This is a genomic window from Ensifer sp. LC384, from assembly GCF_001695865.1.
Lineage (GTDB): Bacteria > Pseudomonadota > Alphaproteobacteria > Rhizobiales > Rhizobiaceae > Ensifer.
Window position 1 is genome coordinate 227,754 of record NZ_MBST01000078.1, and the last position, 48,966, is coordinate 276,719.

Below are 48,966 nucleotides of genomic sequence, written 5' to 3' on the forward strand. Positions count from 1 at the left end.
AAGACGCGATAGTGCACGGTCGTGCGCCAGAACAGGACGGCGATGATGGCAAACAGCAGATAGCGCAGGTCGAAGACGAAGTGGTGTGTAAAGAAATTGGCATAGATGGCGAGAGCCAGCAGCACCGTCACGGAGCGCGGCGGATAGTGGGTGTAATGCAGCTCGAGAATACGGGTCACGCGCGCCAGATAGGAACCGACGGCCGCATACATGAACCCTGAAAAAAGCGGCACGCCACCGATGCGAAAGAAACTTGGCTCCGGATAGATCCAGGAGCCGACGGATGTCTTGAAGATCTCCATGAGCGTGCCGACGATATGGAAGATCAGGATAACCTTGGCTTCGGCAATGGTCTCGAGCTTGCAGGCCAGCAAGAGAAGCTGGATGCCGAGTGCAGCCAGGAAAAGGAAATCGTAACGGGCAAGGCCGATCTCGTCCGGCCAGAACAGTTTGGTAGCGATCATGAGCGCCAGCATGGCGCCGCCGAAAAGGCATGCGAAGGCCTGCTTGATGCCGAAGACCAGCAACTCCGTCAGGCCGCCAGGCAAGCCGCCGTCGGGAAGCCGGTCGAGCAGCCGGTGCGCGGCAGCGTCGATGCGCGCCTCGAGCGATGTGAAACGTCTATCGTCCGATCGCCGAGCCACGCGAATCGCCTCCCTGCCAGTGCCGCTGGTGCGATGCCGGGGCAATACGGTCGAATTGTGGATCAGCGCGAGCTCGACGGCTCGGGCTTATCCGTGACTTTGTCCGTGTGAGAGCCGCCGGCTACCGGAACAGGCTCGGCAGCCAGAGGGATAGGCCGGGGATGTAAGTGACGAGCATCAACACGGCGATGCTTGCGCCGAAGAACGGCCAGATGGTGCGCATCGCCTCGCGGATCGAGATCCCGCCGACGGCGCAGCCGACAAAGAGTACGGTGCCGACCGGTGGCGTGTTGAGGCCGATGCCTGCGTTGAGGATCACCACCACGCCGAAATGCACGGGGTCGATGCCGAACGCCTTGATGACAGGCGGAGCCGCCCTCGATCGCACCATTGCCTTGATGCAGAAGGCTTAGGCGCAGTTCGCCATCGGACTTCTCTCGGTCCTCCCCGGGGAAGGCGCTCTCTCGTTTGATTGGGTCGCCAGCCCCGATGCGAACTGGGGAGCGCCGTCCTTGCCGGCGATCCAGACCGCGTTTCGCCCTGCGGCCTTTGCCGCGTAGAGCGCTCGGTCGGCGCAAGACAGGAGCTCGCTTGCCTCCTGTTGCCTGCCGATAAAGGCCACGCCGATGCTGACAGTCGCCGAAAGCGTGGCATTGCCGGCCCTGACCAGCGCCTGCTCGAAGGCGCTGCGGATATCCTCGGCAATTGCGGCAGCCTGCGACCGGCCAACCCCGGGGAAGCAGGCAGCGAATTCTTCGCCGCCCATGCGCGCCAGGAAGGCCTGGCCACCTATCGCCTGCGAGACGACAGCGGCGAACTCGATGAGCACCCTGTCGCCGACGGCGTGGCCATGGCGATCGTTGATCGCCTTGAAGTGGTCGATGTCCATGTACATCAAAGCGCCTTCGCCCGGCGCCGTCGCCATGTAGTCGTCGAGCTTCGACATGAAGGCGCGCCGGTTCTGCACACCGGTGAGAGCGTCGGTTTCCGACGCCAGCTTGTATCTGTATTGCGTTCTTTCCTTGATCAGCGCGAAGAACGAGAACCCGCCCGCAAGGCTGTGAATGAACAGTTCGAAGGTCAGGACCTGATACCACAGCGGCTGCTCCGCGCCCGAAGCCGTGTTACCGAAAAGCGGCCAGACGAAGATCAACGGAATGCGCGCGAGGTAGAACAGCCCATGCGTCGCGAAGAGAAAGGCGACGATGTAGGAGCTTGGAAGCTTGCGGAAATTGTCGGACCGGAAAATCTCGACCGCGATCATCGCCGAATAGACGAAGATCAGCGCCGAAAACAGCACGATCCTGCTGGTGACACTGTTCTGGACAGTGTCGGAAAAGCCGGTGACCAACAGCCACAACACGGGTCCGGCCAGTGCGGACGCGATCTTGAGCGGCTGATTGTCGAAGGCACGCAAGCCAAGCCAGATGAGCGCCAACCCCAGGACCGCTAAAGCGTTGCCGAGCGACACCGGGATGAAGGAATAGCCAGGACCTCTCAGAGCCAGCAGGGTAAATCCGAGGGCCGCAACCAGAAATGCACAGGACCACAGCCGCAGTTCCAGGCTGTTGCGCTCCTGGCGTGAGGCGAGCGCGAAGTAAACTGCGAAAACCACCAGCGTCGCGAAGGAGCTGATCATGATCGTCGGGGTATGTAGCGCTTCCACCGTCAACTCCTGGATTCTGCAGCACGTTATGCGCCAGAATCTTAAAGGTTTCGCAAATGGCGGTTGCGACGATTAGCAGGGGGGCATGGGCGCCGAGCCGGTGTTTCGACGCGCGTCCCACATCGGCTGGAGGTAATTTCCAATCCGCTATGACGGCCTGGCCCTTCGCAACGTCAGGTCCGACATCAGCCGCTGCTGGCCGGCCCGGATCACGTCTTGCATCGCATGCCGCGCGCCGTCGGCGTCACCGCGGCGAATTTCCTCGACGATGCGGATATGGGTCACGGCGACGCGGTCGATTTCGCTCCGGTCGGCGGTCGGGTTGGTGAGCTTGAAGACGCCGATGAGCGCCGCTTCGATCAGACTGCCGACCGTGCGCATGAACGGGTTCAGCGACGCCTCGAGCAGGTGCAGGTGGAATTCGAGGTCGGCATGGGCCAGTGTTTCGGCGCTGTGGTCTTCATGGCCCATGGCAACGGCGAGCCGCATCATCTGGGCAATGTCGGCATCAGTGGCGCGCTCGGCGGCCAGTGCTGCCGCAGAGGGTTCGAGCGCCAGCCTGATTTCGCTCAGATGGTTCAAAAAGTCCTCGTCGACGCCGACGCTGAAATGCCAGGAGAGCACGTCGCTGTCGAACAGGTTCCAATGCGCCCGCGGCATCACTCGCGTCCCGATGCGTGCACGCGGGAAGACCAGGCCCTTGGCCGCGAGCGTCTTCATCGCCTCCCGCAGCACGGTGCGCGACACCTTGAAGCGTGCCGCCAACTCGACGTCACCAGGCAGAATATCGCCGGCTGCGAACTCGCCGCCGATCACCGCGCGCCCGAGCTCGTCCACGACATGGCCATGGCTCGAGCGTTTCACCGGTTGCTTTGCGAAGGTTCCTGGCAGCATGAGGTGCAACTGGGCCTTTTCCTTGAGCGCTTCCGGCTTAAACGGGATCGCAAAAACGCTCTATCTCTTTGTTTTTACCGCATTTCCTGACGGAAAGCCGCTTCGCACTTTTCCTGGAAATGCTCTACGCATGTCGCCGTTCGCTGCGCGACACGTAGACGATGCCCTTCTGCATCAGGATGAAGGCGAACAGTAGCAGGCCGATCAGGATTTTCGTCCACCAGCTGGAGAGCGAGCCATCGAAAGTGATGTAGGTCTGGATCAATCCCTGGATGAGGATGCCGATGAAGGTTCCGGCCACAAAGCCGGAGCCGCCGGTCAGAAGCGTGCCCCCGATCACCACTGCCGTTATCGCATCGAGCTCGACGCCGACGGCCGCAAGCGAATATCCGGCCGAGGTGTAGAGCGAGAACACGATACCGGAAAGCCCCGCGAGCAGGCCCGACAACGCGTAGATCATGATGGTGGTGCGGCCGACCGGGACACCCATCAGCTTGGCGGTGGCAGTGCCGCCGCCAAGGGCATAGACGTCGGTGCCGAAGCGGGTGCGATGGGCAATGAGGATGCCGATGCCAAAGACGAGCAGCATCAGCCCGCCGATGAGCGTGATCCGGCCACCGCCGGGAAGCTTGTAGTAGAGCCCCTTCAATGTGCCGTAGAACGGATGCTTGATCGCGATGGAATCGATCGACAGCACGAAGGCCATGCCGCGCGCCAGAAACATGCCGGCGAGCGTGACGATGAAGGCTGGCATCTCCAGGTAGTGGATGATGGCGCCCATCACCGCACCGAAAAGCGTCGCGATGAGAAGGGCCATCGCAAAGGCGACGAGCGGATGAATGGCAGCATTCTCCAGCACGACGGCCAGGAACACGCCAGTGAAGGCGATGACCGAGCCGATCGACAGGTCGATGCCGCCGGAGAGGATCACGAAGGTCATGCCGACGGCGGCAATGCCGAGGAAGGCGTTGTCGGTCAGCAGGTTGCCGATCACCCGCGTCGACAGGATGTTGGGATATTGCGCCACGCAAAGCGCATAGCTCAGCACGAAGATGACGATGGTGGCGGTCAGCGGCAGGTATTTGGGTTTCATCGTGCTTGCCGCTCCGTCGGTTTTCTGCTGGCGCGCAGGAGCGCGACAAAGGTCAAGGCGTTACGCGCCGGCGGTGACTGCAGCACGAGAATGAAGACGATGATCGCCGCCTTGATGATCAGGTTAAATTCCGGCGGGAAGCCGGAAAGCAGGATGCCGGTATTGATCGACTGGATGATGATCGCGCCGAGGACGGAGGCGGCGATGCTGAAGCGGCCGCCGAGAAGCGAGGTGCCGCCGATGACCACGGCGAGGATGGCGTCGAGTTCGAGCCAGAGCCCGGCATTGTTGGCGTCGGCGCCCTTGATGTCGGCGGCTGCGATGATGCCGGCAATCGCGGCACAAAGGCCCGACAGCATATAGGCCGCGATCAGCAGCACCGGGGTCAATACGCCGGATAGCGTGCTTGCCTGGCGGTTGACGCCGATCGCCTCGATCAGCATGCCGAGCGCGGTCTTGCGCACGATCAGCGCCACCAGGATGCCGAAGGCCAGCCAGATGAGCACGGGCAGGGGCAACCATGCAAACGAGCCGCTGCCAAGGAAGATCAATCCGGGATCGTTGAAGGTGAGGATCGCGCCTTCGGTGACGAGTTGGGCGATGCCGCGCCCGGCAACCATTAGCACCAGCGTCGCGATGATCGGCTGGATATCGAGCACGGCAACCAGGAAGCCGTTCCAAAGACCGCAGAGAATGCCGGTGCCGAGCGTGATCAGAAGCGTCATCGCCAGCGAGTGGCCCGACGTGATCGACGAGGCGGCGACTGCGCCGCAGATCGCCATCACGGCGCCGACGGAAAGGTCGATGCCCTTGGTGGCGATGACGACAGTCATGCCGATGGCGAGAAGAACCACCGGGGCGCCGCGGTTGAAGATATCGATGAGGCTGCCATAGAGGCGGCCGTTCTGGATTTCGAGGCGGAAGAAACCCGGGAACACGAAGGATACCATCAGGAGAATTGCTGCCAGCGCGATGAGCTGCGGCAGGAGCCTGAGCGCATAGCTCCTTAATATTGCTGTCATGCCGCTCCCCGTTCGTTCGCCGATGCGATGGCTTCGATGATCTGGTCCGCCGTGATCCGCTCGCCTTCGAGTGAGGCCACATGCTGTCGGTCGCGAAGCACGACGATGCGCGTGCTGTAGGCGACAAGCTCTTCAATTTCCGACGATATGACCATCAGCGACATGCCCTTCTCGCGCAGGCCCTCGATCAGCCGGACGATCTCGGCATGCGCGCCGACATCGATGCCGCGTGTCGGCTCGTCGAGGATCAGGAATTCGGGCTCCGTCGCCAGCCAGCGGGCGAGAATGGCCTTCTGCTGGTTGCCGCCGGAAAGCAGCCTGATCGGCTTTTCGCGATCGACCGTGCGAATGTCGAGCGCCCGGATATAGTGGTCCGCCAGGCGGTTCTGCTCGGTGCGGGAGATCGGACGGGTCCAGCCGCGTCGAGCCTGGAGTGCCAACACGATGTTTTCGCGCACCGAGAGATCGCCGACGATGCCCGCGGTCTTGCGGTCCTCGGGGCAGAAGCCGAACCGGTGTACGATCGCCCGGCGCGGCGACGATAGCTGGACGGCCTTGCCGCCCAATTCGGCCGTGCCGCTGTCGGCGCGATGCGCACCGAAGAGGATCTCGGCCGTCTCCGTGCGGCCGGAGCCGAGAAGACCGGCAATGCCGACAACCTCTCCGGCCCTGACGTCGAGGTCGAAGGGAGAGATGTGGCCCTTGCGGCCATAATCTTTGAAGCGATAACGCACCGGCCCGGTGACATCCGGCTCCTTGCGCGCAGAGTGGATCTCCGCCGCAAGCTCGCGGCCGATCATCATCGAGATCAGATCGCGCCGTTCGAGCGTCGCCGTGTCGCGGGTGCCGACCAGTTGACCATTGCGAAGCACGGTGATGCGGTCGGAAATCTCGTACACCTGTTCGAGGAAGTGGGTGATGAAGACAATGCCGAGGCCGCGGGCCTTCAGCCGCCGGACGATGCGAAACAGCATCTCGACCTCATGGGCGTCGAGACTTGCGGTCGGCTCATCGAGGATCAGAACCTTGCCGGAGAGATCGACCGCACGGGCGATCGCCACGACCTGGTGGATGGCGACGGAGTAGCTGTCGAGTGCGCGGGTGACGTCGAGATCGAGCTCGTAGTTTTCAAGCAGCGCGCGCGCCTGATGGTTCATGGCGCGGACATCGACGAAACCGAACCGGCGTGGCTGGCGTCCGAGAAAGAGGTTTTCCGCCACCGTCAGGTTGGGCAGCAGGTTGACCTCCTGATAGACGGTGCCGATGCCGAGCTTCTGCGCATTGAACGTGTCGCGCGGATCGACCTCGACGCCGTCGAGCAGGATCATGCCGCCGTCGCGCCGGTAGGCGCCGGTGAGGCATTTGACCAGCGTCGACTTGCCAGCGCCGTTTTCGCCGAGAAGCGCATGGACTTCACCCCGGCGCAAATGAAAGTCGACCTTGTCCAGCGCCTTTGCGCCGGGAAAGACCTTGTCGATCCGGGTCGCTGAAAGCAGGTTGTCGCCAACGGTCTGCATGATCCCTCCCTGAGTGGAACGTGGGGCGCCCGGTCGGGCGCGCCACATTGCTTCAGTGTGCCGCAACACGTGCCTCGCACTCGGCCCAGCGGCCGAATGCGGCAAGTCGGCGGGCAACCGGCGCCACAGTGCTTGAAAGCTGCCGCATGATTTTCTCCCTGGACCTCACTCGGTTCAGGCAGACATGTGGAAGCGTCCTGCACAGGCGCCGGTGATGTTTGGGATCAGTAGCCCAGGCCCTTTTTCGCTTCGTAGACCTTCTTCGGATCGTCGGCCTGGGTGTAGAGCTTCGATTCCGTCTGGATCCACTTCGGCGGCTTGGTTCCATCTTTCTGGAACGCGGCAAGCGCGTCGAAGGCGGGGCCGGCCATGTTCGGCGTCAGTTCGACGGTCGCGTTGGCTTCGCCTGCGGCCATCGCCTCGAAGATATCCGGGACGGCATCGATCGAAACGACGAGGATGTCACTGCCCGGCTTCAGGCCGGCTTCCTTGATCGCCTGGATGGCGCCGACGGCCATGTCGTCGTTGTGGGCGTAGAGCGCGCAGATGTTCTTGCCGCCGTCCTCGGCTTTCAGGAAGCTTTCCATGACTTCCTTGCCCTTGGTGCGGGTGAAGTCGCCGGTCTGGCTGCGGACGATCTTGAGGTTGTCGTGGCCGGAAAGGGCCTGTTCGAAGCCCTTCTTGCGGTCGATGGCCGGCGAAGAACCTGTTGTGCCCTGGAGTTCGACGACGTTGCACGGCTTACCGGCAACCGTGTCGGCAAGCCACTTGCCGGCGACGCTGCCCTCATGCACGAGGTCCGAAGTGACAGCAGTCATATAAAGGTCGTCGGAAGCATCGACGGTCCGGTCGAGCAGGATGACGGGGATCTCGGCGTCCTTGGCTTCCTGTAGGACCTCATCCCAACCGGTGGCGACGACGGGGGCAAGGAGGATGGCGTTCACGCCCTGGGCAATGAACGAGCGCAGTGCCTTGATCTGGTTTTCCTGCTTCTGCTGGGCATCGGCGAATTTCAGATCGATGCCGCGCTCCTCAGCCTGCTGCTTCGTCAGCGTCGTCTCCGCAGCCCGCCAGCCGGACTCCGAGCCGATCTGCGAAAAACCGACAACGAGATCTGCGGCGGATGCGCTGCCAAACGTGCAGGCAGCAAGGATCGTTGCACTCGCGAGTGCTTTGGCGAATTTCATGATTTCCTCCCAAAGAAAGCTGCTCTCCTCGCAGCGGGTTCAAAAAATCATATAATAATACTTTTGTAAACTCACGTTTGAAGACAAGTGCCCAGGGTGTACCGGAAGATGCTTCGATGTTCAGCCCGGCTTGCGCCCTGACGCACGAACAAGGTGATGTAAGGCGGGGCGATATCGCCAGCATGAGGTGTGTGCGCCCAACGCTGGTCATTGGCCGCGAGCGAGGCGTTCGTTGCTCGGCTCAGCGCAAAACGGGGACTTGTCACCAATGAACGCGCGTGCAAATATGCTCGCGTGTGCAAAGGAGTCATGCCCGAATGAACCTCGAACGACCAGTCTATTCGAACGATCTTGAGGGTCGGGCAAAGCTCTGCCGGGACGTCATCCTGTCGGCCGGAGCGCTTGTGCTCCGCGGCTTTGAAAACAGCGCGACGCGCGGCTATTCGATGAAGGGTCCGCAGGACTTTCTGACCGAAACGGATGCCGCCTCGGAGGCGCATATCCGCGAGGCGATCGCCGACCACTTTCCCGACGACGCCTTCTTTGGCGAGGAGGGCGGCGGCTCGATCAGCAATCGTCTCTGGGTGGTCGATCCCGTAGACGGTACGGCCAATTTCGCCCGCAGCATTCCGCACTTCTGCATCTCGATCGCCTATATCGAGAACGGTCGGACGGAGATCGGCGCCATCTACAACCCCGCGCAGGACGAGCTCTATTTCGCTGAGCGCGGCGCGGGCGCGACCCGCAATGGTCAACCGATCGCCGTTTCCGCCACCACCGCGTTCGAAACGGCGTCGGTGGAAATGGGCTGGTCCGGTCGCGTGTCGAACGAGATTTATCTCGAAACCATCCGCGATCTGCTGGCGCTCGGCACCAATGTTCGCAGGGCGGGCTCGGGCGCGCTGGCGCTTGCCTATGTCGCCGACGGCCGTTCGGATGCCTATGTCGAACTGCATATGAACTCCTGGGACTGCGTGGCCGGATTGCTGCTCGTTGCCGAGGCCGGCGGCGACGTTTGTCCCTTTATGGAGATCGGTAGCCTTCGCGATGGTGGACCGGTTCTGGCGTCCGCACCAGGCATCGCCGGTGGAGTAAGCCGGGCATCGCTGATACCGATCGCGTCGGCAGATGGGCCAGTTGCCGAACTGCGGCTCGCCTGAACGGTTGCGCCAAAAGACGCGGAGACTGAGAATCATGGGCATGCCTTTCGGCGCCGCCCGATCTGGAAAGGGAAACGGCATGGACGCACCGGTATATGCGCGCCCGGCGATCAGTCTGATCGCCAAGGGCCTGGGTCCGCACAAATCCAATCTCTATATCGGCGGCAGCGACGGCGCATGCGATCTTGATTTGCTCAAGCGACACGGCATCTCGATCGTCGTCAACTGCGCGATCAATCTTGACATCAACTGGGTGCGTGGGACCGCCGACGACGATCCCGGCGACCTGCGGCCGAGCGGCTACGCCGATATCCGCTACTACAAGCTCGGGTTGATCGACGGCGAAGGCAGCCCGGACACGATGATGCTCGGCGCCTATTACATCCTCGACGGCGCGTTGCGCCAAGCAATGCCGAAGCGCGAAACCTATCCCTTTGCCGATGGCGGCAATGTGCTGGTCAACTGCCGCGGCGGACGCAGCCGATCGGTCTCGCTGGTGGCGCTGTTCCTGCACAAGCAGCAGCCGGAGCTGTTCCCGACGCTCGATGCTGCCGTTACCCATATCCGCGAGTATCGCGAATTGCGTCCGGACGAATGGTTCGAAACGCCCAAGCCGATGCTTTACGAGGCGGCGCGCCGGGCGTCGGGATGGATCGACATGATCGCCGGCAAGACATCCGGGCAGGGCTGATGTTGAAGCGCAGCCAACCCAGCATCGCCGTCATCGCCGATGCGCATTTCCACGATCTTGAAGGCGACTTCGATTTCCCTGGCATGACCATTGACGGTCCGCGGATGATGGTTCGCAGCTGGGCGGAAACACGTCAGTCGACCCGCGTTTTCAACGAAAGCGCCAGGGCACTTTCAGTGGCATTGGACGAGGTCAGAGATCGCGGCATCCGGCACGTCGTCCTGCTCGGTGATTACACGGATGACGGCCAGCGACAGACGACCGCAAGCCTGCGCCGCATCCTTGACCGGCACGCGAACCAACACGGAACCGCGTTTTACGCCCTGCCTGGCAATCACGATATTTTCGGCCCGAGGGGACGCCACCACACCAAGGAATTCCTGGATCAGGATGGCGCCGGCGTCTGGGTAACGAGCGATCCGGCATCGACTGCTGAGGGCGCAATCGTCACCCCACGCATGTATTGCGAGGGATATCCGGCCGGCCTCGACTCGATGGCCGCCTATGGCTATTTTCGCAAGCCCGAATATCTCCATTGGGAGACGCCGTTCGGCCTGTCCGACGATATCGAAAGCCGGCGCTACGAGGTCGACTCGCCGGATGGAAGCAACCGGTACTCGTTGATGGATGCCTCCTATCTGGTGGAGCCGGAGCCGGGCATCTGGCTGCTGATGATCGACGCCAACGTGTTCGAGCCGCGGGACGGCACATTCATAAACGGCGAAGAAGCGGCCTTCGTCGACAGCACCGCCGCCGGCTGGAATGCCATGCTGCGTCTGAAACCCTTCATCGTTTCCTGGATCACGGACGTCTGCGCCCGGGCAAAAGCGCTGGGCAAGACTGTGCTCGCCTTCTCCCATTACCCGGCGCTCGATCCGTTCGACGGCGCGACCGGGGCCGAGCGCGTGCTTTTCGGCGAAACCAATGTCGCCCGGCGCACGCCCCGCCAAGCCGTGACCGACGCCTTGCTTGGCGCCGGGCTGAGCGTGCACTTCAGCGGCCACCTTCATGTCGAGGGCGTGACGCGGCGGGGTCGCGGCGAGCGCCAGCTCACCAATGTCGCAGTGCCGTCGCTGGTCGCCTATCCACCGGCCTTCAAGGTCATCCAGCCGGCGACCGGCGGCATAGTCGTCAATACCGTGGAGCTGTCGGCGACGGCGGTGGATCCGCGCCTGCCGCAGGCCTATCGCCGCGAGACGGAACGGCTCGGTGAAGCAGGCGACGTCGCCTTTGATGCTGTGGATTATGGCGCCTTCCTGCGGGCTCATAAGCTGGCTTTGGTTTACCATCGCTATTTTCCAAAGGAGTGGCCGCAGGATGTCGTGAGCCGCGTCTCAGCCGCCACGCTTGCCGATGTCTGCGTGGAGTTCCTTGGCGCTGCGGCAGTAGCACCGGCGTTGCACGCGTTTGCAAAATCTTCTGGAATGACAGCGGAACAGGTCGCGGCTTGCGGCATGATCGATGTCATCGCCGACTGGTACTGCCTGCGCCAGGCCGGCTTCCTGGCGCTGCCGGTCATATCGCAAGAGCGGCTGCGGCTTTACCGCGCCCTTTCCGACCGGTTCGGCCGGGAACCGGAGGAGGGATGGAACGGCTCTGTCGCCAGTTTTCTGTCGATCTTCCTTGGCGCGTTTGCCGCTTTCCTCGATCGAGCTGAAAACGGCGCGCGGCAGATCGAGATCACCTTGCAGCCAGAAGCGAAGGAGGTTGTTTGACCATGGATCAGCAGTCGTTTGTCGTATCCGGTCGGGGGGCGAAGCCGCCATCGAGCGTTCCGGAGTTGAAGGAGGCGTTTCGCCTTCGGGCCCGCGGGCTGAAAGGCGGGCGGCTCGAAGTCGCCAAGTTCACCCTGTCGCATCCCTACGACGTCGCCTTCGCCAGCGCACGGGAAGTGGCTGAGCGGGCCGGTGTTTCGACCACCACGGTCATGCGGCTGATCAACGACCTGGGCTTCGAGAAATACGCTGCGTTCCAGCAACTCTTCCGCGAGGAGCTGCGGCGCGGCAGGCAGTAAAGCGCTGCCGCCAGCCGCATTAGGCCAAAACGGATCGTCCGAGCGGAGTTGAGTCCATGGGATCGACCATCGTCAGCATCAATCTCTTCGGCGCCGTGGCGCTGCTGCTGTTCGGGCTGTCGGAGGTCAAGAACGGCGTTCAGCGTGCCTTTGGCGCCAGGCTGAAGACGGGGCTGGCCGCCGGCACGCGCGATGGCGTGCGATCCTTTCTCGCCGGTCTGGTCGCAACGATTGCGCTGCAGAGCTCGACCGCGACGGCGCTGATGATCGCATCCTTCACGGAGCGCAATCTCGTTGCGCCGCGCATGGCGCAGATCGTGCTTTTGGGTGCGAATGTCGGAACCGCGATGACCGCCTGGATCGTATCGCTCGGGACGCCATCAATCTCGAAACTATCGGCGACATCATCGAGAAGGGCCTGCTTGCCGAACTTGCAAAGAAGATCGCGCTGGGTCTGACGTTTTCGAGGGATGGCCACGAGGAATTGACGCGGCTGTTTGCGATCACGCTCGACAATCTGCGCATGGCGCAGACGGTGTTTGCGACCCGCGATGCGGCTTTGGCCCGGTGGCTGGTGGAGGTGAAGGAAGACGTGCGCCGCCTCGAGCGGCAATCGGCCGAGCGGCATCTGCAGCGGCTGCGCGATGGTCGGATGGAAAGCATCGAAACCAGTTCGCTGCACCTCGATATGCTGCGTGACCTCAAGCGCATCAACGCCCATATCGTATCCGTTGCGCACCCGATCCTCGACGACAGCGGTCTGCTGATCGAAAGTCGCATCCGGCAGGTCGGCTGATTTCGAAAGCGCTGCCCGGAGGAAGGGTTAACGCACCGTCTTGCGCTCGATCATCGACACGGGGACCACTTGCAGCCGGGTCGCGGGCTCGTCGGTTTCGAGCGCCGCCAGGACGTTGGCGGTCAGCGCCGACAAGGATTGCTCGATGGTGGTGAGCTCGTAGCTCTTCCAGCCCGCCTGCGGAATATCGTCGAAACCGACGATGGACACGTCCTGCGGCACGCGACGGTGCATCTCGATGCGGGCGGCGTCGAGAAAACCGAGCGCCAGCAGGTCGGTGACGCAAAAGGCACCGTCAATCCTCTTGTCCCTCAAGAGATCGCACCCGGCCTGATAGCCGCTTTCGTAGCTCGTCGGCCCGTCCGACCAGGCGACCACCTCGATGCCGGCGGTCTGCATCCTTTGCGTGAACGCCGTCGCTCGCCGAACCTGGGCCGGCGTCTGGCTGCCGCTGGAGACGACCGCAACCTTGCTGCACTTGGCGGCGATCAGCCGGAGCGCGGCCAGATCGGCACCGCGCGAATCGTCGCTCAGCACCATGTTGGTGTCGGTGCGATCGAGCCGTTGATTGACCAGGATCAGCCGCACGCCGTTGGCGATACATTCGTCGACGATCGAGGACGGCGGCTCGCCGGAAAGCACGACGATCGCCTGGGCGCGGAACTCGAACAGCAACTCGATCAGCGGCGCGATATCCTTGCGGGCATCCGCGGCGTTCAACAGCAGGCACTGAAGCCCGCGCCGGAGCAGGCCGATGCTGAGAAGATCAAGCTGCTTGGAAATGAACGGTGCACTGAGATTGGTACCGACGACGCCGATCAGGTTCGAGCGGTCGTTGTTCAATCCCTGAGCCAGCCGGTTGACTCGGTATCCGAGCTCGCGCGCAGCCTTCAGCACCTTGCGCCGGACCGACTGCGAGACGCTGGCGCCCGGCGTGAACGTCCGCGAGACGGCCGAGCGCGAAACACCCGCGCGCTTTGCGACTTCCTCGGCCGTGACGAACCCTCGTGCCATGGTTTCCCTCAAGAATCAGCTCGCGGCTATCTGGGCCACAAAAGCCGGTTCATTCCAACGAAAAAGTGTCGTTTGCCTCGGCTGGCGGTGTCGCGTGAGCGCTGCGCGGCCGCCGGAAATTCGGCTGTTTGGTTCGCCGTTCCGTATGCGGCTGGCGCGTCTTCGTCGACCAGTCGCGTGGCTATGATCACGTGTTCGAAACAAGTCTCGCTGTGACGAAAAAATATAACGTGAAATCAATAAGATATATCATTGCGCACGTGTGCATTTTTTTATTGACAAGTCTGCCCTCTCAATGGATCATGCGTTCCATTGGCGGCTCAGAAATGGAATTTTTGTTCCGCCTATGTTCGTGATGATGGCGCCGGCCTCTGAGGAGTGGCTGGCTGCTGTCGGACCCGATCCGATCCGGACAGGATCGTTGATCGGGGTCAGTCGCGAACAGGGAGGATTGGATCGATGACGGCGTATCGCGTTCTCGCGGCAGGTTGCCTTGCTCGACATGGAGCAGGGGCGGCTGCCCGCGCGGCTTTCCCTGACCTCCCCGTTCGCATGTTGGCTCGGCCGCGAGGCGCCCGGCGCATCGCCGGATCGTATTGCGAGGCGAGATCTCAAGGGGACAGAGCATGGCTTTTCTAAGTGATTCAGCGAAGGCGCCGCGGGCGGCGAGCGGTGGGGCCGCTGTGCCTTCGTCCTGGCAGGTTTGGCGGTATCGGTTGAAGGTCGCCTCCCGGGAGCCGACGACATTGATCGGGGTGCTCACCGCGCTGCTCTTCACCTATCTGATCGTCGTGCCGATCATCTCCATCGTGCTCGATTCCGTGCGCGTGCAATTTGGACATGAGCGCCGGCTCGGCAAGGATTTCGGTGACCTGACGCTGTACTATCTCGACCGGACGTTCATGTCCCCCGTCTCCGTCGATCTCTTCTGGCGGCCACTGTTCAACACGCTGTCGGTTGCCGTCGGTGCGATCCTGTTGTCGCTTTTGATCGGAACCATTCTCGCCTGGCTGATCAGCCGCACCGACATGTTCGGGCGGCGCTGGTTCGCGACCGCCCTGATCGTGCCTTACATGCTGCCCGCCTGGACCTTTGCGCTCGCCTGGACCACGCTGTTCAAGAACCGCACGGTCGGCGGCCAGCCCGGCTGGTTCGAGGCTCTGGGCTGGGCGCCACCGGACTGGGTTGCCTATGGCCGCTTTCCGATCACCATCATTCTCGCCCTCCACTACGCGCCTTTCGTCATCCTGCTGTTCGGCTCGGCGCTCCGACGCTTCGATTCCCAGCTGGAAGATTCCGCCCGCATCCTTGGCGCCAAGCGCTACCAGGTGGCAATGCAGATCATCCTGCCCTTGATGCGTCCGGCGCTGATGTCTTCGATGATCCTGGTCTTCGCAAAATGCTTGGGCGAGTTCGGTGTGCCGTATGTTCTCGGCCTGCCGGTCAAGTTCGAGGTGCTTTCGACCTCGCTCTTCCGCAGTATCGCCTCCCGGCAGACCGGCGTCGCCGGCGTCGTTGCCGCCTCCATCATGCTGATCGGCATCATCACCCTGATGATCGATGCGCGTCTGGTGCGCGAAGCGCGCCGCTTCGTCACCATCGGCTCCAAGGGCTCGATGAACCGGCAAAGCCGGCTCGGCAAGCTGAGGCTTCCGGCCACGGGTTTTGCCGCGACCATCTTCATGCTCAGCGTCGGCCTGCCGCTTTTGACCCTGTTCCTGTCGACGGTCATGAAGCTGCCGGCACAGTTCACGCTCGACAACTTCACGCTCGACTACTGGATCGGCCAGGACCTTCATACCGTGGCGCTGCAGACCGGCGTGCTCCTGAGCCCCGATCTCTGGGCTGCGGCGAAGAATACGCTGATGATCGTCGGCCTCGCTTCGCTGGCCTCGGGCATTCTCGGCCTGCTTGTCGGTTATGTCGTCATCCGCACGCCGGTCCGGGTCCTGTCGGTCTATCTGCGCCAGGTGACGTTCCTGCCCTATCTGGTGCCGGGGATCGCCTTTGCGGCTGCCTATCTCTCGCTCTTTGCGGTTCCCAGAGGCCCGATGCCGGCGCTCTACGGCACCGTCACCATCCTGGCGCTGGCGCTGATGGCGGACCAGATGCCTTATGCCTCGCGGGCCGGGATCTCGGCGATGACCCAGCTTGGCAAGGATCCGGAAGAGGCGGCCCAGATCGCCGGTGCCGGCTGGTTCCGCCGCATGATGTCGATCGTCATCCCGATCCAGAAAGGCTCGCTCGTCACCGGTGTGCTGCTGCCGTTCATCTCGGGCATCAAGGGCCTCAGCCTGTTTGTCATCCTCGCCGTGCCCAGCACCGACGTGCTCACGACCTATTCGCTGCGGCTCGTCGACTACCACTACACCCAGGCGGCAAACGCGGTCGTGCTGATCATCGCGGCGATCGCCTATCTCGGAACACTGGCAGCCCAGAAGCTGACCAAGACCAATCTTGCAGAAGGACTCGGAAGCTGATGCCCACTATCAATCTGCGCGGCGCCCAGAAGAATTACGGCGTCAACTCCGCCAATGCCGTCTCCAACCTTGATCTGGAAATTCGCGACGGCGAGTTCATGTGCCTGCTCGGGCCCTCGGGCTGCGGCAAGACGACGACATTGCGCATGATCGCGGGCCTGGAAAACCTGTCGGCCGGCGAAATCCGCATCGGCGACCGGGTGGTCGATTCGATCTTCGACGGGGTCTTCGTGCCGCCGGAGAAGCGCGAAATGGGTCTGGTGTTCCAGAGCTACGCGCTCTGGCCGCATCTGACCATCGAGCGCAACACCGACTTCGGCCTGCGGCTGCGCAAGCTGCCGAAGGCCGAGCGCGAGGCCCGCGTCGAAAAGGTCATGCAGGCGCTCGACATCGCCAAATACCGCGACCGCTATCCGTCGCAGCTTTCCGGCGGCCAGCAGCAACGCGTCGCACTCGCCCGCATGCTTGCGGTCAATCCGGGCGTGCTGCTGCTCGACGAGCCGCTGTCGAACCTCGACGCCCGGCTGCGTCTGGAAATGCGTGCCGAACTCAAACGGCTGCACAAGGAATTCAAGACGACGATCGTCTTCGTCACCCACGACCAGTGGGAAGCGATGACGCTGGCGACGACGATTGCGGTGATGAACGAAGGCACGCTGCAGCAGATGGGCACGCCGAACGACATCTATGATCGTCCGGCCAACCGCTTCGTCGCCGAATTCGTCGGCAGCCCGCCGATCAACATCCTGTCCTTCGACAAGAAGGCCAAATCGGATGTTGCCAAGGAGGCGGAAGCTTACCTCTCGAACCGCTACCCTGGCCTGCTCGGTATCGGCTCCGTCGGTATCCGCCCGGAGGCGCTCAGCTACGCCACGCGGAAGGAGGACGTTCCGCAGGGCAGCTTCAGCGGCAAGATGGTCGTCACCGGCATCCTGCCGACCGGCGGCAGCTGGATCCTGGAGCTGAAGAGTGACAACCACACGCTGTTCCTGACGACGCACGCGCTGCCGCGGCTCGAGCTCGGCGAGAAGGTCCGCTTCTGCGCACCGCCGGAGGCGCTGCATGTCTTCGACAAGGACGGCCAGCGCATTGCCGAGGCCGACAAACTGCTGCGCAGCACGAAGCTGAACTGACGACATTACTGATCACACCAACCGAAAGACGAACACCGCTTACTGAGGAGGAGCAGTCGATGCATTTTCGGAAGAATGGAACGGCAGACAATAAAAGGCGCTGCCTGTTGTGGACCACGGCCTTTGCCGGCCTCTTGGCCGGACAGGCCATGGCTGGAGACGCCTTCGACCTCAACGCCCTGGTCGAGGCGGCCAAGAAGGAGCCGCCGATCACCGTCTATGACAGCACCGGCAAGATCGTCGAGATGGCCAAGGCGTTTTCGGCGAAATATGGCGTCGCCGCCGAGGGGTCGAAGGTCAAGGCGACGGCGCAGCTGGAAATGATCATCCGCGAGGCGCGCGCCAACAACGTCCAGGGCGACGTTTCGATCATCAGCGATGCGCCGGCGGCCATGGCCCAGCTCATTCCGCAGGGTTTTGCCGAGAGCTGGCTGCCGCCGGATCTTGCCGCGAAAATCCCGGAGCAGTACCAGAATCCTCTGACCGTCGTGACCAGCGCCAACGTCTGGGCCTACAACACCGAGATTTTCGACAAGTGCCCGGTCAGCAATATCTGGCAGCTGACCGGTCCTGAGTGGAAGGGCAAGATCGCCATGCAGGACCCGCTCGGTAAGGCGTCCTATGTCGACTGGTTCAACCAGATGGCAAAACACGGCGATGACAAGGTCGCTGCCGCCTACAAGGAGCTCCACGGCAAGGAACTGGAACTGGACGACGGCAGCGCGACGGCGGCCTGGGTGAAGGCGCTTGCAGCCAACGCACCGCTCTTGACCGATGCCGATGCAGCCGCGGCCGACGCCGTCGGTGCGCCCGGCCAGTCGCAGCCATTCATGGGGCTGATGAGCTCGGCAAAATTCCGCGACAATGCGGAGAAGGGCATGAAGCTCGGGCTCTGCAAAGACCTGAAGCCATGGCTCGGCTGGATGTATCCAGGCGTCGGCCTGATCACCAAGGGCACCAACAGCCCGAACGCGGCAAAACTCTTCATCCATTACGTCATGACGGCCGAAGGCATCGCGCCGCAGGCGGCCGACGGCAAGATGTCGACCAATAGCGACGTCGCGCTTCCGGCCGACGAACCCTCCGGCATCGGCAAGGTTCTCGATCAGGTTCTGCCCTACCAGATGGAAACGAGCCTCGACGATTGGGACGCGCGTGAAACCTGGCAGGACTTCTGGCGTGTGAACTACCAGAAGTGATGGCTCGGTCCGGCGGATGCCGACATGGAACGCAGTGCATTGCGCGACCGCCCCATTGTCTGGGCGGTCGCAGGCAGCCTGCCGTTGCGCCCACGTAAATTAGAACGATCGAAGTTCGGAAAGCCGAACACGGCTTCCTTGGGAGGGGAAGAGATGAAGGCAGCAACCAACATACGGCATGGAATGACGATGACGGCGGTCGCGCTTGCGGCCGGCCTGTTTTCTGCGCCTGCCCATGCGGCCGACGACTTCGATCTTGATGCGCTGATTGCGGCGGCAAAGAAGGAAAAGCCGATCAACGTCTATGCCAGTACCGGCAAGATCGTCGAAATGGATGTGGCGGCCGCGACCTTGATCCTGAAGAATGCCGACGGCCGTTACGGTCCCCTGACGCTCGGCAAGGTGCCCGCAGACGCGCCCGATTTCATGTGCCCCGGCTATATCGCCACCGGCGCGGGCGGAAACTATCCGACATTGCAGCGCGTGGCGCGGGCGATCTCGGCCACACGCATTGCCGTGTCGGCAAGCTGAAACGACAGCGGGGAAAAATGTTGGACATAAGCCAGGAAACCGAGACGAAGGGCCAAGCATCGGCCGAACTTGCCAAGCTCAGCCTCGTTTACGAACAGCACCCGCTCTATGGCGTCGATATCTATATCGCCGGCAAGGAGGGGACGAGCGACCTCGATCTTCTCCGACAGAACGGCATCACCACCGTCGTCAACTGCGCCGTCAATCTCGACTTCAATTTCGTACGGCAGGCGCAACTGGTGTCCGATCACGAGGGCAGCGTCTACGGTCCGGGCGAGATCCGCTATTACAAGATTGGGCTGATCGATGGCGGCGGCAATCCCGACACGCAGATGCTGGCGGCGCACTATATCCTGCGCGCGGCGTTGGAACAGGTACTGCCGGAAAAGCCGTCCTATCCGCGCCGGGAGATGGGCAGCATTCTCATCAACTGCCGCGGCGGCCGCTCGCGTTCGGTCATCGTCGTGTCGCTGTTTTTGCACCTGACCTTGCCAGCCGAGTTCCCGACGCTCGATGCGGCGATCGCGTTCGTGCGCAACCGTCGTGGCCTGCCGGAGAACGAATGGTACAAGGCGCCGAAGGCGGTGCTGATCGAGTCCGCTGAGCGCGCCGCAAACTGGGCGAAGACGATAGAAGGCCAGTAGCGCCAATCCTGCGCTGCTCACAGCGAAACAGTCCCTTCGCCCGCTGGCGGAGGTCGACGCTGAGCCGATCCCGCGGGCAGGCAATCTGTTGGTGGCAGCGCCTGGGCGCAGGAATCGGGTTGAATTCGCCCGCGTTCCGCACGATTTTCATGGTCATGTGAAAATGCGAGGGCGGTGCGATGGCGCAGACAGTTCACAACTATCTTATCTTCGAGACCGCTGCCGGCTTCTGCGGCATCGCCTGGAACGCCGTCGGCATCACCCGTTTCCAGCTGCCGACCAAAAAGGCGCAGGACACCGAACGGCTGCTGCTGCGCCGGCTTGTTGCCGGCGAACCGGGCACGCCGACGCCGGAGGTTGCAGATGCGGTTGCCGCGGTTCAACGCTACTTCAGCGGTGAACAGGTCGATTTCTCCGATATCAAGCTTGATCTCGAAGGGCAGGATCCGTTCTTCAAACAGATCTATGCCGCTGCCCGCAGGCTCGGATGGGGACAAACCACCACCTATGGCGCCTTGGCAAAGGAACTCGGCGTCGGCCCCGAGGCCGCGCGGGATGTCGGTCAGGCCATGGCGAAGAACCCGGTGGCGCTGATCATTCCCTGCCACCGGGTGCTGGCCGCCGGCGGCAAGGTCGGCGGCTTTTCGGCTCCAGGCGGCTCGACATCGAAGATCCGCATGCTGGAACTCGAAGGCGTGCGTCTCGGACCGCCGGAGCCCGCCCAGCAATCGCTGTTTTGAGCACGGCGGCTCCGACCGCCGGTTTCAGCGAAACAGGCGGTCGACGTAATCGCGGCCGAGGCCAACCCTCTCGTAGTGATCGCGACAGAGCGCGATATAGTTATGCACGTCGAAGAAGCCGTCCGGCTCGCCCTGTTCGTCCAGCCAGATCAATGGCCCTTTGACCTGGAAGAACACCTTCATCGGCTGCTCGTGTTCATAGGCAACCAGCGTATGCCCCTCGCCGGGCGTCTCGTAGACGAAATCGCCGGCGGTCGCGGTCCAGTCGTGTTCCAGATAACCCCATTTTCCCGAGATGGTGTAGGCGAAGACCTCATGCGGGTGATAATGCCGGTTCACCAGCCCGGCCTTCTTCGCCATCAGAATGTCGCACCATTTGTTCTGTGTCGGGGAAATCCACAGTGGACGTGAGGAGACCGTTTCGGTGAAGGGCACATAGAAGCGCTCGTCATCGGTTGCGGCGTTCTCGAGATAGACCTCGGGCAGCGCGTCCGGCTGGAACACCTTGGTGATCGGCTTCAGGTCCTTCCAGAATTCGGTCGTTGCAAGCTCAGGCATCGTTTCCTCCGTTCTTGGGCCAGGGTCAGGCGCGCACGTGCACGTTCAGGAGCGCAGCGCCGCGGTTGGTCTCGATGTGGTGGATGGCGCGCTCAAGCGCGGCCTGCAGTTCCTCGCCACGCCAGACCGTTTCGGCGTAGGCGTTGCTCGCCGCGGCGATCTTGGCAAAGTCGGGAACAGGGACAAGCGAGGTCAGCGGCATGCGGTTGGCCTTTGCGGCATAGCCGTCGGGATAGACGCCGAGAACCGACTGCCTGACCGCACCCCACTCGGCGTTGTTGACGATGACGATCAGGATCGGCAGGCCGAGCGCCGCGGCGATCTGGTGGCAGGCGGCCGGGTTCGAGAAGATGTAGGAGCCGTCGCCCATCGTCGCGACCACCAGCCGATCCGGCTCGGCAAGCTGCATGCCGAGGGCGGCGGGAAATGACCAGCCGAGGCCGCCCGAATGCGGTTCCTGATACCAGGCCCGGGCATTGTTAAGACGCATGGGGGCAAGCGGGCAACCGAGCTCGGACAGCACTGTCGCCTTGCGGCCAAAAAGCGCCCGGGACAAGGTGAGGCTGACCCACTCCTTGGTCATAGCGTCTCCGGCGCCGGCCGCGGCCTTTGCCTCAATGGCGGTTCTTGACGCCACGCTGGCTGCCGCGATTGCGGCTCGTCGCGCCTCAAGCCCGGCTGGTTTCTCCTGCGCGGCGAGAGCGTCTGCGAGCGCCAGCAGACCGGCCTCGATATCGCAGGCGATGGTCACGTCGGAGCGGAAATAGCGCACCGGAAACCGCTGGAAGAGCGGATCCTGCCCGAGCTGGATGACCTTGCATCCGGGTTTCAACTCGTGAATGTCCGGCGACCAGGGAGCCAGGGCGTCGATGACGAGGATGACGTCCGCATTCTCGAGCAGAGGCCGCGGATCGGCGGGTGCCGCCATCGGATGGTCGGTGGCGATGGCGAGCTGAACCGCCCAATATTGGCAGACCGGGATCGCCCATTCGGAGGCAAGTCTGGAGAGCGCCTCGAAGCCGACCTGAGAGCCGGCGCCGCGTTGCGCGAAAATCACCGGATTGCGCGCCCGGGCAAGCAGCAAGGCGGCTTGCGCGATCGTTGCCGGTTCCGGGCTGTGCACGGCCGGCTGCATCGACGGCGGATCGGCCAGACCTTCGGTCGGGCAGGGCCCGCACAGCACCTCGCGCGGCAGGCTCATATAGACAGGACCGCGCGGCGTGGAGGTGGCGATCGCATGCGCCCGGTCGACCATCTGCGGCACGTGTTCGGCAAAGCGCAGTTCGTCGTCCCATTTCACCGCTTCGCGCACCAGTGCCGCCTGGTCGCGCATCTCCTGGCCCCAGCCGATCGGCACGGTGCGCGAGCCAAGATGGCCGCGTTCGCTGACCGGGGTCTTGCCGGAAAAAAGCAGCACCGGGATATGCTCGGTTGCGGCGTTGATTGCGCCGATGGCGCAATTGGCAAGACCGACATTGGTGTGCGCCATGACGGCCTGCGGGCGGCCGGTCGCAAGATAGTAGCCGTGAGCCATTGCCATGGCTGCGCTCTCGTGCGGAATGACGATCGCTTGCGGAAGCGCGATGCCTTTTGCCTCGGCCTCGGCGAGCCCCTCGATAACAGGCGGGAAGTCGGTGCCGGAATTGGCAAAGATATAGTCGACACCGACGGCCTTCAGACGCGCCAGCAGCGCGCCGCCTGCAGTCATCGTTTCGCTCAGGCTGGGCGCTTCGTTCCGATGGTTCATTTTCACTTCCTCGCTTCAGGCGCTCATGCCGCCATCGACCATCAGCGTCGTGCCGGTCACGAAGCTCGACTGGTCGCTGGCGAGGTAAAGGACGGAGCGGGCGATCTCATCAGGCGTGCCGTGGCGACCGAGTGGGATCATCCGGTTGAAGAAATCCGTGCCGTCAGTGCCGATGGCCGCGCCGAGACCCTGTTCGACGGCCAACTGAAAGCCGTTGTCGATCGGCCCGGGATGGACAGTGTTGACACGGATCCGGCGCGGAGCCAGTTCCTTGGCAAGGCACCGCATCAGCCCGATCTGCGCGTGTTTGGCGGTGATATAGGCATAGACACCGGGGTCGCCGCGCAGGCCGGCGACCGACGAGGTGATGATGATGGAGCCGTCATCACGCATGCAGGGAACCACATGTTTGGCGGCGAGAAAGGCGCCTTTGACATGCACAGCCTGTACCGTGTCAAAGACATCCTCGGGATAGATATCGATCGGTGCGACGATGCCGAAATTGCCGGCATTGGAGAAGAGCACGTCGATCGCACCGAAGCGGTCTGCTGTCCGTTCGACATAGCGTTTGGCATCGGCCGCCCGTGAAACGTCGGCTTCGACAAGCAGCACACGCTCGCTCGGCAGGGCCTTGGCAGCCTCCTGCAGCGCCGACATCGACAGATCGACGAGCGCCACATTGGCGCCTTCGTCAAGAAACAGCTTCGCCGCCGCCAATCCGAGACTGCCGGCGCCGCCGGTGATGATGCAGGTCTTGTTTTCCAGTGCCGCCAAGCTTGCCTCCTCCTCAATGCCGGCCAATCTTCCGGTCACGGCGATCAGGCCCGCTCCCCGCCGCCCTGATCGCCGTTTTTCGAACGTCGGTTGCTAGATCGGATAGTGGATCGGGCCGTCCTGAATGGTGATCCAGCGAAGTTCGGTGAACTCGGCGATGCCGGCCTTGCCACCAAAGCGTCCATAGCCGGACTCCTTGACGCCACCGAAGGGCATCTGCGCCTCGTCGTGAACCGTCGGGCCGTTGATGTGGCAAATGCCGGATTCGATCCGGCGCGCAACGGCCATCGCCCGATTGATATCCTTGCCGAAGACGGCGGAGGAAAGGCCATACTCCGTGTCGTTGGCGACGCGCACCGCTTCGTCGATGGAGCCGACGCGAACGACCGAGACCACGGGGCCGAAACTCTCCTCGCCGTAGATCCGCATCGCCGATGTCACCCGGTCGAGCAGCGTGGCGTCGACGATCGTGCCGTCGATGCCGCCGCCGGCTGCCAGTGTCGCGCCCTTGGCAACGGCATCGCGCACCAGCGCGTCGATCCGCTGGGCGGCATGGGCATCGACGACCGAGCCGAGCGGCGTGTCGCCCTTGCGCGGGTCACCGGCCTTCAACGTCTTCACCTTGGCGGCCAGCGCCTCGACGAAGCGGTCGGCGATCGTCTCGTCGACGACGATGCGCTCGGTCGACATGCAGATCTGGCCCTGGTTCATGTAGGCGCCGAAGGCGGCGGCGGCGACAGCCTGTTCGAGATCGGCATCGTCGAGCACGACGAAGGGTGCCTTGCCGCCGAGCTCGAGCAAGGCGGGCTTGAGGTGGCGGCCGGCACTTTCGGCGATGATCCGGCCGACACGGGTCGAACCGGTGAAGTTGACGCGCCGCACGGCCGGATGGGCGATCAAGGCCTCGACGATCTCGCCGGCGTCTTCCGGCGCGTTCGACACGGCATTGAGCACGCCTTCCGGCAGGCCCGCGTCGTGCAGCGCGTCAACAATCAAACGGTGGGTGCGCGGGCAGATTTCAGAGGTCTTCATGACGACGGTGTTGCCGCAGGCAAGCGGGGTTGCCAGCGAGCGCACGCCGAGAATGACGGGCGCGTTCCAGGGGGCGATCGACAGTACGACGCCTGCCGGTTGCCGGATCGCCATCGCGAGGCTCCCCGGCCGGTTCGACGGGATCACTTCGCCGGCGATCTGGGTGGTCAGCGATGCCGCCTCGCGCAGCATGTCGGCGGCAAGCGCGACATTGAACATCGCCCAGCCGGCGGTCGCTCCGGTTTCGGAAGCCATCGCGGCGACGAACTCGGGCGCCTTTGCCTGTAGGCGGTCGGCGGCCGCCAGCAGCAGCTTGCGCCGCTGGCCGGGGCCGGTCGCCGCCCAGGCCGGGAAGGCCCTTGCCGCAGCATTGACCGCCTGTCGCGCGTCATCGACGTTCGCGGCCGCCACGGTCGACGCCACCTCGCCGGAAATCGGGTTCAGCCGTTCGAAGACGCGGCCATCCGCCGCTTCGACCTCGGCATTGTTGATCTTCAATCCCAGCATGCTCATGATTTCTCCTTGTCTGTTCAGTTGGCGGCGCCGAGGAAGGCGCGCTGCACGGCAGCGTCGCTCATCAATGCCTGTGCGGTGCCTTCACCGGTAATGCGGCCGGCTTCTGCGAGATAGCCGCGATCAGCAATCGAAAGCGTCATTTTCACGTTCTGCTCGACGATCAGCAGCGCCAGGCCGGCCGCCTTGATGCGGGCAAGACTGGCGAACAGCTCACCGACGACGACCGGTGCAAGACCGAGGCTCGGTTCGTCCAGCATGAGAAGATCGGGCTTCGACATCAGCGCCCGACCGATCGCAACCATCTGCTGCTCGCCGCCGGACATGGTGTTGACATATTGGCTTCGCCGATCGCGCAGCTTCGAAAACAGGCTGTAGACGAAATCCTGCCGGTCCCTGGCGCCCTGTCGGGCGCGCTTGGCATAGGCGCCGAGGGCAAGGTTTTCTTCCACCGTCAGATCGCCGAAAACGCCGCGGCCCTCTGGCACCAGCGCGATGCCCGCTTCCAGAACGTCATGCGCGGGTGTCCCGGTGATGACGCGCTTGTCGAAGGATATCAGTGCGCCGGCGTCCGGCTTGGTCAGGCCGGCGATCGATTTCAGCAGCGAGGATTTGCCGGCACCGTTGGCGCCGAGAATAACGACGGTCTCACCCTTGCCGACCTTGAGCGAAAGCTGGTGCAGGGCGATGTGACGGCCGTAGTGGAGCGAGAGATCGCTGACTTCAAGCATGACCATCTCCCAGATAGGCCCTGACCACCTCCGGGTCGCAAAGTGCCTCCGCCGTTGGTGCGTCGGCGATCTTGCGTCCGGCGTTCATGACGATGCAGCGGTCGCAGAGCGCGCGGATGGCATCCATCACGTGTTCGACCAGAAGAATGGTGATGCCGCGGCTGCGAAGGCTACGGATCAGGTCTATTCCCGTCAAAAGCTCTGTCGGGTTGAGACCCGCCAGCCACTCGTCGAGCAGCAGCAGTTCCGGTTCCGCGGCAAGTGCCCGGGCTAGCTCCATTCGCTTCTGATCGATGTAGGTCAGGTCCTTGGCGCTCTGCTGCGCCTTGTGCGCAAGCCCGACCTGTTCGAGGCAGGCGAGCGCCTCGGTGGCCGCGGCCGATCCCCAAAGCGGGCGTTTGCCAAAGGCAAGCGCGGCGATGACGTTTTCAGCAACGGTGAGAGACGGCAGGCCGCGCACCAGCTGGAAGGTTCTGGCGACACCCTTGAGCGCGATGCGGTTGGGCGCCAGCCCGGAAACGACCTGCCTCCGCAGAGCGATCGTGCCGCCGCTTGGGGCCAGATAGCCCGAAACCATATTGAGCACAGTGGTCTTGCCCGACCCGTTCGGTCCGAGCAGCCCGACAATTTCTCCCGGCGCCAGCGAGAACGATACGTCGTTGACGGCGGTCAGGCCGCCGAAGCGTTTGGTGAGATTGGAGACCGTCAGCAGTTCGCTCATTCGGCAGCTCCTTTCCCGGCTCGCGTGTCGTTGCCGCGCAGGCGCGTCCAATGTTCCTCGACAAAGGCGAGCACGCCGCGGGGCAGAACGAAGACGATGGCGATGAACAAGAGGCCGAGGATGATCGAATAGTGGTTCGGGAAATTCGCCGACAGCCATTCGAACAGCAGGAACAGCGGCACGGCACCGAGCATCGGCCCATAGAGCCGGTTTGCTCCGCCGAGCAGCGCCATGATCAGCGTCAGGAAGGAAATGGTCGGGTTGAAGGCGATCGACGGTTCGACATAGGTCCAGCGCGGCGCCTGGATCGCGCCGACAAGGGTGATGATCACCGAACTGACGGCAAAGAGCGCGAGCTTGACCCTGGCGATGTCGATGCCGCAATGGCTCGCCACCACCTCGTCGTCGCCGATCACCTTCAAAGCCAGGCCGATGCGGCTGCGGCCGATCGCCCAGGCGATCACGAAGGTGAGGGCCGCAAGCGCCAGCAGCTGCCAGTAGATGCCTTCCGGCGTGACCGGCAGGAAAATGTAGCGGCCGAGCGTCCCGGTCATGTTGACCTCGTACCAGGTGACGAGCTGGCGTACGAGCTCGGCAAGGCCGAAGGTGAAGATCACGAAGTAGACGCCGGCAAGCCGCAACGTCGCAAGGCCGACGACGACTGCCAGCCCGAGGCCGATCAGTCCGGCGACGACGAGCAGCAAGGGATAGCTCAGGCTCTCGCTGAAGACGGCAACGGTATAGGCGCCGAGGCCGAAGAAGGCGACGGTTGCCAGCGACACATATCGTGTCGGGCCGGAAAACAGCGACCAGGCGGAGGCGAGCGTGACATAGCCGAGCAGGCCGATCATCAGCGTCACACCGTAGGGCCCGGCAAAAACGGGCACGCTGGCGAGCGCTGCTACGACCGCGACGAAGCCGGCGGTGGCAAAAACGATGTCGCGGTTCATCGGGCAATCCTCCCGAACAGTCCGGACGGCCGCCAGAGCAGCACGACGAGAAAGATGGCATAGGTTGCAGCGAGTGTGAGGCCAGGGTCGAGGTAGGTGGCGACGAAGGTCTCGACCACGCCCAGGATCAGGCCTGCCGACAAGGCGCCGAGGATATTGCCGACGCCGCCCATGATGACGACGATCAGCGCCTTCATGGTGAAGACGACGCCGGATGTCGCGGTGAAGGTTTGGTACATCGAGATGACCACCCCACCGGCCGCCGCCAGCGCGCCGCCGAGCGCAAAGGCCATGCGCGCCGCGCGATCGACATCGATGCCGACCAGCGGCGCCGAGCCGGGTGCGACCGAAACCGCACGAAGTGCCGTGCCCCACAGGGTGCGGGTCAGGAGCAGATACAGCCCGCCGGCAAAGACTGCGGCCAGGACGAAGGCGAGCAATCGGTTGGCGGCAAGCGTGGTGCCGAGGACGTTCACTGCGACATTGAGATAGCTGTAGCTGGTGAAATTGGCACCGAAAACCACCAGCAGAACGCCTTGGATGACGAAGAGGAGGCCGAAGGTTGCAAGGATGGAATCGATCTCAAGGCTCGCCTTGTCCCGGGCGCGGGCAACCAGCGGACGCATCATCACGCCGTAGATGACATAGCCGAGCGCGAAGCCGGCGGGGGCTGCGATCAACAGGCCGGCAACCGGGCTGATGCCCCAGGCGGTGAACAGCGTATAGGCCAGAAAGGCCGCGGCGATCACCACTTCGCCATAGGCCAGATTCATGATGCGCGCGATGCCGTACTGCAATGTCAGTCCCATGGCGACCAGCGCGTAAGTTCCTCCGAGCACAAGCCCGGACAACAGGGCCGTGACGAGCATCGGCCTCCTCCTTCATGCGTTATCAGGGGCATGCGCGCCTTGGGCGCCACGCCTTCCTGCCGCCCTTCTCCTGCGATGAAGGGCTGCACTTCAATTTTTCCGCTTCGTGACCACTGTTGGCGAACTCTCGGCGCGGCGGCTTCGTCCCTCTCTCCGTTGAGACAGGGAGAGGGACGGGTGCGCGAGACGTTCGCCTGGGTCAGTTCTGCTTCCACTCCCGCCGCGGCAGGACGACCTTGCTGACGCCGGCCCGATCACCCGGCGCAACGCCGACGAAGGCGCCGTTCTGCCACTGGCCGGTCCACCACAGCGTACGCAGCTGGTTGTCCTCGAACCTGGTTTCGCCGACCACCGTCTGGAAGGTGCCGCTTGCGAGTTCGGCCGAAACGGCTTCGCGATCGAGACCCTTGCGCTTGATTGCCTCCTGCAGCATCTGCAGGCTGGCATAGGTGATGACGCTGCCCCAGTAATCGGGAGCGGTGCCGGTGACGGCTTCGTGGCGCTTGCGGTAATCGGCATTCGCCTGGTTGTTCGGGTCGATGCCGCCAAGGCTCATGATCCCCGTGGCGTTGTCGCCGTTGTTCTTGCCGTAGGCGGGAAAACCGGTGCCGACGCCGAGATAGAGAACCTTGGGATTGAAGCTTGCGACCTGGGCCTGCTGGGTCAAGGCAAACGTGTCCGGGGGGTAGGAGAAGGCAACGAAAGTGTCGGCGCCACTTGCCTTCGCTTCGTTGATCATTGGCGAGAAATCCGAGGTCCCGACCGGATAGGTCTTGTCGTAGACCACCTCGATGCCCGTCTCCTCGAAAGCCGGACGCGCTGCCGTTACCAGATCGATGCCAAACCCGTCGGCAACGGAAACCATGGCGACCCTGTTGTTGATCGCGCCGGTTTTGCCGGCTTCGGCCAGGATTGCAGCCAGCGCCTTGGCATAGTCGTGACCGCCGCCGAGCATCCAGAAGCTCTTCTTCCAACGCTGGACGAACTGCGGCGCCTTGTCGGTAACTGCCGATACCGCAAGCTGCGGATAGCCGTAGCGGTCAAACAGCGGCGCGACCGCCAGGTTGAAGCCGGTTCCCCATGGCACCAGGATAAAATCCACCTCGTCCTGCGTCGCCAGGCGCTCGACGGCGCGCACCACTTCTTCCGAGGAGGAACGGTCATCATATTCGACGACTTCGATCGGCAGCTTGCTACCGTCGGGCAGTTCGAGACCGCCGGCATCGTTCACGTCTTTGATCCAGAGCTGGTAGTTCGGCAATGTGGTGATGCCCGCACCGCCGGCATTGGGGCCGGTCTTGGAGATTGCGTAGCCGATCTTTACGGATTTCCTGTCCTGCGCACTGGCAGGGTTTGCGATACCGGCAGCCAGCATGATCGCGGCAAGCGCCGTCGTTCGCAGGACCTGCCTGCGTCGAAAGGTTTTCATGATTTTCCTCCCATGTGGCCCTTAAGCTGCGGGCCGTTGCGTCGCGCCGCGCCTGAAGGCTTGTTCTCCTCCACTTCCAGGCTCGCCGATTTCGACATCATCACGCTAGCTGTCGCCCGTCCTAGACGGAATAGACTTTTACAAGAGATACTTGTACTTTTCACGGAAACGGGAGCGACACATTGCCGGGTTCGACCAACAACGCGACGACCGCCACAACAGGCGGTTCCGCACGTCCGCCCGGGCCCACGGAGGCGCGGTTCTTTCGCGCCGCGCTCTCGCCGTCGGAATGGACCTTTCGCGGCACGCGCAACCGTATCTTCCTGCTCCTTTCCGGCGGCGGCCATATCCGCCTGGGTCGCTACGACGTGCCGCTGCAGGGGCCGGCGATCGTCTGGGCACCCGCGGGCGAGACCGGTGCCGTCATCTTTGATGCAGGAGCGGAAGGGGCATCGCTCGCCATTCCCGATGTCGTGCTGGGTTCGGCGATGCCGATGGGGGCAGTTTTTGCGCAGGTTCGTGAAGCGATCGCCAGGCCGATCCTCGGTGCGCGCATTCCGCTGGTCGCGGCCAGGCAGCTTGCGGCGGGTCTGCAGGCAATCGAACAGGAACTGAGGGCCAACGAAGCGGGGGCGCAGGAGGTAATCCGCCACCACCTGGCATTGACCCTGATTGCCATCTGGCGGCTGGCGGGCACCGGCCACGACCGGCCGCAGCCCTCGCCTCGGGCTATCGTGCGCGGCTTCGTCCATCTGGTGGAACTCCACCTGCGCGACCATTGGGCGCTCGCGGAATATGCGCATCTGCTCGGGGTGACCGCAGATCGGCTCAACACCGCCGTCCGTCGGGCCACCGGCCGCACGCCGATGGAACTCATCCATGCAAGGTTGATGACCGAGGCGGTGATACTGCTCGACAATTCCGGCCTGCAGGTCGCAGAAGTCGCCGAAAGCCTCGGCTTCAGGGATGCGGCCTATTTCAGCCGCTTCTTCAAACGGCTGACCGGAATATCGCCGCGGGCGCACCGGGCTGGCGCGGTGGCGAAAAGAAGCGATCTCAACACCAGTTACGCCGCCTGGCCATAGCGCTGGACTCGGTAGCAGGTGACCTATGACACTGCGGCGGCTGGGAGAAGTGCCCCCGGGCTAGCGGTAGAGCACTTGCGCCAATGAGGACGCGCAAGACGGGCGTTCGTTGGTGAGGACTGGCGCTTGCGTTTTTATGCCGGTCTGACGAGGTTGGTCGGGCGCAGTTCAGTATCCGCGCTTTTGCGATAGTTCGCAGCGGAAGCGGGGCGGCCGACATGGAAGCCCTGAACATGGTCGATGCGGAACGCCCGCATCAGCGCCATTTGTTCCTCGGTTTCGACACCTTCCACCAGGATCTTGTGTCCGCGATTCCTGACCAGCCCGATGATATCCTTCAGCATTGCCTTGCCCTTTGGCGTGCCGCAATCGTGAAGGAACGAGCGGTCGATCTTGACCGTATCGAAATCGATCAGACGGAGCCAGGAAAGGCCGGCAAAGCCCGTCCCGAAATCGTCGAGCCAAATCCGGATGCCCAGCGTTTCGAGGTCGCTGATGCAGCGCAGCACGTCCGAGTGCATCTCCATCTCGAGGCCCTCGGTAATTTCGAAGGCGAGCCGGCCGCCGGCCACTCCCGTCTCACCAAGGATAGCGGCAACGGATGTGGCAAAGCCCGGCGTCTTCAGCTGGATAGGCGAGACATTGACGCTGACGACAGGCACATGATCGTTTGCGAGAAGCTCGCGGCAGACCGTGCGGATTGCCCAGCGCCCCAGGTCGATGATGGCGCCGGTGCGCTCGGCAATGGGGATGAAAAGGCTCGGGGGAACCGCGGTCCCATCCAGCATTTTCAGTCGCATCAGCGCTTCGACGGCCTCGACGCGGCCCGTCGCGACATTCTTGATCGGCTGGTAGACGAGGGAGACGAGATCCTGATCGGTCGCGATCTTCAAGAGCGCGGCGATGTTCTCGCTCTCGTCGCTGGTCTGCGGGTCGTTCGGGTCGAAGACCCTGGCGCAGTTGCGGCCACTCGCCTTCGCAGCGTAAAGCGCCCGGTCGGCCTCGTGGATGATCCGCTCGAGCTTGGAGCCCGTCTGATGTCTGGTGAAGGCGGCGCCGACACTGACCGTGACGATGGACGTGCCGTCGCGCCGCTGTCCGTGCACCAGTTCGAGGCGCTGCACCGTGCGGCAAATGGCGTCGGCGAGATCGGCTGCTTCTTCGCGCGTGTCCATACGCGCGAGGATGATGAATTCTTCGCCGCCGTAGCGGCCGATGGACGCGTCGAGTTGCTCGATCGATTCCTTCAGCGTGTTGGCCACGAGAATGAGGCAACGGTCGCCTTCCTGGTGACCATAGCAGTCGTTGTATTTCTTGAAGAAGTCGACGTCGATCAGGATCGCTGCGAAGCTGTCGCCGAACTTTTGCCAGTCGCCCCAGTATTCCCTGAGCTTCTGGTCCACGGCTCGGCGATTGTCGAGACCGGTCAGGGAATCGGTGTTGGAGAGCCTGAGCAGCGCCTTGCCGCGCTCGGTCGCCTCACGCTGTTGCACCCTTGCCTCGAACGCATTGAGGAAGACCTTGTAACGTTCGCGGTTGAGCTTCCAGTTGACGTAGGAGGTGAAGACGAAACAGGAGACGAAAAAGGTGCCGAAGGCCAGCTGGTAGGAGGGGTTCTGCGGCGAGAAATATAAGAGATCGAGGAAAAAGGCGCCAAGGATGATGCTCGACGAGATCACCGAAAGGCGGAACTGGAAGATGAAGAACAGGTTGGCGCCCATCATGAAGATGGCACCGAAGATCATGTAGTAGGACATGTTCTGCGTGTGCGCGGTCATCATTGCCGGAATGAGCCAGCCGAGATAGCCGAAAACAAGCGCGCCGGAACAGGTCCTGTCCAGCCAGTCCGTCTTAACGTTGAAGTGGACCTGGATTTCCAGGACGGCAAGCGCAACCGCGCCTACGACAAAGCGCGAGGCGATCGTGTAGCGTGCGACATCGGAGATCAGCAACAGGTCGGTAATCGAAAACAGGAGATAGACCGCAACGGCGATCCACAGCCCTTTTCTCGTCGCTTCCCTGCGTGTCGTTTCGCCTTCCTGGCGATAGAGTACGCGCAGCTCCGCCGGCAGCGGTCTGAGTGGCTGCTTGTGCAAATCTATCTCAACGACGTCGGCCAGGGTTTGCTTCATGCACCGGTCCAGGGAGTTGCGTCGCGCTCAACGGAAATCTGGTCTCGTTTTTCCATCTCTGGACGTTGCTTCAGACGCTCCACGCTTGCCATTCACTGGGTACCACAACAAGGACAGGCAGGCGTCAACGACATCGTAGAAGACGCCTATTAAATTTTGATAAATTAGCCGAGACTGACGGCCGGTGCAGGGGTGTATCCAAATGGATACTGTCCGCCAGTATTTACCATATACTCTACAAAAACTTGCAATTCGAGACGCAGTTCGCGCATTCTTACCCATATTGTTAACAGAGCATTAACGGATGGGTTTTGCGTGAGCCAGCTTCAAATCGTGTTCGATGGCGAAAGTCTTATTACTCCCCAATCAATCGCAACCGAGTTCGCTTCGTCAAGAAGTGAGTTTTATGACGAGCAGTTTGCAACAGGAAAAGCCGAACTCGCGCTGATTCTCCAAATTGCACAGCAGCAATTTGCTCAGCAACTGGACCCCAGGAAGATAATACATCGATTGGCGGCAGCACTTCACGAGACGCGCGCAAAATTTCATCCGAGCGTTTGGCAGGAACTGATTCCGATCGCACAAAAACATCCGGTGTCGGAATTCTTCCTCCAGGACCCTTTTACCCGCTGGTCCTTCGAAAAACCGCGGGGTTACTCGGGCGACGCCCAATTGCTCGACTTCATCTACGGCCACCCCAGCGTTGCCGGTGAGATCGCCAAGGCGTCGCCAATGGGCAAGGCTCTCTATGACTATACCAAGGACGCCTCGTCGTCGGTTGCCGTGCGGGAGCGCCGGGATCTGCTGACGCAGCATGTCGATGAGATCGCGGCCACGCGCGGTGGGGAGGCGGAAATCCTGACGATTGCCGCCGGGCATCTGCGCGAGGCAAACCGTTCGGTTGCTCTGCAGGAAGGGCGCATAAAGCGCTGGGTCGCGCTCGACCAGGACCCGCTCAGTGTCGGATCCATCACCAGGGATTTTCGGGGAACCAGGGTCGAGGCGATCGACGGCTCCGTCCGTGGGATTCTCACCCGGGCGCACAAGCTCGGCAAGTTCGACTTCGTCTACGCGGCAGGGCTTTACGACTACCTGCCCCACAACGTGGCGGTGAAGCTCACACGCCGCTGCCTGCAGATGCTGAAGCCCAACGGCGTCTTCCTCTTCGCCAATTTCGCAACGGACATCGGCGTCGACGGCTATATGGAGACCTTCATGAACTGGGCGCTGCTGCTGCGCTCGCAGTCGGACATGTGGAGCATCGTCAACGAAAGTGTCGACGGCTCCAATTTCGAATCGCACGTGACGTTCGGAGCGAACCGCAACGTTGTCTATGCGACGTTGCAAAAGCGCTCGTAATCGCCACTGAAGTGGGTTACCGCGGCGCGCGTCATCTTTGACGCGCGCCGCTGTCGTTCGGCATAGGCGTGGTGTCGCATTGGCGGGCAGCCTGACACTCTGGACGCTTCCCGCCCTACAGCGCCGTGCGTCAAATATGAGGCGCAAAGGACGCTGTAACGCTCTTAACTTGCTGCATAATTTTATCCTTAAATCGATTCCGATTTAAGGAATTATGCAGTAGCGCCGCTGTCCGCGCGCCACGCGCCGTTCTTAAGTTCTCGATAGGGAAGTGTATCGCCGGTGCGGCGCAGTCGTGCAGGTCCTGCAAGTCTGGCGACCGATCTACCCAGAGCTGTTATGCAATAATTTCATAGCGCTTGAAATTCTATGCATTGGCGAGCCGCTTTCCTTTTCTCTAGCATCCCCAACTGCACAACTTGTGGCCCATGAGAGCGCTGCACCGGAACGGATAAAGATCCAGTTTCGGCGCGCCACTGGCGGGGGCGGGAGACACGGGCTGTGCCGAGGGCCGCGCGTGCAACGAAGCGTGGCTCTGAATTGCAGTGACGGCCGAAGGGGAGGAGCCTTAGATGCCAGCGGGACAGTGTTTTCACGCCGACATGATCGTGCACAACGGCGTGATCTGGTGCGGTCTAGCCGAGGGCGTCGTCGAGGCCCTGGCGATCTGGCAGGGCAAAATCCTGGCGACAGGCACGAGACAGGAAATGGAGGCCTATCGCGGCGACGGCACTGAGCTTCTCGACCTTCAAGGGCAGTTCGCCACGCCTGGTCTCAACGACGCACATCTCCACCTGATTTCGGTCGGCCTGACGTTGAATTGGGTCGACGCGACGCCGCAGGCAGCACCGACCCTCGAAAGCCTGCTGGCTGCAATCAAGCATCAGGCCGAAAGCACGCCCCCCGGCACCTGGATCCGGGCGCGCGGTTACGACCAGACCAAGCTCGATACCGGCCGCCATCCGCTTCGCGCCGAACTCGATGCGGTCGCGCTGCACCACCCCGTCATGGTGGTGCGCGCCTGCGGGCATGTATCGATCTTCAATTCAGAGGCATTCCGCCTTGCCGGCGTCGACGAGAACACGGCCGTGCCGGAAGGCGGTCTGATCGAACAGGCCTCCGGCGCCCTGACGGGTCTGGTCGCAGAAAATGCGCAAGGCCTGGTCCGCGCGGCAATCCCGAAAGCTTCGACCGACGACATGATTGATGCGATCGAGAGCGCCGGCAATCTTCTCCTGTCCTACGGTATCACCAGCATCATGGATGCGGCGGTCGGTCAGGTCGCAGGCCTTGACGAGATCAAGGCCTACAATCTGGCGAAGCTCAGCAACAGGCTGCCGGTGCGCACCTGGCTGGTTCTTCTCGGCGACCCCAAGGTTTCGATCGTGCCGCAGAGCTACGAGGCGGGCCTTGTTTCCGGTGTCGGCGACGACATGCTGAAAGTCGGCGCCGTCAAGATCTTCCTCGACGGATCGGCCGGCGGCCGCACCGCCTGGATGAGCAGCCCCTATCTCGGCGGCGACAACACCGGCGTTCAGATTCTCTCGGATTCGGAACTCGAATCTCTCGTGCTCGACGCGCATGCCAAGGGCTATCAACTGGCCTGCCATGCCATCGGCGACGCAGCGATCGACCAGTTGATCACGGCCTACGAGAAGGCGCTCGAGGCGATCCCGGACGCGGACCGCCGCCATCGGATCGAGCATTGCGGTTTTTCCAGTGACACGCAGCACCGGCGCATGGTGAAGGCGGGCATATATCCGTGTCCGCAACAGGTGTTCATCTACGATTTCGGCGATGCCTATGTCTCGGTGCTTGGCGAAGAGCGGGCGCTGTCGAGCTATCCCTTGAAGACCTGGAAGGATCTGGGGCTGAGGCCCGCGACCGGCAGCGATGCGCCGGTCTGTCATCCCAATCCGTTCCCCAACATCTACAGCATGCTGACGCGCAAGACAGCCAAGGGCACCGTGATGGATGCTCGCGAGCGGGTCTCCATCGAGGAGGCTCTGCAGGTCTACACCGAATACGGCGCGTTCTCGCAGAAGCTCGAAATGGTCAAGGGACGGCTGGTCCCTGGGCAGCTTGCCGACATCGCCGTGTTCTCCAGGAACATGCTGACGGCCAGCCCCGAAGACATCCTCAACGATACGCGCTGCACCCTGGCAATCCGGGGCGGCGAGGTGGTCTTCGAGCGACAGAACGCCTGACGAAGGCGAAAGGGAGCCGCAAGGGCGGCTTCATGCATCTCAGCCGATCCGGGAGGTCGGATGAGATCGCGATCTTGTTCATCCATACGCAGAACAACAAGTGGGGAGGAATACCGGAATGATGAAGAAAATAGCATTGCTTTCGACATTGACGGCAGCGCTGCTGGCAGGCGTAGCGTCTGTCCAGGCGGCCGATACGCCGCGGGCGGGCGGAACGGTCAACTTCGTGGCGCCCTATGGCGACAGCTTCTCGACGCTCGACATCCAGGCGTCGCCGCAGACGCAGGACGAATTCTACGCCAAGGCGATCCACCGCACCCTTTATGACTGGGACGCGGACAAGAACGTGCCGGTGCTGGCGCTTGCGACCGATGTCGGCATCTCCGCCGACAAGCTGGTCTATACCTATAAGCTGCGCCAGGACGCCTATTTCCACAACGGCAAGCAGATGACGGCCGACGACATCGTCTCGAGCTTCACCCGCATGGCCGATCCGGCCAAGGCCTATCCACCCTCGCGCTACATCGCCAACATCAAGGGCGGCGCCGACTACATGGCCGGCAAGGCCGAGGCGATTTCGGGCCTGAAGAAGGTCGACGATTTCACGCTGGAAGTGACGCTGACGGATCCAGTTGATCCGGCCTTCCTGTTCATGCGCAACAACACGGCGATCTATCCCGCCGGCGAAGCCGACAAGGAAAGCTTCCAGAGCCATCCGATCGGCCTCGGGCCCTACAAGTTTGCCGAGTATGTGCCCGGCTCGCGCCTGACGGTCGAGAAATGGGAGAAGTACTACGAGAAGGACAAGCCCTACGCCGACAAGATCAACATCCTGATCATGGGCGATGCCTCGGCGCGTGACGTTGCGTTCCGCAACAAGGAGGTCGACGTCTCCGTCCTCGGGCCGTCGCAGTACGTCGCCTATCAGGCCGATCCGGAGCTGTCCAAGGGGCTGCTCGAGGTCGCCGAAGTCTATACGCGCTATGTCGGCTTCAATCTCGATTTCGAGCCGTTCAAGGACAAGCGCGTTCGCCAGGCGTTCAACTATGCGATCAACGCCGACCTGATCATCAAGCGGCTGGCGAAGGACAAGGCCTACCGGGCGAGCGGCTGGCTGCCGACGTCGTCGCCGGCCTATGACCAGGACGCCCAGCCCTATGCCTACGATCCGGAAAAGGCGAAGGCACTGCTCATCGAGGCCGGCTATGCCGACGGCTTCGATGTCGAACTGACGGCGACGCAGAATGAGAGCTGGGGCCTGACGATCGTCGAGGCGATCATCCCGATGCTGGAAAAGGTCGGCATCCGCGTAAAGGCAAAGCCGGTCGAGGCTTCGGTGCTCTCGGAAGTCGTGCCGGCTGGCGATTTCCAGTCGTTCATGTGGTCCTCGGAAAGCGGCCCTGATGCATTGACGGCGATGCAGTGCTTCTACTCCAAGACGTCCCAGGCGGCGTGCAACTACCAGAAGTTCGCCAATGCCGATTTCGACAAGCTGTTCGAAGCGGCCAAGGTCGCCAAGACCGACGAGGAAAAGAACGAGCTGCTGCGCAAGGCAAACAACCTTGTTCAGGAAGAAGCACCGGTCTGGTTCTTCAACTACAACAAGGCGGTGATGGCCTACCAGCCCTGGCTGCACGGGTTGCAGCCGAACTCTGCCGAACTGGCGATCCAGTCCTATGAGAAGCTCTGGGTGGACGAAACGGTTCCAGCCGGACGTTGATGAAAGCGCCCCGGCGTCGCCCGTGCGATGTCGGGGCTTTTCCGTTGGTATCTGGCGTGCATTGCTGTCGCCAACGTAAGGCAAGACTTACGATGTGACGGTCCGCCGGAATGATCGGGCCAGACTGGTGTTATCGGTCATTGGCGGGTGCCGGGGAGCTATCGCCGGCGCATCCGTTGATGGGCGACGAGGGGGAAATGAATGCTTCAGTTCGTCGTGCGCCGCATTTTGCAGGTGATCCCGACTGTCATCGCGATATCGCTGTTGATCTTTGTGATCTTCAGCGTCGTGCCGGGCAGCATCGCCACCAGCCTGACGGCCAATGGCAAGGGCGGCGGCGACCCGAAGATCGTCGAGAAGATGACGCGGGAGTTCGGCCTCGACCAACCGCTTTACGTGCGGTTCGGCGCGTATCTGTCCGATCTCGCCAGGTTCGATCTCGGAACCTCGTTCCGCAGCCGCCAGCCGGTGGTCCATCTGATCGGCGAGCGCATGTGGCCGACCTTGAAGCTGGCGTTCGCGGCGATGGCGATCGCGATGTTCGTCGGGGTGCCACTCGGCTTCATCGCCGCGTTGAAGCCGGGCAGCGTCATCGACACGCTGACCATGATCGGCGCGATCTCGGGCCTGTCGCTGCCGCAGTTCTGGCTCGGACTACTTGGCATGTATCTGTTTGCGCTGACACTCGGCTGGCTGCCGAGCTTCGGCTACGGTGAAGGCGGACCGATCAACCTCATCCTGCCGGCCTTGACGCTCGGCATTGCGCCGATGGCGCTGTTGGCGCGCACGACGCGCGCCGCGGTGCTCGACGTGATGAACGCCGATTTCATCCGGACCGCCCGCGCCAAGGGCATGAACGGCTTTCGCCTCGTCACATGGCATGTCGTGCGCAACGTGCTGGTGCTGATCATCACCACCATCGGCCTGCAGTTCGGCTCGATGATGGGGCAGGCGGTCGTCGTCGAGAAGCTGTTCTCGTGGCCGGGCCTGGGGTCTCTGCTGGTCGACAGCGTCAGTCTGCGCGACATTCCCGTGGTTCAGGGTGCGATCCTCGTCATCGTTCTCTGGTTCCTGCTCATCAACACCATCGTCGATATTCTTTACGCGGTCATCGATCCGCGCATCAGCCACGGATAGATCCATGAGAATACGGCTCAATCTCCTCATCGGTGGCGTCATCTGTATCGTCATCATCGCCGCGGCGCTGCTGGCACCCTTGATAGCGCCGACCGATCCGGTGCTCGACGCCGACCTGATGAATGCGGAACTGCCGCCGGACGCGCAGTTCTGGTTCGGAACCGATGCGCAAGGGCGCGACGTCCTCAGCCGCATTCTCTATGGCGCTCGCATCTCGCTTGCCGTCGGTATCGGCTCGCAGGTGATCAATACGCTGATCGGCCTGGCACTCGGCATTTCGGCCGGCTATTTCGGCGGCTGGTGGGACGATTTCGTCACCGGGCTCACCAACCTGATGTTGGCGATCCCGAGCCTGATCTTCGCGCTCGCCATCATGGCGATCCTCGGCCCCGGCCTCGTCAGCCTCTTGATCGCGCTCGGGCTCACCAACTGGTCATGGACCTGTCGCATCGCCCGAAGCTCGGCGCTGTCCTTGAAGAAGCAAGGCTATGTGCAGGCGGCCAAGACGCTCGGCTATGGCGATATCCGCATCATGATCACGCAGATCCTGCCCAACATGATCGGCCCGATCCTGGTGATCGGAACGCTGGGCATGGGCGATGCGATCCTTGCGGAGGCAGCACTTTCCTATCTTGGCCTCGGCATCAAGCCGCCATTCCCGAGCTGGGGAAACATGCTGACGGATGCGCGTGAGCTCATCGTCATTGCCCCGTGGGCGGCGATCTTTCCGGGCCTGGCGATCTTCGTCACGGTTCTCGGGCTCAACCTTTCCGGCGACGGCCTGCGCGACTGGCTGGATCCGCACATGAGGGCACGGCAGCTATGACGGACAATTTGTTGGATGTCAGGGACCTCCGCCTCGATATCGTATCGGGCAGGACGAGCCACAACGTCGTCGACAACGTGTCCTTCTCGATCAGGCGCGGCGAAGCCTATGGTCTGGTGGGTGAATCGGGCTGCGGCAAGAGCATTACCGCGCTTTCGGTCATCGGCCTGTTGCGTAAACCGCTCGCCGTTACCGGCGGCTCGTTGCAGTTCGACGGCCGGGACCTGAGGGAGCTTTCGAAACGCGAGCTGCGGCGGCTTCGGGGCGAGCGCATCGCCATGATCTTCCAGGAGCCGATGACCGCCCTCAACCCCTTGTCTCCGGTCGGCCGCCAGATCGCCGAGATGTTTGTCCTGCACAAGGGCGCGACCTGGAAGGAAGCCGAAAAGCTGGCGATCGAGGCACTTGGCAACGTGCAGGTTCCGGCGCCGGAAGAGCGGGTGAAGAACTATCCGCACCAGATGTCCGGCGGCATGCGGCAGCGGGTGATGATCGCCATCGCGCTCGCCTGCAATCCGGACCTGCTGATCGCCGACGAGCCGACGACGGCGCTCGATGTCACCGTGCAGGCCGAGATCCTCAAACTCGTCAAGGAGCTTTGCGCCGCGCGTGGCACGTCCGTCCTGATGATCAGCCACGATCTGGGCGTGATTGCCAACATGTGCAACAGGGTGGGCATCATGTATGCCGGGCGCCTGGTCGAGGAGCGGCCGGTCGCCGACCTGTTCCTCGATCCGGCCCATCCCTACACCGACGGTCTGCTCAGATCGCTGCCGCACCTGGGTTCGCGCCGGCAGGAGGGGCGAAAGCGCCTGCAGGAAATCGAGGGCACGGTTCCCTCCATCGCCAGCTTCCCGCCGGGTTGTCGCTTTCAGCCGCGTTGCCACAAGGCAACGTCCATCTGTACTGCCGAAATTCCACCGCCAACCGGCCTCAGCCATGACGGCTTCGTGAAGTGTTTCAACCATGAGCGATAAGAACGAACCATTGGTCAGGGTCGATAATCTGAGCGTGCACTTCCCGGTGCGCAACGGCATCTTCGGTCGCTCGAGGCGCACTTTGCGTGCGGTGAACGATCTGAGCCTGACGCTGAACCGGGGAGAGTGCCTGTCGATCGTCGGCGAATCCGGTTGCGGCAAGTCGACGCTTGCGCTTTCGATCCTCGGCCTTCAGGAGCCGACCGAGGGCGAGATCTTTTTCGAGGGACGATCGATCACCGGCAAGGCGCGGCCGTCCCGGCTTGAGCGCGCCGGCATGGCGCAGATGGTGTTCCAGGACCCCTACGCGTCGCTCAATCCCCGCCAGACGATCTATACATCGCTGGCAGCGCCGCTCCGGCTGCATGGAGTCTCCGACCGCAAGGAGATCGCGCGCCGCATCGAAAACATGATGCAGATGGTCGGATTGAAGCCGGAGCAAGCCAAGCGCTTCCCGCATGAGTTTTCCGGCGGCCAGCGCCAGCGCATCGGCATTGCCCGCGCACTCATCCTCAACCCCAAGGTCGTGGTGCTGGACGAGCCGGTGTCGGCGCTCGATGTCTCCATCCGCGCCCAGATCATCAACCTTCTGCTGGAGCTCAAGGGACAGCTGGATCTGTCCTACATCATGATCAGCCATGACCTGAGCGTGGTCGAACACATGAGCGACCGTGTGGCGGTGATGTATTTCGGCCAGATCGTCGAGACCGGCAGCTGGGATCGCGTTTTCACCGAACCGCAGCATCCCTATACGCGGCGCCTGATCGGGGCCATCCTCGACCCCGTCACCGAACTGACCGGCCAAAGCCCGGTGGATACGCGCGAAACACCGGAACCGCCGCCGGGCTACGACTACTATCCCAGGGAATTCGGAAAGCACGATGTCTACAGTCTGCCGCCGTCCTCGCAATTGGTCGCGCTGAGGGACGACCATTGCGTCCGCATGATCGCGCGCGGCTGAGCCGGTTTTAGCTTCGGCGCCGAAGGTCGACTTCGGCGACGAGCCATCGCACCGAAATTGTGCGCATGACAGCGGTCTGCTTAGCGGCGCGTCGCGCCACGCCACGCCAGAGGCGCAGGAAACGGGTGGCGCGGCTTCTGCTTCTCGGCGAAGATTGCCTGATGCCGCCACTCGTTAGAGCGGCGGGCGTCACGACGATCGTGTTGCGCTCTGCGTGATCCTATCACTCAATGGTCTCGTTTTCGGATGCAAGGCGATCCGGGGAATTCTTCTGACATGCATACTAACCGCCGCCCGCTTCAGAACCGTGTGACGCCCTTCGGTGACATTGTCGCCATCGCGCAGCGCGGTCTGTTCACCGGCAACCGCGGCATCATCCACGACCCCGAGACGAAAACCCTGTCGAGAAGGCGGTGGACGTCCAAGGCGTGGCTGATCTGCACCTGCGATTACGGCGATCGTCGACGCGACGTCATGGCCGGCCGAAGCTGGACCGAGCTTTTCTTTCTCGACGAGGCCGTGGCGCTGGCGGCGGGGCACCGCCCCTGCTTCTTCTGCCGGCGGGAGGCCGCTCTTTCTTTCAGGGCCGCCTGGGCGGGCGAGCTTGATGCGGTGCTCCACAGCGAGAGACTTTCTGGCGGACGAAAGCGCATCCACCCGCCGCCGTCGCAACTTGCCGATCTGCCTGATGGAACGATGCTGGTGGCATCCGGGTTTGCGTTCACGATCGTATCCGGGCGCTATTTCCGATGGACTGAAGCGGGCTACTTCAGACCAGAAACAGACGTCACCGCCGAGGGGGTGCTGACGCCGCCCTCGACCGTCAAGGCCCTTCGGGCGGGCTACCGTCCGGTCCTTCATCCCGACATCGCCGGTTTTCTCTCCGGATCGACGTCATGACCGACCTGTTCGCCACGCTTGCCGTTGAACCGTCCCGCGAGACCATGGCCGAAGGGGCGATACTGCTTCGCGGCTTCGCGCAGCCGCTCGAGGGCCAGATCCTGCCGGCGCTGCGAACGATCATCGCCGAGGCACCGTTCCGGCATATGGTGACGCCGGGTGGCTACAGGATGTCCGTCGCGATGACCAATTGCGGGGCGGCGGGTTGGGTCACGGATCGCAGCGGGTACCGCTACGACAGGCTCGATCCCGAGACCGGCAAGCCATGGCCGGCGCTGCCGTCGCCCTTCCTCGATCTTGCCATCGCCGCGGCGACGGAGGCAGGCTATCCCGATTTCAGGCCTGATGCCTGCCTGATCAACCGGTATGAACCTGGCGCGCGGCTTTCGCTTCACCAGGACAAGGACGAGCGCGATTTCTCGCACCCCATCGTCTCGGTTTCGCTCGGCCTTCCCGCGACATTCCAGTTTGGCGGGCTGAACCGCACCGACCCGGTCAGCAAATACGCGCTGCGCCACGGCGATGTCGCGGTCTGGGGTGGGCGATCGCGCCTTTTTTATCACGGGGTAACCGAGTTGAAGGACGGCGAACACGAGACCCTTGGCCGGATGCGCATCAACCTCACCTTCCGGGGTGCACTTTAAGGGACCATTGATCGCAAGCCTACACTCATCGCCAAGGAGGCAATTCTATGGATCCAGGTGTTTCAGTCGGACTTCCAGACCCCGTGGGACAAGCCGCAGCGACGCGTGTCGCAGCTTACGATTGGCAGGCGATTTTCGACGATTTGAACGGCTACGGATGCGCGGTCATGGAAAAGCTTCTGTCGGTGGAGGAGTGCCGACGGATTTCGGCGCTCTATCAGGAGGAAGAGCATTTCCGCAGCCATATCCACATGGCCCGGCATGGTTTTGGAAGGGGGGAATATCGCTACTTCAAATATCCGCTGCCGGACCTGCTTGGCGGTCTTCGCACCGCGCTCTATCCCCGCCTTGCCGACATTGCCAATGAATGGAACGGCCGGATGGGAATCGGGGGACGGTACCCGACCGAGCACGCGGCGTTCCTGCGGCAGTGCCACGATGCGGGCCAGACTCGGCCGACACCATTGCTGCTGCAATATGTGCCCGGAGATTTCAATTGCCTGCATCAGGATCTCTATGGCGATCTTGCCTTTCCGATCCAGGTTGCGATCCTTCTTTCCGAACCGGGACAGGATTTCACCGGCGGAGAATTCGTGCTGACGGAGCAGCGTCCGCGCATGCAAAGCCGGGCTGAAGTCGTTCCCCTTCGCCAGGGCGACGCCGTGGCCTTTGCCGTTCACAACCGGCCGGTTCAGGGCACGAAGGGCAACTATCGTGTCAACCTTCGTCACGGTGTCAGCCGTATTCGTTCAGGCCTGCGCCACGCCGTCGGCATCATCTTTCACGACGCAAGATAGTGCGGTTCGCATCGGCGTTTTCGTGGCGCGCGGTGAATGCCCCTCGCTCTCAGGCGAGGCGACATGTTTGACAACGACCCTCCTCCTCCTATTTGCCAGGCAAGCAGACAGGAGGAATTCGATGTTTAAAACGACCATTCTTGCCGGCTTGCTCGTGCTTGTTTCCTTGGTCAGTTCCTGGGCGGCGGATACGGGTACGGTGCTCGAAGGGCAAAAAATGCCCAGCAGAATTCTCGGCAAGGATGTCGAACATACCGTCTATCTCCCGCCGAAGTACGACGACGGGAACCGCTCCTATCCGGTTGTCTATCTCACCACCAAAGCGATCGGCTTCCTGACGTCCGGCTCCTGTGTCAGCGTGCAAACAGGCTGTCGAAATCGGCAAACCCCTTGACCTCGATGGGATTGCCGCTCGGATCGAGGAAGAACATCGTGCGCTGCTCGCCGGGTTCGCCCTCGAAACGCACGACCGGCGGGATATCGAAGCGCACGCCTTTCTGTTCGAGACGTTTGGCCAGCGCGAACCAATCGGCAAGGCGCAGCACCACGCCCAGATGCGGCATCAGCACGAGGTGGTTGCCGACCTTGCCGGTGCGCGTGACTTCGAAAGGCTCACCGAGATGCAGCGACAGCTGATGGCCGAAGAAATCGAAATCGACCCAAGTGTCCGTGCTGCGTCCTTCCTCACAGCCAAGCACGTCGCCGTAAAACCTGCGGGCGTCGTCGAGATCCCTAACGTGATAGGCGAGATGGAAAAGCGACTTCATGTGTAACCCCCATGTCTTTGATTGACACAGGGATATCGTCTTGAGAGGCTACGAAAAACTATGTAATTCTTTCGCTGAGAATAAGGATTCATATTGGATATTCGTTTCCTGCAAAGCCTGGTTGCCACAGTGGAAACGGGGTCCATCGCGGCGGCCGCGCGACGGGAGAAGTTGACGCCCGCCGCCATCAGCCAGCGCGTTCAATCGCTCGAACGCGCTCTTGGATGCGTTCTGCTCGCCCGCGGCGCGCATTCGGTCCAGCCGACAGAGGCTTGCCTCTCGCTGTTGCCGCGGGCGCGCCTGCTGATCCGGGAAGCCGAAAACCTGAGATATGACGTTGCCGGTGGCGGGCTTGCCGCTGAGTTGAAAATCGGGGCGATCTCGACAGCATTGACGGGCATTTTCCCGGAGGTTCTGGACGAACTCTCCCGTCGGGCGCCGAGCCTGAAGCTGGTGCTCTGTCCCGGCTCGTCGTTGCAGCTCTACGAACAGTTGTTCTCAGGCGAGCTCGATGCGGCCGTGTTGGTCGAGCCGCCATTCGCGTTGCCGAAGGGATTGACGGCACATGTCATTCGCCGCGAACCGCTTGTTTTCATCAGCAGGGATGAGACAGCGCCCAATCATATCCCCGAGCAGATCCGGCAGGCGCCGTTCATCCGTTACGATCCCGGATCGTGGGGCGGGCGGCTATCCCAGCAATATCTTGCCGATGCCGGGCTTGCTCCGGACATTCGTTGCGACATGGACGCGCTGGAGACCATCGCCATCCTTGTTGCCAATGGCATGGGAAACTCGGTCGTGCCGGCCTGGCAGGGCCAGCGACGGGAAGGGTTTCACTTGACCGAGGTGCCTGACGCTGCTGCCTATGAACGCCGGATCGTCTTCCTGCACCAGAGCGTGCCAAGTCGGCCGACGCCGCTTGCGCTATTGAAAGAGATTCTATCACAGGGGCTTGCCGGCTGAGTGGCCTCCGCTCCAGGGATGGTCGCGTTTGAGGAGCGCAGGCTCGGCACGGGGACAGGCGGCCGAACGGCGCCCGCTCGACACAGCGCCGGGCGGGCATCGCGTCTCGTGCGAGCGCGACGCCCGCTGGGCCTAGGAGAGCAGGAAGGTGGTTACGGGCAACTGAAGTGCGGCGGCAATCCGCCGGAGCTTGCCCGGATCGACATCGGCGCCAAGCTCGATGTTGGTGATTTCGACGTCGGTCAGCCCGCAGGTGAGCGCAAGTTCGTCGACGCTGTAGCCGACGGCCTGGCGGGAGCGTCTGACGGCGTCGGCGATATCGACACTGGCCGAAGCGGTCGCGGAAGAGGCAGCAAGATTGTTTATTGAAACAGTCATGAAGTGATCCTTCGGTTGTGCGCGAAAAGCGGGGCTTTTCGCGTGAAGGCGGCGTGCAGCCATGAAAAACCCGGCCAGAAAACGGGTGCCGAGTGCAGTGCAATATAAGTCCAAAAGATGGCAGCGCAAGGCTTGTCGGCAGTTGCGGCCATGGCGCCGTCTCGATTGCCAACACATGGGTCCATGGTGAGATGGTGGTCACGCCGTCCTGTTAGACGTTTCGGACGAGCCGATCGCCGATATGGAAGGTGACGGCTGCGACCCTTCTTGCTCAACTGGCGAAAACGGACTTACGAGCGCGTGCGCAGCTCATCGACCAGCACACGCGTGTTTTCGGAATAGTCGATCGGCACATCGACAAGATGCACGCCGCCACCGGTAAAGGCGGCTTCCAGGGTCGGCACCAGCGCGTCCGCGCTCGTGACCCGCGAGCCCTTCGCGCCATAAGCTTGCGCGTATCGCACGAAATCCGGATTGCCGAATGTCAGGCCGAAATCCGGGAAATCATCGACGGCCTGCTTCCAGCGGATCATGCCATAGGCACTGTCGTTCAGGATGACGACGACGAGGTTGAGCCCGAGGCGAACGGCGGTTTCCATCTCCTGGGAGTTCATCATGAAGCCGCCGTCTCCGCAGACGGCCATGACGCGGCGCTCGGGATAGAGCATCGCCGCCATCATGGCGGAGGGCAGGCCGGCGCCCATGGTGGCCAGCGCATTGTCGAGCAACAGCGTGTTGGCGACATGGGTGCGGTAGTGCCGGGCAAACCAGATCTTGTACATGCCGTTATCGAGGCAGACGACGCCGTCTTCCGGCATCACCTTGCGCACGTCATGGACGATGCGCTGCGGCGTGATTGGAAACCGGTTCTCCTCGGCGCCTTCGTTGAGCTTGTCGAGGATGGTCTGGCGCAGGCCGAGCAGCAGCGGTTCGGGGTCGAGCTTGCCGCCGAGCCGGTCGGCAAGTGCGGTCACCGTCGTGCCGATGTCGCCGATCACTTCCGCGTCGGGGTGGTAGACTTGTTCGACATTGGCCGAACTGTAGCCGATATGCAGGACCTTCGGCCCGCCTTCGCTGCGCATCAGGAAGGGCGGCTTTTCGACCGTGTCGTGGCCGACGGAAATGATCAGGTCCGCCTGATCGATGGCGTCATGCACATAGTCGCGCTCGGAAAGGGCGGCTGTTCCGACATAGAGGTTGGAGCCGCCATTGACGGCACCCTTGCCCATCTGGGTGTTGAAGAAGGGGATGCGCATGCGGCGAACGAAGGCCGAGAGCGCGTCGACGAGCCGCGGGCGGCTGCCGGCCGCGCCGATCATGATCAGCGGCCGCCGGGCGGCCAGGATGATTTCGACGGCCCTGTCGATGGCCGCAATAGGCGCCACCGGCCGGTCGAGTGGATGAACGGGAATGATCGGCGCCTGTTCGATGGTCTCGCCGGCGACGTCCTCCGGCAGTTCCAGATGTACGGCGCCCGGTCGCTCTTCCATCGCCACGCGAAAGGCATCGCGAACGGCGGCGGGAATGCTGCCGACGCTGACGATCTGCCGCGCCATCTTGGTCAATGGCCGCATGGAGGCAACGACATCGACGATCTGGAAGCGCGCCTGACGCGCCGTCTTGATCGGCTTCTGCCCCGTGATCAGGATCATCGGCATGGCACCGAGATTGGCATAGGCGGCGCCGGTCGAAAAATTGAGGGCGCCGGGGCCAAGGGTCGCCATGCAGACGCCCGGCTTGCCGGTGAGGCGCCCATGCGTCGCGGCCATGAAGGCGGCGGCCTGTTCGTGCCGGGTCAAAACGAGCTTGATGCGGGATTTGCGCAGCGACTCCACGACATGCAGGTTCTCTTCTCCGGGTACGCCGAAGATGCAATCGACCCCCTCGTTCTCCAATGCCGCGACCAGAACGTCGGAACCCTTCATCATCTTGCGAACCCTTTCAGCGAGCGTGGCGGTGCGTATCGTTCGTGAGGCAATGCATTGTGCTCTTGATCGTTAGCCCGATGATTGCATGAGGCGGGAGATCGAGATTGCCGCTACCGAACAGTATCGTCCTCGATTGCAGACGCAACCGCATTTCGCGTGGCGTTGAGGCTGGGCGGAGGTCACCGGCGAGCCCGCAGCCCGGCGAGAAATCGTGCGTCATCGGTTTTGAAAATGCTGGTTCGGTTTTATCGGGTGGCGATTTCGCTTCGATTGCTGCGAGAATGCCGGAAACCGGGCACTTTGGCGCGGGTGCTTTTGTGCATTCCGCCCTGTTGATAACTTCCGTTTGAATTTGTTGTTTGTTTTCAGTTGGTTGTTCGATCTTGTCGGTTTTTTGAAATTGACTGTTGACGTCTGTGAGGATGGGGGTCTATAA

General features: G+C 62.5%; 43 protein-coding genes and 4 pseudogenes (1 of these 47 cut by a window edge). 25 read left to right on the top strand and 22 right to left on the bottom strand.

The features are described 5' to 3' along the window. The 8 genes and pseudogenes from BC363_RS31680 to ytfQ all read right to left on the bottom strand — a co-directional run. Positions 1-644: the 5' portion of a DUF817 domain-containing protein gene (locus BC363_RS31680; RefSeq protein WP_202618645.1), read on the bottom strand. 298 nt of this gene lie to the left of the window's left edge; the window shows 644 of its 942 coding nt (coding positions 1-644); its start codon is at positions 642-644; its stop codon lies off the left edge, out of view. A 121-nt stretch (positions 645-765) separates the two neighbouring features. After that, a pseudogene (locus tag BC363_RS31685) lies at positions 766-1,011 on the bottom strand (TRAP transporter large permease subunit); the annotation flags it as partial. A gap of 42 nt (positions 1,012-1,053) precedes the next feature. Beyond that, complete coding sequence (locus tag BC363_RS31690) at positions 1,054-2,310, bottom strand: GGDEF domain-containing protein (RefSeq protein WP_141690510.1); 1,257 nt, start codon at positions 2,308-2,310, stop codon at positions 1,054-1,056. A gap of 147 nt (positions 2,311-2,457) precedes the next feature. Then, complete coding sequence (locus BC363_RS31695; RefSeq protein WP_065785234.1) at positions 2,458-3,204, bottom strand: FadR/GntR family transcriptional regulator; 747 nt, start codon at positions 3,202-3,204, stop codon at positions 2,458-2,460. Positions 3,205-3,328: 124 nt separating this feature from the next. After that, positions 3,329-4,297, bottom strand: coding sequence for a galactofuranose ABC transporter, permease protein YjfF (gene yjfF, locus BC363_RS31700; RefSeq protein ID WP_065785235.1), 969 nt, complete (start codon positions 4,295-4,297; stop codon positions 3,329-3,331). Next, positions 4,294-5,319, bottom strand: coding sequence for an ABC transporter permease (locus tag BC363_RS31705; protein ID WP_065785236.1), 1,026 nt, complete (start codon positions 5,317-5,319; stop codon positions 4,294-4,296). Before BC363_RS31705 ends, yjfF begins: the two co-directional genes overlap by 4 nt. After that, positions 5,316-6,836 carry a galactofuranose ABC transporter, ATP-binding protein YtfR gene (gene ytfR / locus BC363_RS31710; RefSeq protein ID WP_065785237.1) on the bottom strand — a complete coding sequence of 507 codons (1,521 nt, stop codon included), beginning with the start codon at positions 6,834-6,836 and terminating at the stop codon, positions 5,316-5,318. The genes BC363_RS31705 and ytfR overlap by 4 nt, the downstream gene beginning before the upstream one ends. A 224-nt stretch (positions 6,837-7,060) precedes the next feature. Continuing rightward, positions 7,061-8,023 carry a galactofuranose ABC transporter, galactofuranose-binding protein YtfQ gene (gene ytfQ, locus BC363_RS31715; protein WP_053247959.1) on the bottom strand — a complete coding sequence of 321 codons (963 nt, stop codon included), beginning with the start codon at positions 8,021-8,023 and terminating at the stop codon, positions 7,061-7,063. Between the two features lie 317 nt (positions 8,024-8,340). On the opposite strand from ytfQ, the gene BC363_RS31720 reads away from it, so the two are divergent. The 5 genes and pseudogenes from BC363_RS31720 (at position 8,341) to BC363_RS34025 (ending at position 12,684) form a co-directional block, all read left to right on the top strand. Then, positions 8,341-9,183 (top strand): inositol monophosphatase, encoded by an 843-nt coding sequence (locus BC363_RS31720; protein ID WP_065785238.1) that lies wholly within the window; start codon positions 8,341-8,343, stop codon positions 9,181-9,183. Between the two features lie 79 nt (positions 9,184-9,262). After that, a complete protein-coding gene (locus BC363_RS31725; RefSeq protein ID WP_065785297.1) occupies positions 9,263-9,874 on the top strand; it encodes a dual specificity protein phosphatase family protein in 612 nt (203 codons plus the stop codon). Further along, positions 9,874-11,589, top strand: coding sequence for a metallophosphoesterase (locus tag BC363_RS31730; RefSeq protein WP_065785239.1), 1,716 nt, complete (start codon positions 9,874-9,876; stop codon positions 11,587-11,589). Before BC363_RS31725 ends, BC363_RS31730 begins: the two co-directional genes overlap by 1 nt. Positions 11,590-11,591: 2 nt before the next feature. Next, complete coding sequence (locus tag BC363_RS31735) at positions 11,592-11,888, top strand: LacI family DNA-binding transcriptional regulator (RefSeq protein ID WP_065785240.1); 297 nt, start codon at positions 11,592-11,594, stop codon at positions 11,886-11,888. 56 nt (positions 11,889-11,944) lie between these two features. Continuing rightward, positions 11,945-12,684 (top strand): annotated as a pseudogene (locus BC363_RS34025) (PhoU domain-containing protein). Positions 12,685-12,711: 27 nt separating this feature from the next. On the opposite strand, the gene BC363_RS31750 reads toward BC363_RS34025, so the two are convergent. Next, entirely contained in the window at positions 12,712-13,698 is a 987-nt protein-coding gene (locus BC363_RS31750) for a LacI family DNA-binding transcriptional regulator (protein WP_065785243.1), read from the bottom strand. A gap of 626 nt (positions 13,699-14,324) precedes the next feature. Between BC363_RS31750 and BC363_RS31755 the strand changes: the two genes are divergently transcribed. The 7 genes and pseudogenes from BC363_RS31755 to BC363_RS31780 all read left to right on the top strand — a co-directional run bounded on the left by BC363_RS31755 (position 14,325) and on the right by BC363_RS31780 (position 20,425). After that, the gene (locus BC363_RS31755) at positions 14,325-16,178 is read left to right on the top strand and encodes an iron ABC transporter permease (RefSeq protein ID WP_065785244.1); all 1,854 of its coding nucleotides are present in this window, start codon (positions 14,325-14,327) and stop codon (positions 16,176-16,178) included. Next, complete coding sequence (locus BC363_RS31760) at positions 16,178-17,311, top strand: ABC transporter ATP-binding protein (protein ID WP_065785245.1); 1,134 nt, start codon at positions 16,178-16,180, stop codon at positions 17,309-17,311. The genes BC363_RS31755 and BC363_RS31760 overlap by 1 nt, the downstream gene beginning before the upstream one ends. 59 nt (positions 17,312-17,370) lie before the next feature. Next, positions 17,371-18,510 (top strand): ABC transporter substrate-binding protein, encoded by a 1,140-nt coding sequence (locus BC363_RS31765; RefSeq protein ID WP_065785246.1) that lies wholly within the window; start codon positions 17,371-17,373, stop codon positions 18,508-18,510. A 189-nt stretch (positions 18,511-18,699) separates the two neighbouring features. Next, positions 18,700-18,843 (top strand): annotated as a pseudogene (locus BC363_RS35675) (ABC transporter substrate-binding protein); the annotation flags it as partial. Next, positions 18,844-19,041: pseudogene (locus tag BC363_RS35680) on the top strand (inositol monophosphatase); the annotation flags it as partial. A 17-nt stretch (positions 19,042-19,058) separates the two neighbouring features. Beyond that, the gene (locus BC363_RS31775; protein ID WP_065785248.1) at positions 19,059-19,685 is read left to right on the top strand and encodes a dual specificity protein phosphatase; all 627 of its coding nucleotides are present in this window, start codon (positions 19,059-19,061) and stop codon (positions 19,683-19,685) included. Positions 19,686-19,864: 179 nt separating this feature from the next. Next, positions 19,865-20,425, top strand: coding sequence for a methylated-DNA--[protein]-cysteine S-methyltransferase (locus tag BC363_RS31780; RefSeq protein WP_065785249.1), 561 nt, complete (start codon positions 19,865-19,867; stop codon positions 20,423-20,425). A gap of 24 nt (positions 20,426-20,449) precedes the next feature. On the opposite strand, the gene BC363_RS31785 is transcribed toward BC363_RS31780, so the two are convergent. From BC363_RS31785 to BC363_RS31825, 9 genes are all read right to left on the bottom strand, one after another. Continuing rightward, a complete protein-coding gene (locus BC363_RS31785; RefSeq protein ID WP_065785250.1) occupies positions 20,450-20,983 on the bottom strand; it encodes a 2,4'-dihydroxyacetophenone dioxygenase family protein in 534 nt (177 codons plus the stop codon). 25 nt (positions 20,984-21,008) lie between these two features. Beyond that, a complete protein-coding gene (locus BC363_RS31790; protein ID WP_065785251.1) occupies positions 21,009-22,730 on the bottom strand; it encodes a thiamine pyrophosphate-requiring protein in 1,722 nt (573 codons plus the stop codon). Between the two features lie 15 nt (positions 22,731-22,745). Next, positions 22,746-23,504: an SDR family NAD(P)-dependent oxidoreductase gene (locus BC363_RS31795; RefSeq protein ID WP_065785298.1), complete on the bottom strand. Its 759-nt coding sequence runs from the start codon at positions 23,502-23,504 to the stop codon at positions 22,746-22,748. 93 nt (positions 23,505-23,597) lie between these two features. Further along, positions 23,598-25,049, bottom strand: a complete 1,452-nt coding sequence (locus tag BC363_RS31800) for an aldehyde dehydrogenase (RefSeq protein WP_065785252.1) — start codon at positions 25,047-25,049, stop codon at positions 23,598-23,600. Positions 25,050-25,066: 17 nt separating this feature from the next. Continuing rightward, the gene (locus tag BC363_RS31805) at positions 25,067-25,780 is read right to left on the bottom strand and encodes an ABC transporter ATP-binding protein (protein WP_065785253.1); all 714 of its coding nucleotides are present in this window, start codon (positions 25,778-25,780) and stop codon (positions 25,067-25,069) included. Continuing rightward, entirely contained in the window at positions 25,773-26,501 is a 729-nt protein-coding gene (locus BC363_RS31810) for an ABC transporter ATP-binding protein (RefSeq protein ID WP_065785254.1), read from the bottom strand. Before BC363_RS31810 ends, BC363_RS31805 begins: the two co-directional genes overlap by 8 nt. Beyond that, positions 26,498-27,451: a branched-chain amino acid ABC transporter permease gene (locus tag BC363_RS31815; protein WP_065785255.1), complete on the bottom strand. Its 954-nt coding sequence runs from the start codon at positions 27,449-27,451 to the stop codon at positions 26,498-26,500. Before BC363_RS31815 ends, BC363_RS31810 begins: the two co-directional genes overlap by 4 nt. Next, entirely contained in the window at positions 27,448-28,320 is an 873-nt protein-coding gene (locus BC363_RS31820; RefSeq protein WP_065785256.1) for a branched-chain amino acid ABC transporter permease, read from the bottom strand. Before BC363_RS31820 ends, BC363_RS31815 begins: the two co-directional genes overlap by 4 nt. Positions 28,321-28,519: 199 nt before the next feature. Then, complete coding sequence (locus BC363_RS31825) at positions 28,520-29,749, bottom strand: amino acid ABC transporter substrate-binding protein (protein WP_065785257.1); 1,230 nt, start codon at positions 29,747-29,749, stop codon at positions 28,520-28,522. Positions 29,750-29,931: 182 nt separating this feature from the next. Between BC363_RS31825 and BC363_RS31830 the strand changes: the two genes are divergently transcribed. Then, complete coding sequence (locus BC363_RS31830) at positions 29,932-30,834, top strand: helix-turn-helix domain-containing protein (protein WP_083223609.1); 903 nt, start codon at positions 29,932-29,934, stop codon at positions 30,832-30,834. Between the two features lie 134 nt (positions 30,835-30,968). Here BC363_RS31830 and BC363_RS31835 read toward each other — a convergent pair whose 3' ends face one another. After that, positions 30,969-32,966 (bottom strand): EAL domain-containing protein, encoded by a 1,998-nt coding sequence (locus BC363_RS31835; protein ID WP_065785258.1) that lies wholly within the window; start codon positions 32,964-32,966, stop codon positions 30,969-30,971. Positions 32,967-33,281: 315 nt separating this feature from the next. On the opposite strand from BC363_RS31835, the gene BC363_RS31840 reads away from it, so the two are divergent. The 11 genes from BC363_RS31840 (at position 33,282) to BC363_RS31890 (ending at position 44,888) form a co-directional block, all read left to right on the top strand. Continuing rightward, entirely contained in the window at positions 33,282-34,325 is a 1,044-nt protein-coding gene (locus BC363_RS31840; RefSeq protein WP_065785259.1) for a class I SAM-dependent methyltransferase, read from the top strand. A 572-nt stretch (positions 34,326-34,897) separates the two neighbouring features. After that, positions 34,898-36,532, top strand: a complete 1,635-nt coding sequence (locus BC363_RS31845) for an amidohydrolase (protein WP_065785260.1) — start codon at positions 34,898-34,900, stop codon at positions 36,530-36,532. Positions 36,533-36,653: 121 nt separating this feature from the next. Then, positions 36,654-38,252, top strand: a complete 1,599-nt coding sequence (locus tag BC363_RS31850; RefSeq protein WP_083223615.1) for an ABC transporter substrate-binding protein — start codon at positions 36,654-36,656, stop codon at positions 38,250-38,252. Positions 38,253-38,453: 201 nt separating this feature from the next. Next, positions 38,454-39,389 carry an ABC transporter permease gene (locus tag BC363_RS31855; protein WP_065785262.1) on the top strand — a complete coding sequence of 312 codons (936 nt, stop codon included), beginning with the start codon at positions 38,454-38,456 and terminating at the stop codon, positions 39,387-39,389. A 4-nt stretch (positions 39,390-39,393) separates the two neighbouring features. Further along, on the top strand, positions 39,394-40,215 hold the full coding sequence (locus tag BC363_RS31860) for an ABC transporter permease (protein ID WP_065785263.1): 822 nt from the start codon (positions 39,394-39,396) through the stop codon (positions 40,213-40,215). Next, on the top strand, positions 40,212-41,192 hold the full coding sequence (locus BC363_RS31865) for an ABC transporter ATP-binding protein (protein ID WP_065785264.1): 981 nt from the start codon (positions 40,212-40,214) through the stop codon (positions 41,190-41,192). Before BC363_RS31860 ends, BC363_RS31865 begins: the two co-directional genes overlap by 4 nt. After that, positions 41,182-42,153 (top strand): ATP-binding cassette domain-containing protein, encoded by a 972-nt coding sequence (locus tag BC363_RS31870; RefSeq protein ID WP_065785265.1) that lies wholly within the window; start codon positions 41,182-41,184, stop codon positions 42,151-42,153. Before BC363_RS31865 ends, BC363_RS31870 begins: the two co-directional genes overlap by 11 nt. Before the next feature lie 276 nt (positions 42,154-42,429). Further along, on the top strand, positions 42,430-43,053 hold the full coding sequence (locus BC363_RS31875; RefSeq protein WP_065785266.1) for a hypothetical protein: 624 nt from the start codon (positions 42,430-42,432) through the stop codon (positions 43,051-43,053). Continuing rightward, positions 43,050-43,697 (top strand): DNA oxidative demethylase AlkB, encoded by a 648-nt coding sequence (alkB, locus tag BC363_RS31880; protein WP_065785267.1) that lies wholly within the window; start codon positions 43,050-43,052, stop codon positions 43,695-43,697. The genes BC363_RS31875 and alkB overlap by 4 nt, the downstream gene beginning before the upstream one ends. 47 nt (positions 43,698-43,744) lie before the next feature. Next, on the top strand, positions 43,745-44,494 hold the full coding sequence (locus BC363_RS31885) for a 2OG-Fe(II) oxygenase (protein ID WP_065785268.1): 750 nt from the start codon (positions 43,745-43,747) through the stop codon (positions 44,492-44,494). A gap of 121 nt (positions 44,495-44,615) precedes the next feature. Continuing rightward, on the top strand, positions 44,616-44,888 hold the full coding sequence (locus BC363_RS31890; RefSeq protein ID WP_065785269.1) for a hypothetical protein: 273 nt from the start codon (positions 44,616-44,618) through the stop codon (positions 44,886-44,888). Here BC363_RS31890 and BC363_RS31895 read toward each other — a convergent pair. Further along, positions 44,848-45,261, bottom strand: coding sequence for a VOC family protein (locus BC363_RS31895; RefSeq protein WP_065785270.1), 414 nt, complete (start codon positions 45,259-45,261; stop codon positions 44,848-44,850). The genes BC363_RS31890 and BC363_RS31895 overlap by 41 nt on opposite strands. A 93-nt stretch (positions 45,262-45,354) precedes the next feature. On the opposite strand from BC363_RS31895, the gene BC363_RS31900 reads away from it, so the two are divergent. Then, entirely contained in the window at positions 45,355-46,224 is an 870-nt protein-coding gene (locus tag BC363_RS31900) for a LysR family transcriptional regulator (protein ID WP_065785271.1), read from the top strand. 132 nt (positions 46,225-46,356) lie between these two features. On the opposite strand, the gene BC363_RS31905 is transcribed toward BC363_RS31900, so the two are convergent. Together BC363_RS31905 and BC363_RS31910 are read right to left on the bottom strand one after the other, a co-directional pair. After that, on the bottom strand, positions 46,357-46,602 hold the full coding sequence (locus BC363_RS31905) for a helix-turn-helix domain-containing protein (RefSeq protein WP_065785272.1): 246 nt from the start codon (positions 46,600-46,602) through the stop codon (positions 46,357-46,359). A 290-nt stretch (positions 46,603-46,892) separates the two neighbouring features. Continuing rightward, on the bottom strand, positions 46,893-48,530 hold the full coding sequence (locus BC363_RS31910) for an acetolactate synthase large subunit (protein WP_065785273.1): 1,638 nt from the start codon (positions 48,528-48,530) through the stop codon (positions 46,893-46,895). Positions 48,531-48,966 lie beyond the last annotated feature (436 nt).

Excerpts from the sequence above, each read along its gene's own strand:
- BC363_RS31850 (WP_083223615.1), top strand. The coding sequence starts at position 36,654 with ATGAAGAAAATAGCATTGCTTTCGACATTGACGGCAGCGCTGCTGGCA.
- ytfR (WP_065785237.1), bottom strand. The coding sequence starts at position 6,836 with ATGCAGACCGTTGGCGACAACCTGCTTTCAGCGACCCGGATCGACAAG.
- alkB (WP_065785267.1), top strand. The coding sequence starts at position 43,050 with ATGACCGACCTGTTCGCCACGCTTGCCGTTGAACCGTCCCGCGAGACC.
- BC363_RS31730 (WP_065785239.1), top strand. The coding sequence starts at position 9,874 with ATGTTGAAGCGCAGCCAACCCAGCATCGCCGTCATCGCCGATGCGCAT.
- BC363_RS31825 (WP_065785257.1), bottom strand. The coding sequence starts at position 29,749 with ATGAAAACCTTTCGACGCAGGCAGGTCCTGCGAACGACGGCGCTTGCC.
- BC363_RS31815 (WP_065785255.1), bottom strand. The coding sequence starts at position 27,451 with ATGAACCGCGACATCGTTTTTGCCACCGCCGGCTTCGTCGCGGTCGTA.
- BC363_RS31705 (WP_065785236.1), bottom strand. The coding sequence starts at position 5,319 with ATGACAGCAATATTAAGGAGCTATGCGCTCAGGCTCCTGCCGCAGCTC.
- BC363_RS31870 (WP_065785265.1), top strand. The coding sequence starts at position 41,182 with ATGAGCGATAAGAACGAACCATTGGTCAGGGTCGATAATCTGAGCGTG.
- ytfQ (WP_053247959.1), bottom strand. The coding sequence starts at position 8,023 with ATGAAATTCGCCAAAGCACTCGCGAGTGCAACGATCCTTGCTGCCTGC.
- BC363_RS31755 (WP_065785244.1), top strand. The coding sequence starts at position 14,325 with ATGGCTTTTCTAAGTGATTCAGCGAAGGCGCCGCGGGCGGCGAGCGGT.
- BC363_RS31895 (WP_065785270.1), bottom strand. The coding sequence starts at position 45,261 with ATGAAGTCGCTTTTCCATCTCGCCTATCACGTTAGGGATCTCGACGAC.
- BC363_RS31820 (WP_065785256.1), bottom strand. The coding sequence starts at position 28,320 with ATGCTCGTCACGGCCCTGTTGTCCGGGCTTGTGCTCGGAGGAACTTAC.
- BC363_RS31860 (WP_065785263.1), top strand. The coding sequence starts at position 39,394 with ATGAGAATACGGCTCAATCTCCTCATCGGTGGCGTCATCTGTATCGTC.
- BC363_RS31785 (WP_065785250.1), bottom strand. The coding sequence starts at position 20,983 with ATGCCTGAGCTTGCAACGACCGAATTCTGGAAGGACCTGAAGCCGATC.
- BC363_RS31890 (WP_065785269.1), top strand. The coding sequence starts at position 44,616 with ATGTTTAAAACGACCATTCTTGCCGGCTTGCTCGTGCTTGTTTCCTTG.
- BC363_RS31735 (WP_065785240.1), top strand. The coding sequence starts at position 11,592 with ATGGATCAGCAGTCGTTTGTCGTATCCGGTCGGGGGGCGAAGCCGCCA.
- BC363_RS31845 (WP_065785260.1), top strand. The coding sequence starts at position 34,898 with ATGCCAGCGGGACAGTGTTTTCACGCCGACATGATCGTGCACAACGGC.
- BC363_RS31720 (WP_065785238.1), top strand. The coding sequence starts at position 8,341 with ATGAACCTCGAACGACCAGTCTATTCGAACGATCTTGAGGGTCGGGCA.
- BC363_RS31835 (WP_065785258.1), bottom strand. The coding sequence starts at position 32,966 with ATGAAGCAAACCCTGGCCGACGTCGTTGAGATAGATTTGCACAAGCAG.
- BC363_RS31765 (WP_065785246.1), top strand. The coding sequence starts at position 17,371 with ATGCATTTTCGGAAGAATGGAACGGCAGACAATAAAAGGCGCTGCCTG.
- BC363_RS31775 (WP_065785248.1), top strand. The coding sequence starts at position 19,059 with ATGTTGGACATAAGCCAGGAAACCGAGACGAAGGGCCAAGCATCGGCC.
- BC363_RS31905 (WP_065785272.1), bottom strand. The coding sequence starts at position 46,602 with ATGACTGTTTCAATAAACAATCTTGCTGCCTCTTCCGCGACCGCTTCG.
- yjfF (WP_065785235.1), bottom strand. The coding sequence starts at position 4,297 with ATGAAACCCAAATACCTGCCGCTGACCGCCACCATCGTCATCTTCGTG.
- BC363_RS31725 (WP_065785297.1), top strand. The coding sequence starts at position 9,263 with ATGGACGCACCGGTATATGCGCGCCCGGCGATCAGTCTGATCGCCAAG.
- BC363_RS31780 (WP_065785249.1), top strand. The coding sequence starts at position 19,865 with ATGGCGCAGACAGTTCACAACTATCTTATCTTCGAGACCGCTGCCGGC.
- BC363_RS31875 (WP_065785266.1), top strand. The coding sequence starts at position 42,430 with ATGCATACTAACCGCCGCCCGCTTCAGAACCGTGTGACGCCCTTCGGT.
- BC363_RS31865 (WP_065785264.1), top strand. The coding sequence starts at position 40,212 with ATGACGGACAATTTGTTGGATGTCAGGGACCTCCGCCTCGATATCGTA.
- BC363_RS31800 (WP_065785252.1), bottom strand. The coding sequence starts at position 25,049 with ATGAGCATGCTGGGATTGAAGATCAACAATGCCGAGGTCGAAGCGGCG.
- BC363_RS31750 (WP_065785243.1), bottom strand. The coding sequence starts at position 13,698 with ATGGCACGAGGGTTCGTCACGGCCGAGGAAGTCGCAAAGCGCGCGGGT.
- BC363_RS31810 (WP_065785254.1), bottom strand. The coding sequence starts at position 26,501 with ATGAGCGAACTGCTGACGGTCTCCAATCTCACCAAACGCTTCGGCGGC.
- BC363_RS31695 (WP_065785234.1), bottom strand. The coding sequence starts at position 3,204 with ATGCTGCCAGGAACCTTCGCAAAGCAACCGGTGAAACGCTCGAGCCAT.
- BC363_RS31790 (WP_065785251.1), bottom strand. The coding sequence starts at position 22,730 with ATGAACCATCGGAACGAAGCGCCCAGCCTGAGCGAAACGATGACTGCA.
- BC363_RS31805 (WP_065785253.1), bottom strand. The coding sequence starts at position 25,780 with ATGCTTGAAGTCAGCGATCTCTCGCTCCACTACGGCCGTCACATCGCC.
- BC363_RS31885 (WP_065785268.1), top strand. The coding sequence starts at position 43,745 with ATGGATCCAGGTGTTTCAGTCGGACTTCCAGACCCCGTGGGACAAGCC.
- BC363_RS31910 (WP_065785273.1), bottom strand. The coding sequence starts at position 48,530 with ATGATGAAGGGTTCCGACGTTCTGGTCGCGGCATTGGAGAACGAGGGG.
- BC363_RS31855 (WP_065785262.1), top strand. The coding sequence starts at position 38,454 with ATGCTTCAGTTCGTCGTGCGCCGCATTTTGCAGGTGATCCCGACTGTC.
- BC363_RS31760 (WP_065785245.1), top strand. The coding sequence starts at position 16,178 with ATGCCCACTATCAATCTGCGCGGCGCCCAGAAGAATTACGGCGTCAAC.